The 54807-nt window shown below is 69.4% G+C and carries 56 protein-coding genes (2 of these 56 running past the window's edge); 18 read left to right on the top strand and 38 right to left on the bottom strand.

All coding sequences use genetic code 11. The annotated features are described in order from the left end of the window. The 3 genes in view from ACYVOK_RS01065 to ACYVOK_RS01055 are tightly spaced (at most 54 nt apart) and all read right to left on the bottom strand, a layout consistent with a single transcriptional unit that may run on beyond the window. On the bottom strand, positions 1-103 hold the 5' portion of the coding sequence (locus tag ACYVOK_RS01065) for an HSP90 family protein (RefSeq protein WP_460660300.1). The gene continues 1658 nt to the left of window position 1, outside the view; 103 of the gene's 1761 nt are visible here — the first part of the coding sequence; the start codon lies at positions 101-103; the stop codon falls past the left edge of the window. Positions 104-157: 54 nt separating this feature from the next. Then, positions 158-940 (bottom strand): TetR/AcrR family transcriptional regulator, encoded by a 783-nt coding sequence (locus ACYVOK_RS01060; protein ID WP_460660299.1) that lies wholly within the window; start codon positions 938-940, stop codon positions 158-160. Between the two features lie 20 nt (positions 941-960). Then, positions 961-1794: an NmrA family NAD(P)-binding protein gene (locus ACYVOK_RS01055; protein WP_460660298.1), complete on the bottom strand. Its 834-nt coding sequence runs from the start codon at positions 1792-1794 to the stop codon at positions 961-963. A 97-nt stretch (positions 1795-1891) separates the two neighbouring features. Here ACYVOK_RS01055 and ACYVOK_RS01050 point away from each other — a divergent pair, with 97 nt between their 5' ends. Next, the gene (locus ACYVOK_RS01050) at positions 1892-2995 is read left to right on the top strand and encodes an Rv2578c family radical SAM protein (RefSeq protein ID WP_460660297.1); all 1104 of its coding nucleotides are present in this window, start codon (positions 1892-1894) and stop codon (positions 2993-2995) included. A 33-nt stretch (positions 2996-3028) separates the two neighbouring features. Here ACYVOK_RS01050 and ACYVOK_RS01045 read toward each other — a convergent pair whose 3' ends face one another. Next, a complete protein-coding gene (locus tag ACYVOK_RS01045) occupies positions 3029-4252 on the bottom strand; it encodes an FAD-dependent monooxygenase (RefSeq protein WP_460660296.1) in 1224 nt (407 codons plus the stop codon). A gap of 98 nt (positions 4253-4350) precedes the next feature. Here ACYVOK_RS01045 and ACYVOK_RS01040 point away from each other — a divergent pair, with 98 nt between their 5' ends. After that, the gene (locus ACYVOK_RS01040) at positions 4351-4893 is read left to right on the top strand and encodes a TetR/AcrR family transcriptional regulator (RefSeq protein WP_460660295.1); all 543 of its coding nucleotides are present in this window, start codon (positions 4351-4353) and stop codon (positions 4891-4893) included. Between the two features lie 45 nt (positions 4894-4938). On the opposite strand, the gene map is transcribed toward ACYVOK_RS01040, so the two are convergent. Continuing rightward, a complete protein-coding gene (map, locus tag ACYVOK_RS01035; protein ID WP_460660294.1) occupies positions 4939-5706 on the bottom strand; it encodes a type I methionyl aminopeptidase in 768 nt (255 codons plus the stop codon). Positions 5707-5873: 167 nt separating this feature from the next. On the opposite strand from map, the gene ACYVOK_RS01030 reads away from it, so the two are divergent. After that, positions 5874-7052: a CapA family protein gene (locus ACYVOK_RS01030; RefSeq protein ID WP_460660293.1), complete on the top strand. Its 1179-nt coding sequence runs from the start codon at positions 5874-5876 to the stop codon at positions 7050-7052. Between the two features lie 61 nt (positions 7053-7113). Then, positions 7114-7668 (top strand): rRNA adenine N(6)-methyltransferase family protein, encoded by a 555-nt coding sequence (locus ACYVOK_RS01025; RefSeq protein WP_460660292.1) that lies wholly within the window; start codon positions 7114-7116, stop codon positions 7666-7668. 48 nt (positions 7669-7716) lie between these two features. On the opposite strand, the gene ACYVOK_RS01020 is transcribed toward ACYVOK_RS01025, so the two are convergent. Both ACYVOK_RS01020 and ACYVOK_RS01015 read right to left on the bottom strand, forming a co-directional pair. Continuing rightward, positions 7717-9453, bottom strand: coding sequence for an ABC transporter ATP-binding protein (locus ACYVOK_RS01020; protein ID WP_460660291.1), 1737 nt, complete (start codon positions 9451-9453; stop codon positions 7717-7719). Further along, the gene (locus ACYVOK_RS01015) at positions 9450-11171 is read right to left on the bottom strand and encodes an ABC transporter ATP-binding protein (RefSeq protein ID WP_460660290.1); all 1722 of its coding nucleotides are present in this window, start codon (positions 11169-11171) and stop codon (positions 9450-9452) included. Before ACYVOK_RS01015 ends, ACYVOK_RS01020 begins: the two co-directional genes overlap by 4 nt. Positions 11172-11360: 189 nt before the next feature. Here ACYVOK_RS01015 and ACYVOK_RS01010 point away from each other — a divergent pair, with 189 nt between their 5' ends. Next, the gene (locus ACYVOK_RS01010) at positions 11361-12326 is read left to right on the top strand and encodes a glycerophosphodiester phosphodiesterase (RefSeq protein WP_460660289.1); all 966 of its coding nucleotides are present in this window, start codon (positions 11361-11363) and stop codon (positions 12324-12326) included. Here the strand turns inward: ACYVOK_RS01010 and ACYVOK_RS01005 are convergent. Further along, positions 12323-13591: a M48 family metalloprotease gene (locus tag ACYVOK_RS01005; RefSeq protein WP_460660288.1), complete on the bottom strand. Its 1269-nt coding sequence runs from the start codon at positions 13589-13591 to the stop codon at positions 12323-12325. The genes ACYVOK_RS01010 and ACYVOK_RS01005 overlap by 4 nt on opposite strands. A 361-nt stretch (positions 13592-13952) precedes the next feature. Here ACYVOK_RS01005 and ACYVOK_RS01000 point away from each other — a divergent pair, with 361 nt between their 5' ends. Continuing rightward, positions 13953-15425 (top strand): DUF4041 domain-containing protein, encoded by a 1473-nt coding sequence (locus tag ACYVOK_RS01000; RefSeq protein WP_460660287.1) that lies wholly within the window; start codon positions 13953-13955, stop codon positions 15423-15425. Between the two features lie 97 nt (positions 15426-15522). Here ACYVOK_RS01000 and ACYVOK_RS00995 read toward each other — a convergent pair whose 3' ends face one another. After that, positions 15523-15858, bottom strand: coding sequence for a PspC domain-containing protein (locus tag ACYVOK_RS00995; protein WP_460660286.1), 336 nt, complete (start codon positions 15856-15858; stop codon positions 15523-15525). A gap of 211 nt (positions 15859-16069) precedes the next feature. Between ACYVOK_RS00995 and ACYVOK_RS00990 the strand changes: the two genes are divergently transcribed. Continuing rightward, positions 16070-16405, top strand: coding sequence for an MmcQ/YjbR family DNA-binding protein (locus ACYVOK_RS00990; protein ID WP_460660285.1), 336 nt, complete (start codon positions 16070-16072; stop codon positions 16403-16405). Here the strand turns inward: ACYVOK_RS00990 and ACYVOK_RS00985 are convergent. Then, a complete protein-coding gene (locus tag ACYVOK_RS00985; RefSeq protein ID WP_460660284.1) occupies positions 16402-16962 on the bottom strand; it encodes a GNAT family N-acetyltransferase in 561 nt (186 codons plus the stop codon). The two genes, ACYVOK_RS00990 and ACYVOK_RS00985, sit on opposite strands and share 4 nt — an antisense overlap. A gap of 233 nt (positions 16963-17195) precedes the next feature. Between ACYVOK_RS00985 and groL the strand changes: the two genes are divergently transcribed. Next, positions 17196-18821, top strand: a complete 1626-nt coding sequence (gene groL, locus ACYVOK_RS00980) for a chaperonin GroEL (protein WP_460660283.1) — start codon at positions 17196-17198, stop codon at positions 18819-18821. Positions 18822-18898: 77 nt separating this feature from the next. Here the strand turns inward: groL and ACYVOK_RS00975 are convergent, their stop codons facing one another. Next, positions 18899-19408, bottom strand: coding sequence for a putative immunity protein (locus ACYVOK_RS00975; RefSeq protein WP_460660282.1), 510 nt, complete (start codon positions 19406-19408; stop codon positions 18899-18901). 298 nt (positions 19409-19706) lie between these two features. Here ACYVOK_RS00975 and ACYVOK_RS00970 point away from each other — a divergent pair, with 298 nt between their 5' ends. Next, positions 19707-20672, top strand: coding sequence for a GNAT family N-acetyltransferase (locus ACYVOK_RS00970; protein WP_460660281.1), 966 nt, complete (start codon positions 19707-19709; stop codon positions 20670-20672). A gap of 124 nt (positions 20673-20796) precedes the next feature. After that, complete coding sequence (locus ACYVOK_RS00965; RefSeq protein WP_460660280.1) at positions 20797-21252, top strand: hypothetical protein; 456 nt, start codon at positions 20797-20799, stop codon at positions 21250-21252. 4 nt (positions 21253-21256) lie between these two features. Here the strand turns inward: ACYVOK_RS00965 and ACYVOK_RS00960 are convergent, their stop codons facing one another. The 13 genes from ACYVOK_RS00960 to ACYVOK_RS00900 all read right to left on the bottom strand — a co-directional run bounded on the left by ACYVOK_RS00960 (position 21257) and on the right by ACYVOK_RS00900 (position 35970). Beyond that, positions 21257-22453: an epoxide hydrolase family protein gene (locus ACYVOK_RS00960; RefSeq protein WP_460660279.1), complete on the bottom strand. Its 1197-nt coding sequence runs from the start codon at positions 22451-22453 to the stop codon at positions 21257-21259. Between the two features lie 46 nt (positions 22454-22499). Beyond that, positions 22500-23213, bottom strand: a complete 714-nt coding sequence (locus tag ACYVOK_RS00955) for an FHA domain-containing protein (protein ID WP_460660278.1) — start codon at positions 23211-23213, stop codon at positions 22500-22502. Beyond that, on the bottom strand, positions 23210-24487 hold the full coding sequence (locus ACYVOK_RS00950; protein WP_460660277.1) for a vWA domain-containing protein: 1278 nt from the start codon (positions 24485-24487) through the stop codon (positions 23210-23212). The genes ACYVOK_RS00955 and ACYVOK_RS00950 overlap by 4 nt, the downstream gene beginning before the upstream one ends. A 32-nt stretch (positions 24488-24519) precedes the next feature. After that, positions 24520-25572, bottom strand: a complete 1053-nt coding sequence (locus ACYVOK_RS00945; protein WP_460660276.1) for a protein phosphatase 2C domain-containing protein — start codon at positions 25570-25572, stop codon at positions 24520-24522. Next, a complete protein-coding gene (locus tag ACYVOK_RS00940) occupies positions 25557-27932 on the bottom strand; it encodes a serine/threonine-protein kinase (RefSeq protein WP_460660275.1) in 2376 nt (791 codons plus the stop codon). Before ACYVOK_RS00940 ends, ACYVOK_RS00945 begins: the two co-directional genes overlap by 16 nt. After that, positions 27929-29053: a hypothetical protein gene (locus ACYVOK_RS00935; protein WP_460660274.1), complete on the bottom strand. Its 1125-nt coding sequence runs from the start codon at positions 29051-29053 to the stop codon at positions 27929-27931. The genes ACYVOK_RS00940 and ACYVOK_RS00935 overlap by 4 nt, the downstream gene beginning before the upstream one ends. Next, positions 29050-30024, bottom strand: a complete 975-nt coding sequence (locus ACYVOK_RS00930; protein WP_460660273.1) for a glutamate ABC transporter substrate-binding protein — start codon at positions 30022-30024, stop codon at positions 29050-29052. Before ACYVOK_RS00930 ends, ACYVOK_RS00935 begins: the two co-directional genes overlap by 4 nt. Continuing rightward, a complete protein-coding gene (locus tag ACYVOK_RS00925) occupies positions 30021-31349 on the bottom strand; it encodes a hypothetical protein (protein WP_460660272.1) in 1329 nt (442 codons plus the stop codon). Before ACYVOK_RS00925 ends, ACYVOK_RS00930 begins: the two co-directional genes overlap by 4 nt. Continuing rightward, a complete protein-coding gene (locus tag ACYVOK_RS00920) occupies positions 31346-32716 on the bottom strand; it encodes an AAA family ATPase (RefSeq protein WP_460660271.1) in 1371 nt (456 codons plus the stop codon). Before ACYVOK_RS00920 ends, ACYVOK_RS00925 begins: the two co-directional genes overlap by 4 nt. Next, complete coding sequence (locus ACYVOK_RS00915; RefSeq protein WP_460660270.1) at positions 32713-33294, bottom strand: hypothetical protein; 582 nt, start codon at positions 33292-33294, stop codon at positions 32713-32715. The genes ACYVOK_RS00920 and ACYVOK_RS00915 overlap by 4 nt, the downstream gene beginning before the upstream one ends. A gap of 30 nt (positions 33295-33324) precedes the next feature. Beyond that, the gene (locus tag ACYVOK_RS00910) at positions 33325-34614 is read right to left on the bottom strand and encodes a toxic anion resistance protein (RefSeq protein WP_460660269.1); all 1290 of its coding nucleotides are present in this window, start codon (positions 34612-34614) and stop codon (positions 33325-33327) included. A 112-nt stretch (positions 34615-34726) separates the two neighbouring features. Then, positions 34727-35182, bottom strand: coding sequence for a dihydrofolate reductase (locus tag ACYVOK_RS00905; RefSeq protein ID WP_460660268.1), 456 nt, complete (start codon positions 35180-35182; stop codon positions 34727-34729). After that, positions 35179-35970 (bottom strand): thymidylate synthase, encoded by a 792-nt coding sequence (locus ACYVOK_RS00900; protein ID WP_460660267.1) that lies wholly within the window; start codon positions 35968-35970, stop codon positions 35179-35181. The genes ACYVOK_RS00905 and ACYVOK_RS00900 overlap by 4 nt, the downstream gene beginning before the upstream one ends. A 52-nt stretch (positions 35971-36022) precedes the next feature. On the opposite strand from ACYVOK_RS00900, the gene ACYVOK_RS00895 reads away from it, so the two are divergent. Next, on the top strand, positions 36023-36706 hold the full coding sequence (locus ACYVOK_RS00895; RefSeq protein WP_460660266.1) for a peptidyl-tRNA hydrolase: 684 nt from the start codon (positions 36023-36025) through the stop codon (positions 36704-36706). Here the strand turns inward: ACYVOK_RS00895 and ACYVOK_RS00890 are convergent. Genes ACYVOK_RS00890 through ACYVOK_RS00875 form a run of 4 tightly spaced genes read right to left on the bottom strand, consistent with a single transcriptional unit; the run spans position 36685 to position 38694 of the window. Then, a complete protein-coding gene (locus ACYVOK_RS00890) occupies positions 36685-37275 on the bottom strand; it encodes a dihydrofolate reductase family protein (protein ID WP_460660265.1) in 591 nt (196 codons plus the stop codon). The genes ACYVOK_RS00895 and ACYVOK_RS00890 overlap by 22 nt on opposite strands. A 2-nt stretch (positions 37276-37277) precedes the next feature. Beyond that, the gene (locus ACYVOK_RS00885; RefSeq protein ID WP_460660264.1) at positions 37278-37886 is read right to left on the bottom strand and encodes a dihydrofolate reductase family protein; all 609 of its coding nucleotides are present in this window, start codon (positions 37884-37886) and stop codon (positions 37278-37280) included. A 2-nt stretch (positions 37887-37888) separates the two neighbouring features. Beyond that, entirely contained in the window at positions 37889-38359 is a 471-nt protein-coding gene (locus ACYVOK_RS00880; protein WP_460660263.1) for an SRPBCC family protein, read from the bottom strand. Then, a complete protein-coding gene (locus ACYVOK_RS00875; RefSeq protein ID WP_460660262.1) occupies positions 38356-38694 on the bottom strand; it encodes an ArsR/SmtB family transcription factor in 339 nt (112 codons plus the stop codon). The genes ACYVOK_RS00880 and ACYVOK_RS00875 overlap by 4 nt, the downstream gene beginning before the upstream one ends. A 122-nt stretch (positions 38695-38816) precedes the next feature. Here ACYVOK_RS00875 and ACYVOK_RS00870 point away from each other — a divergent pair, with 122 nt between their 5' ends. From ACYVOK_RS00870 to ACYVOK_RS00860, 3 genes are read left to right on the top strand one after another with little or no spacing between them, the layout of a single operon-like run. Beyond that, on the top strand, positions 38817-39041 hold the full coding sequence (locus ACYVOK_RS00870; RefSeq protein WP_460660261.1) for a hypothetical protein: 225 nt from the start codon (positions 38817-38819) through the stop codon (positions 39039-39041). Next, a complete protein-coding gene (locus ACYVOK_RS00865; RefSeq protein ID WP_460660260.1) occupies positions 39041-39535 on the top strand; it encodes a Clp protease N-terminal domain-containing protein in 495 nt (164 codons plus the stop codon). The genes ACYVOK_RS00870 and ACYVOK_RS00865 overlap by 1 nt, the downstream gene beginning before the upstream one ends. Continuing rightward, positions 39535-40200, top strand: a complete 666-nt coding sequence (locus ACYVOK_RS00860; RefSeq protein ID WP_460660259.1) for a DUF998 domain-containing protein — start codon at positions 39535-39537, stop codon at positions 40198-40200. Before ACYVOK_RS00865 ends, ACYVOK_RS00860 begins: the two co-directional genes overlap by 1 nt. On the opposite strand, the gene ACYVOK_RS00855 is transcribed toward ACYVOK_RS00860, so the two are convergent. The 6 genes from ACYVOK_RS00855 to ACYVOK_RS00830 all read right to left on the bottom strand — a co-directional run bounded on the left by ACYVOK_RS00855 (position 40197) and on the right by ACYVOK_RS00830 (position 44839). Then, positions 40197-41720 carry a multicopper oxidase family protein gene (locus ACYVOK_RS00855; protein ID WP_460660258.1) on the bottom strand — a complete coding sequence of 508 codons (1524 nt, stop codon included), beginning with the start codon at positions 41718-41720 and terminating at the stop codon, positions 40197-40199. The two genes, ACYVOK_RS00860 and ACYVOK_RS00855, sit on opposite strands and share 4 nt — an antisense overlap. After that, complete coding sequence (locus tag ACYVOK_RS00850; RefSeq protein ID WP_460660257.1) at positions 41720-42142, bottom strand: hypothetical protein; 423 nt, start codon at positions 42140-42142, stop codon at positions 41720-41722. Before ACYVOK_RS00850 ends, ACYVOK_RS00855 begins: the two co-directional genes overlap by 1 nt. After that, positions 42139-42504: a hypothetical protein gene (locus tag ACYVOK_RS00845; protein ID WP_460660256.1), complete on the bottom strand. Its 366-nt coding sequence runs from the start codon at positions 42502-42504 to the stop codon at positions 42139-42141. Before ACYVOK_RS00845 ends, ACYVOK_RS00850 begins: the two co-directional genes overlap by 4 nt. Positions 42505-42578: 74 nt before the next feature. Beyond that, positions 42579-42923: a hypothetical protein gene (locus ACYVOK_RS00840; protein WP_460660255.1), complete on the bottom strand. Its 345-nt coding sequence runs from the start codon at positions 42921-42923 to the stop codon at positions 42579-42581. Between the two features lie 548 nt (positions 42924-43471). After that, on the bottom strand, positions 43472-43690 hold the full coding sequence (locus tag ACYVOK_RS00835) for a hypothetical protein (protein WP_460660254.1): 219 nt from the start codon (positions 43688-43690) through the stop codon (positions 43472-43474). A gap of 114 nt (positions 43691-43804) precedes the next feature. After that, a complete protein-coding gene (locus tag ACYVOK_RS00830) occupies positions 43805-44839 on the bottom strand; it encodes a LacI family DNA-binding transcriptional regulator (RefSeq protein WP_460660253.1) in 1035 nt (344 codons plus the stop codon). A 135-nt stretch (positions 44840-44974) separates the two neighbouring features. Between ACYVOK_RS00830 and ACYVOK_RS00825 the strand changes: the two genes are divergently transcribed. Further along, positions 44975-45679 (top strand): copper homeostasis protein CutC, encoded by a 705-nt coding sequence (locus ACYVOK_RS00825; RefSeq protein WP_460660252.1) that lies wholly within the window; start codon positions 44975-44977, stop codon positions 45677-45679. Further along, positions 45676-45933: a DUF4031 domain-containing protein gene (locus tag ACYVOK_RS00820; protein ID WP_460660251.1), complete on the top strand. Its 258-nt coding sequence runs from the start codon at positions 45676-45678 to the stop codon at positions 45931-45933. The genes ACYVOK_RS00825 and ACYVOK_RS00820 overlap by 4 nt, the downstream gene beginning before the upstream one ends. 40 nt (positions 45934-45973) lie before the next feature. Here the strand turns inward: ACYVOK_RS00820 and tuf are convergent, their stop codons facing one another. Then, positions 45974-47161, bottom strand: a complete 1188-nt coding sequence (tuf, locus tag ACYVOK_RS00815) for an elongation factor Tu (protein ID WP_460660250.1) — start codon at positions 47159-47161, stop codon at positions 45974-45976. Between the two features lie 375 nt (positions 47162-47536). Then, positions 47537-49918 (bottom strand): outer membrane protein assembly factor BamB family protein, encoded by a 2382-nt coding sequence (locus ACYVOK_RS00810; RefSeq protein WP_460660249.1) that lies wholly within the window; start codon positions 49916-49918, stop codon positions 47537-47539. 198 nt (positions 49919-50116) lie between these two features. On the opposite strand from ACYVOK_RS00810, the gene ACYVOK_RS00805 reads away from it, so the two are divergent. Continuing rightward, entirely contained in the window at positions 50117-51001 is an 885-nt protein-coding gene (locus ACYVOK_RS00805; protein ID WP_460660248.1) for a Gfo/Idh/MocA family protein, read from the top strand. Here the strand turns inward: ACYVOK_RS00805 and ACYVOK_RS00800 are convergent. Beyond that, on the bottom strand, positions 50985-53246 hold the full coding sequence (locus ACYVOK_RS00800) for an outer membrane protein assembly factor BamB family protein (RefSeq protein WP_460660247.1): 2262 nt from the start codon (positions 53244-53246) through the stop codon (positions 50985-50987). The two genes, ACYVOK_RS00805 and ACYVOK_RS00800, sit on opposite strands and share 17 nt — an antisense overlap. Before the next feature lie 103 nt (positions 53247-53349). Beyond that, positions 53350-53661, bottom strand: a complete 312-nt coding sequence (locus ACYVOK_RS00795) for an ArsR/SmtB family transcription factor (RefSeq protein WP_460660246.1) — start codon at positions 53659-53661, stop codon at positions 53350-53352. Between the two features lie 88 nt (positions 53662-53749). On the opposite strand from ACYVOK_RS00795, the gene ACYVOK_RS00790 reads away from it, so the two are divergent. Beyond that, positions 53750-54807, top strand: the 5' portion of a protein-coding gene (locus ACYVOK_RS00790) for an MFS transporter (RefSeq protein WP_460660245.1). Its footprint extends 130 nt past the window's final position; the window shows 1058 of its 1188 coding nt (coding positions 1-1058); the start codon lies at positions 53750-53752; its stop codon lies off the right edge, out of view.

Below are 54807 nucleotides of genomic sequence, written 5' to 3'. Positions count from 1 at the left end.
CGTTCTGCAGCAACTCCCGCAGGTACACCCGCGGACTGCTGTACAGGTGGTTGCTCAGCAGGTCGACGATTCCCTGCAGATCGACCTGGAAGTTCTCACTCACCCCGGCAACCTACGCCATCGGAGTGTCGGATCGAGGCGTCGCTACGGGCGGCGTCTACCGGGTTACCGCCTGGGCCTGGATGCCGTCCAGAAGGCGGTCGAGGCCGTAGCGGTACGCGTCCGTGGCGGCCTCGCGGACGGTGTCCTGATAGCCGTTGGCGTGCCAGATCGCCGTCATCGCGGGATGTCTTTCGACGTCGAAGTACGTCTCCCAGAGATCGTTGCGATCGTGCCACCACACCTCATGGCTTTGCCCGGTGTCGCGCTCGACCAGGAGACTCTCTGCCTCCTGTCCTGCGGCGGAGTCGACGTACGTCGTGATGGCGAGAGCTGCTGTGTTCGTGTCGCGGGGGCTCAGGTTGAGGGGGAGGAGTGTGGAGAGCAGGTACTCGCGGCCGGCCAGCATTCCGGGGCCGACCGGCGGACGGACGGTGGACACCCGCGCCAACCAGGGGTGGCGCTGGAACATCGCTCGGGTCTGTTCGGAGTACAGCTCGATCTGCTCACGCCAGTCGGCCGGCCTCGGTTCGCCTGGGCCGGGTAGCTGCCGCTCTGCCAGGACCTCGTCGACCATGAGGTCCAGCAGTTCCTCCTTGGACGGGACGTACGTGTAGAGGGTCATGGTGCCCACACCCAGTACCTTCGCCACTCCACCCATCGAGGCCGCTTCGAGCCCGCGTTCGTCGGCCAACTGGATGCCCGCGCGCACCACGCCGTCCACGTCCAGTGAGGGTCGTCTGCCCGCAGTACGCCGTACCTCGCCTGCCGGCTGCTTGTTGCGCCAGAGCAGCGCGAGAGTGCGCTCCGGCTGACCTCCACCGCTGTGCCGCACTGTCACAGTGCACAGCGTCCCATGCGTCAACGGAAGGCGTCGGCGTTGGCTATCGCCCACTCGCGATACGTCGTGCCGGGCCGACCGGTGAGCTCGGGCACTGTCGGCTCGGGGGTCATCGGGTGCTCGGCCATCATCCGGAAACCGTCGAGGAGCCACTGAGCGGTCTCCGCGCCCACGATCGGGGTCCAGAGCGCCAGGTACTCCTCTGGTGACTGCTCCTCGAACTTCACCTCCCGCCCGATCGCCTGGCCGATGATTTCGACCTGCTGCGGCGCGGTCAAACCCTCCGGTCCGCTCATGGTGAGCTTCCGGCCCGTGTAGGTCTCGTCGAGGATCGCGACACGAGCCACCGCGGCGATGTCGGCGAGGTCGATCGGCGTCTGGACGGCCGCGGGGTAGGGCGCGCGGACGACGTTCTCCGCCTTGATCGACGGCGCCCAGTCCAGGGTGTTGTTCATGAACTGACCCGGTCGCAGGTGCGTCCACTCGAAGCCGGCCTGCTCGATCGCCCACTCGATCTTGTAGTAGTGCCAGTCGGCCGGATCGCCCTGCGCCTCGTACTCCGCCGGTTCACCGGAGAGTACGACGACCCGCCGTACGCCGGCCTCCTGCGCGCACGTCACGAAGTCGTCGACGTACGCCGGGAGTGGTGCGAGGTGGACCGTGTCGATGTCGCGCAGTGCGGCGGGGAGTGTCTCGGGTTTGCCGAGGTAGCCCTTCGCGACCTCGACGGAGTCGGGAAGCGCGGCCTTCTTCGGGTTCGTGGTGAGCGCGCGGACCGGTGCGCCGGCCGCCACGAGCTCGTCGACGAGCAGCCGGCCGACGCTGCCGGTCGCGCCTGTCACGAGGATCGTCATCGCGGTGCCTCCCTAGGTCGGTGATTCTCGTAGGGTATACGGAAATTGAAGCAGGGTCGACTTGAAGATCCGGCGAACATGTGTTCGACTGTGATGTATGAGATGGGCCGGTCAGCAGGTCGACGCGGAGACTCCGGGCACGTTGCCGGGGCTGGGGTCGATCGCGGGCCTGGTCCGGTCTGTGACGACACCGGAGTTCCGCGGGATCACCTTCCACGAGGTGCTCGCCCGGTCGGCGCTGAACTCGGTGCCGGGGACGTCACTGCCGTTCAACTGGACCATCAATCCGTACCGCGGCTGCACGCACGCCTGCCGGTACTGCTTCGCCCGGCCGACGCACAGCTATCTCGAGCTCGACCAGGGGGCCGACTTCGATCAGCAGATCGTGGTGAAGACGAACGTGGTCGACGTCCTGCGTCGCGAGCTGGCCCGGCCGTCCTGGCGTGGTGAACAGGTTGCCTTGGGCACCAACACGGATCCGTACCAGCGGGCCGAGGGGCGGTATCGGCTGATGCCGGGGATCATCGAGGTCCTGGCCGGCTCGGGTACGCCGTTGTCGGTGTTGACCAAGGGGACGCTGCTGCGGCGCGACCTGGACCTGCTCGTGGCGGCGTCCTCCGAGGTTTCGGTCGGTATCGGCGTCTCACTCGCACTGGCCGACGAGGAGCTCCGGAAACTGGTCGAGCCTGGTGTGCCCTCGGTGCGCGGCCGGCTCGACCTGATTCGCGCCGTCCGGGAGGCTGGGCTGCCGTGCGGGGTCATGGTCGCGCCGGTCCTGCCGTGGCTCACGGATTCGCCCGAGCAGTTGGACCACCTCCTCGGCCAGCTTGCCGAAGCCGGTGCCACTGGCGTCACCACTCTGGTGCTGCATCTGAGGCCCGGGGTCAAGGAGTGGTTCATGGCGTGGCTCGCCCAGGAGCGCCCAGACCTGGTAGCCCGCTACGAGTCCCTCTATGCCCACGGTGTCAACGCCGGACCCAGCTACCAGAACGCCTTCGCGGAGAAGGTCCGGCCGCTGCTCGACAAACACGGCTTCGGCCGCGGATCACATCACCGCTCGGATCCCCTCGGCTCGGAATCCACCAACCCCCGCGTCCGCACACCCCGCCACCGCAACCCGGTCCGGCACCCCCGCGGCACCCGTCGGCCGGCCCCCATTCCTCACGCCACCCCGGACATCAACCAACAGACCCTGTTCTGAGTTGCGGGGCGGCTTGCTGCGTCGGTGGGCTGGTCATCGACTGGTGGCGAGGGCGGTGTGGTCCGGCAGTTGAAGGGCGCCGAGCGCCTTGCCCAGGCCGTTTCGGGACCAGGCCAGCTTCTGCACCGAGGCCGGCAGCTTGACCAGGGCCGCCGTTGCCCAGGGAGTCAGTCGTACCGCGATCCGGCTCGCCGGAATCACCGACCGCATCGTCTTCACCGCGGCGGCACGGCTGAGCTCGACGTACCGGCTGATTCGTTGCTCGTAGTTGCGCAACCCGGCCGGTAGATCGTCTCGGGCGGACGCGAGCTCGCCCGCCAGCACGTACGCCGTGACCGCGGCCAGGCTCGTCCCGCCGCCGATGGCCGGTCCGGGGCTGAATCCAGCGTCCCCGACGAGTCCCACCCGCCCTCGCTGCCAGCTGTCCAAGGTGATCTGGCTGATCGAGTCGAAGTAGAAGTCGTCAGCCTGCGCCAGGTGCTCCAGCAGCAGCGGGACCTGCCAGCCGTAGTCGCGGAATTCGGCCTCGAGGATCCGTCGCTGCTGCTCCTGATCGCGATGGTCGAACGCCAACTCCCCGGATCTGCGGAACAGGAAGGCCGCCCGAGCCTGGCCGGTCTGGTGAACGCCGTAGGTGCTGACGATCCGGTCGACGTCGAGATGGACGAGCATCCGGTTGCCCAGGTCGAACAGATCGGGCAGCGAGTACACCGCGAGATAACCACCGAGCGGCCGGCGCAGTCCCTCCTCCGGGCCGAAGACGAGTCGGCGAACCGTCGAGTGCAAACCGTCGGCGCCGATCACCAGGTCGAACCGGCGCGGCGCCGCGTGGTCGAAGGTCACGTCGACGCCGGAGCCGTCGTCATGCACGGAGGCGATCGAGTCGCCGAACAGGTACTCGACGTCCGCGCGGGTCGCGTCGTACAGGATCTTGGTCAGTTCGCCGCGGAGGATCTCGACGTGCTGGTCCGAGATGCCGGCGCTCAGCCGGTCGACGTTCACCTCGACCGGGCGCCCGCCATGGCGCTCCAGCGTCATGATCGAGGTCCGGGTCCGTGCCTCGTGAACCTGCGTCCACACGCCCATCCGCCGCACGACCTCGACACCTGAGCCGAACAGGTCGACGGCGTGTCCGCCGAGGCCGTGGCGCAGCGCGGGCGTGCGTTCGACGACCGTGGGTTCGAAGCCGAACCTGCGCAGCCAGTACGCGAGCACCGGGCCGGCCACACTCGCACCCGAGATCAGCACCCTTGCCACGACGGAACTCCTTCCGTTTGTTTACTTAACGGAAGGTAAACAAACGGGGCTTGTCTTGTCAATGCCTTACTTAACGGGCGGTCAGTAAACTCGGCGGCATGCCGAGAGTGCGCAGCGCCGACACCAGGGAGCGGATCCAGCAGGCCGCGCTGGAGTTGTTCAGCGCGAAGGGGCTGCGGCACACCAGCCTGAAGGACATCGCGGACCGGCTGGGGATGACCAAGCCGGCGCTCTACTACCACTTCAGTTCGCGCGACGACCTGGTCAGCAGCCTGGCGAAACCGCTGATCGACGATTTCGACGCGTACGTCGAGCGGGTCGAAGCCGATCCGCCGGCCGACCGCCGTGAGCTGCTCGGGTCGTTCTTCGACCTCACCTACCGCCATCGCGGGCTGCTGCTGCTCGCGATCCGCGATCTGTCCGTGCTGCAGGAGATGCATCTGACCGACCATGTCGCGGGCTGGCGCCGGCGGATCATCGCCCTGCTCATCGGGGAATCACCCTCGCTGGCCGACCAGGTGCGCGGCATGGTCGCGATCGGTGGGCTGTCCGACTGTGCGGTCGCGTTCGAGGGCGTCGATGTCGACGAGCTGCGAGCCGCGGCGGTCGACGCCGCGTACGACACCCTGCGGAGCTCGTAGCTATCTCCGGTGTGCAACCGAAGACCGCGGCGGAGCCCAGGTCGGTTACGGCAGGGTGAGGATCTGGGGGCCGTCTTCGGTGACGGCGACGGTGTGTTCGGCGTGGGCGCCTCGGGAGTGGTCGGCGGAGCGGAGGGTCCAGCCGTCGTCGTCGATCACGTAGGTGGTGTTGGGACTGTTCCAGAACCACGGTTCGATGGCGAAGACGTGCCCGGGGCGGAGTACGAGCCCGCGGCCGGGGCGGCCGCCGTTGGGGAGGTGGGGATCCTCGTGCATGCGCCGGCCGATGCCGTGGCCGCCGAAGTCGAGGTTCGTGCCGAGCCCGGCCGACTTGCCGATGCGGCCGATCGCGGCGCCGATGTCGCCGAGCCGGTTGCCGGGGACGGCCGCGGCGATCCCAGCCGCCAGTGCCTGCTCGGTGGTGGCGATCAACTCGAGATCCTCGGCGTGCGGCGTACCGACGCAGAAGCTGATCGCGGAGTCGGCGCACCAGCCGTCGACGGACGCACCGCAGTCGACGCTCAGCAGGTCGCCGTCCCGCAGTTCGAGATCTCCGGGCAGGCCGTGCAGTACGGCGTCGTTCACCGACGTACAAATCACCCCGCTGAACGGGCTGGTCGCGAACGACGGCTGGTACCCCTCGAACAGTGAGACCGCGCCGAACGAGCGCAGTACGTCGCGCGCCACCTCGTCGAGTTCACGCAGCGACATCCCGGGCGCGGCTTGCTTCTTCACCGCGGCCAGGGCGGTGGCGACGGCCCGCCCGGCCTCGCGCATCCGCTCGATCTCCGCCGGAGTCTTCAACTCGACCATGCCCGCTCCTCGACCTCCGCAGTACCCGGATAACTATACCGGTACTATTATCACGGTCGTCGATTGGTCCCCGGACGATCCGGCCACTCAGGACGACTTCCCCCTGATTGCGAACCAAACCGTCCATGGCGGCGTCTTCCAGGCGACAAAGCTTGGGGGACCACACAATGGCGGTACGACGACGAGCCGTGCTGGGGGCGATGCTCGCCGGAGCAGGATCACTCGCCACCACCGGGTGCCTCGCGGATACAGCCGCGGATACGGGCTCTGACCAGGCCGACAAGCCGAGCGCACCTGGGCGCAAAGCCCCGGAAAACAAGAACCGGCCCGACCGCATCACGCTGGTGGCAACCGGCGACGTACTCCTGCACGAACGGCTCTGGACCACCGCGAAGCGAGACGGCCGCAACGGGGACTGGGATTTCGCGCCGGTGATGAGCGGCGTGAAGCCACTCGTCGAGGGCGCCGACCTCGCGGTGTGCCACCTCGAGACGCCGCTGGCTCCACTCGGCGGTCCGTACCGCGGCTACCCGCTGTTCCAGGGGCCGCCGCAGATCGCCGCCGCGCTCAAGCAGACCGGGTACGACGTCTGCACGACAGCAAGCAACCACAGCTTCGACAGCGGCGCGGCCGGCGTCGACCGTACTCTCACGATGCTCGAGCGCGCCGGACTCCGGCACGCAGGCACTGCCCGGACACCGGACGAGGCCGCGACTCCCACGATCGTCGACGTTCGCGGCGTGAAGATCGCGATCCTCAGCTACACCTACGGCTTCAACGGCCTGCCGTATCCGAACGGTGATACCTGGCGCGCCGGCGAGATCGCCGTACCGGCGATCAAGGCGATGGCGAAGAAGGCTCGGGACCGCGGCGCCGAGATCGTGGTCGTCAGCTGCCACTGGGGCACCGAGTACTCCAGCAGAATCAACGACCAGCAGCGTGTGGTCGCTCCGCAACTGCTTGCCGACAGCAACATCGATCTGGTGCTCGGGCATCACGCCCACGTCGTCCAGCCGATGCAGCAACTCGGCGGCAAATGGGTCGCGTACGGCCTCGGCAACCTGATCGCGGCCCATCGCGAACCTGCCTCCACCAAGGCCGAGGGCCTCCTGGTTCGCTTCACCTTCGAGAGATCAGGCGACCGGTGGACCACTTCGACCGCCGAGTACGCCCCGCTCCTCATGACGGATGCGTTGCCCGTTCGCGTTCTCGACGTACGGCGTGAACTCGCCAAGCCAGGCCTGGCGGCTGCCCGGCGTGCCCGGCTGGAACGAGCCGAACGCCGTACGACGGCGACCGTGACCTCCCTGGGAGCCGCACCGAAAGCCCTGGAGAAAATGCTTTGAGGGCGTGCGCCGCGGCGGTCTATGGTCGGGCGCATGAGTACGTACTTCGTGATGGTCCGCCGTGCCCGCCTCCGGGCAGGCGAGGGGTGCCTGGGGATGGCATCCGCTCGATAGTCGTTGGGCCCAACGGGTCGTGGACGCCGCCGGGATCGAACCCGGTGAACTCGTCCTCGACGTCGGAGCCGGACTCGGTGCGCTGACCGCGCCACTGGTCCGGGCCGGAGCCCAGGTGGTCGCCGTCGAGCTCCACCCTGGTCGTGCCGACCGGTTGCGTCGGCGGTTCGCGGACGCGCCGGTGACGGTGGTCCGTGCCGATGCGGCCGATCTGCGGTTGCCGTCGCGACCGTTCCGGGTGGTGTCGAGTCCGCCGTACAACATCTCCACCGCTTTGCTGAAACGCCTGCTGTCACCGGGTTCCCGCCTGGTGTCGGCGGATCTGGTGTTGCAGCGGGCGGTGGCGAACCGGTGGGCTCGCGGTGACGCGCCAGGCGCCAACCGGTGGTTCCACCACTACGACCTGTCGATCGGTCTTCGCCTTCCCCGTAAGGCTTTCACCCCACCGCCCCATGTCGATTCAGCCGTCCTGGTACTGCGGAAACGCCGTACCCGAGCCTAGAAAGAACAGAGCCCCCGCCAAGCAAGGGCGGGGGCTCTGTGCTGTCGGTCAGCCGTGCCAGGAGGCCCAGAGAGAGGCGTACGAGCCTTGGCGAGCGACCAGCTCGTCGTGACTGCCCAGCTCGCTGATGCGGCCGTCCTCCACCACCGCGACCCGGTCGGCGTCGTGGGCGGTGTAGAGGCGGTGTGCGATCGCGATCACCGTCCGGCCTTCCAGTACGGCGGCCAGCGAACGCTCCATGTGTCGCGCCGCTCGCGGGTCGATCAAGGACGTCGCCTCGTCCAGCACCAGCGTGTGCGGGTCGGCCAGCACGAGCCGGGCGAGCGCCAACTGCTGCGCCTGCGCCGGCGACAACGCGAGCTGTCCAGATCCGACCCGCGTGTCCAGGCCGTCCGGCAACGCCTCGGCCCACTCGCGAGCATCCACCGCCGCGAGCGCGTCGAGCAGGTCCTCGTCGGAGGCGTCCGGCCGAGCCATCGACAGGTTGTCCCGCAGGGTGCCGACGAACACGTGGTGCTCCTGCGTCACCAGCGCGACCTGCCGACGCAGCTCGTCCAGCGGCAGCTCGGTCATCCCCACACCGCCGACCGTCACCGAACCTGTTCGGGGCGGGTGGATGCCCGCAACCAGCCGGCCCAGTGTCGACTTGCCGGCGCCAGACGGGCCGACCATCGCGATCCGCTCACCCGGCTGGATGGTCAGGTCCACGCCATGCAGGACGTCGCGGCCGTCGACGTACGAGAACCGCACGTCCCGCGCCTCGACCAGCTCACCCTCGGGCGATCGCCCGGACGGCGTCCGGTCGTCGTGAACGTCGCTGATGCCGAGCAACCGCGCGAACGCGGCACCACCGGACTGCAACTCGTCCAGCCAGGAGAGCAACCGGTCGACCGGGTCGATCAGCTGGTTGACGTACAGCACGGCTGCAGTGACCGCGCCGAGCGTGACCTGGTTGTTCAGGTGCAGCCAGCCGCCGAACAGCAGCGTCCCCACGACCGGAACGAGATAGCTGACCTCGGCCACCGGGAAGTACATGGTCCGCAGGAACAGTGTGTACCGCTCGGCGTTGTAGGAGCCGCGGATGTCGTCGTCGGTCCGGCGGACGCGTTCCTCGTACCGCCGCAAGGCCTCGACCGTCCGGGCGCCCTCGACCGTTTCGGCCAGCGAACTGGTCATCTGCGCGTACGCCGCGTTCTCGCGGAGGTACCCGTCCTTCGCGCGACGCAGATACCACTTCGTGCTGAGCCAGAGCATCGGCGCCATCGCGAGCAGGGGCACCAGCACCCAGACCCCGACCAGCAGCGTGGCGCCGACGGTGAACAGCACGGTGACGGACGCGATGATCGTCTCCGGTACGGCGAACCGGACCGTGCGCGACAAGGTGTCGACGTCACGAGAGGTGCGAGACAGCAGGTCACCGGTGCCGGCCCGCTCCACCGTGCCGATCGGCAGCGCGAGGGCGTTGTCGACGAAGTCCTCCCGCAACTCGGCCAGCACCTGCTCGCCGAGAGCGAACGACTTGAACCGGGCCCACCGGGTCAGCAGCGACTGCGCCACGATGAACACCGCGATCACCAGGATCACCTGGTTGACCTTGGCCGCGGTCGTGCCGCGCTGGACGTCCTCGACCAGCTCACCGATCAGCCGCGGCGCGGCCAGCCCGGTGATCGCGGCCAGGCCGTGCAGCAGCAACGCGAGCAGCAGCGTCCGCGGATGCCGCCGGGCCAGCCGGCGCGCGTGCCGACGGATCTCGGTGGGGCCCGCGACGGGCAGGATCTGCCTCATGTGAGCACCTCCTCCTCTTCCGTCTGGCGGGTGACCGTCCTTCGGTAACGCGGCTCGGTCTCGAGCAGCGCGCGGTGCTTGCCGGTGGCAACCACTCGGCCGGCGGCGAGGAAGACGACCTCGTCGACGCGGTCGAGCAGCAACGGGCTCGCGGTCAGTACGACGGTGGTGCGGCCGGCCCGGTGAGCGCGCAGCCGGTCCGCGATCCGCGCCTCGGTGTGCGCGTCGACCGCGGAGGTCGGCTCGACCATGATCAGCACGGCCGGGCCGGCGAGCAGCGCGCGGACCAGCACCAGCCGCTGCCGCTGACCACCGGAGAACGACCGGCCCTTCTCCTCGACCTCGGAGTCGAGACCGTCCGGCAGGGCGACGAGTACGTCCTCGGCGGACGCCGTACGCATCGCTGCCATCACTTCGTCGTCGGTGCGGCGGTTGTCCGGGTCGAGCTCCTGGCGCAACGTGCCGGTGAACAGCTGGGCGCCGGTGTCGCTCACCAGGATGCGCTGACGCACGTCCTCGCGAGTAGCGCTGGCCAGAGTCACTCCGCCGTACCGCACCTCGCTGGTGTCGCCGTACCGGCCCAGGCGGTCGGCAAGCTCGTTGTAGCTGTCCGCCTCCGCGGAGACGATCGCGGTGAGCTGACCGTCGCGGGCTCGGATGCCGGAGACCGGGTCGACCAGGTCACCGCGGTCCGGCAACCGCACCGGCTCCGCCGGGTCGGTGATCTCGGGCTGCAGCGACAGCACGCGGACGACCCGGCGCGCCGCGACCAGACCGCGCATCAACTGGTTGGCGAACTCGGTGGCCGTCCGCAGGGGCAGGACCAGGAACATCGCGTAGCCGTAGAACGCGACGAGCGAACCGGCGCTCAGCTCACCGCGCAGCGCGAAGTGCGCGCCGATGCCGACGACCAGCACGACGAAGACACCAGGCAGCAGCACCTGGGCGGCGTCGAGCACGGACTGGATCCGCGCAACCCGCACACCGGCCTGCCGGACCTGCTGCGACTCGGTGCGGTACCGACGGGAGAAGGACTCCTCACCGCCGATGCCGCGCAGCACCCGCAGACCGGCCACGATGTCGGAGCCGAGCGAGTTCAGCTCGCCGACTGCCTCGCGTTGCGCGAACTGCCGCCGGTGCAGCGGCCGCAGCATCGGGCCGAGGCAGAACAGCATCACCGGGACGCCGATCAGCACCACCAGGCCGAGCGTCGTCGAGGTGGAGAGCAGGATCGCGGCGACCACGACGAACGCGACGATCGCGCCGATGAACCGGGCCGAGATCTCCATCAGGTTGCCGATGTAGGCCAGGTCGCCGGCACCGATGCTGACCACCTCGCCGGTCGCCAGGTTCTTCGGCAGCGTCGCACCGAGGTCGGCCGACTTCCGGGTCACCACCTGCACCGTGCGGTACGCCGCGCTCAGCCAGTTCGTCACCGCGAACCGGTGCCGCATGATGCCGGCCAGCGCCTGCACCACCCCGACCGCGAACAGCACTGCCGTCCACCGCAACAGCCGCTCGCCGTCGCGGGCCGCGATGCCCTCGTCGATCGCCGTACCGAGAATGGCCGGGATGAACGCCTGCGACGCCATCCACAGGATGCCGAACGCCATCCCGCCGGCGAGCGTGCGCCACTGACCGCGCGCGACCCAGAGCAGGTAACGCGCCGGGGAGCGGTGATCGGGAACGCCGGGATCGGCGAGCGGGAGCTGTTTCATGACCTGTTCAGGCTAGGTGCGGCCACCGACAGTCCGCATGCGATTTAATCGCGTCTGGCCCGGCCGCGGTCGCGGCCCCGCCGGTGACGCCGCGTGCCCGGCCGGTGTCCGCCCGCACATCAAGAGAGCTTCACCTTGCGTTGGGCAACGAGTTCCCGGTGCGCCATGTCGGCCGCCTGTCCTGGAACCATGCTGGTGATAGCGCATCGGGGAGCGAGTGGCTACCGCCCGGAACACACGGCGGCGGCGTACCGCCTGGCCGCCGAGCAGGGCGCCGACTACCTGGAACCGGACCTGGTCGCCACCCTCGACGGCGTCCTGGTCTGCCGGCACGAGAACGAGATCTCCGGTACGACGGACGTCGCCGACCACCCGGTGTTCGCGGACCGGAGGATGACCAAGATCGTCGACGGGACCGCGGTGACCGGCTGGTTCGTCGAAGACTTCACGTACGCCGAGCTGCGGTCGCTGCGGGCGCGGGAACGGATGCCCGGGCTCCGGGCCGGCAACACGGCGTACGACGGCCTGGAGACGATTCCCACCTTCGACGAGGTGGTGGCACTGGCCCGGCAGGAGTCACAGCGGCTCGGCCGGCCGATCGGCGTCCTGCCGGAGATCAAGCACCCGGCGTACTTCCGGCGGCTCGGACTGCCGCTGGAGGAGTTGCTGACCGAGCGGATCCTGACCCTCGGGCTGCGCGGCGACGAGATCATGGTGCAGTCGTTCGAGCCGACCAGCCTGCGCCGGCTGTCGGTGATGACGCGCGTGCCGCTGGTGCAACTGGTGGACGCGGAGAGCGCGCCGAACGACTTCCTCCGGACCGGCGACGGGCGCACCTTCGCGGACCTGATCGAGCCGGCCGGCCTGCGCGAGATCTCGACGTACGCCCAGGTGCTGGCGCCGCACAAGGACCTGGTCATCCCACGCCGGTCCGACGGCTGCCTGGGGGAGCCGACCCGCCTGGTCGACCAGGCCCACCGCGCCGGCCTCGCCGTCCAGGTCTGGACCTTCCGTGCCGAGCGCCGCTTCCTCCCCATCGGCACCGACTTCCAGACCGAACTCCGCCGCTTCACCACCCTGGGCATCCAAGGCCTCTTCACCGACCACCCCGACCAGGCCGCACTCGCAGTACGCCAGACCGCCCTCCACGTCTAAAGCTCGGCGCGCAACTCCGCCAACACCTTGTCCGCAACAGGTGCGAGCTCGCGGTCGATCGCTCGGTTCTCGTCGAGCCCGAGTACGACCTGCGCACCGGTGCTGGGCCTGGTCCGGATGAGCTTCGTCCGCAGATACGTCGGGGGATGAGTGGCGTCCGTCCGCGTCTCGCGCTCCCGGCTCGCTCTGACGTGACGCTCGATCTCCCGCTTCGGCACCTCGTTCACAGCCCGCCGGACCGCCTCCAACGGTTCGATCTCGCTCCCGAAGCGCAATGCCCGCTCCATGGCCCGGTACGCCGTTTCGCCCAGCAAGAGCCGTTCCAGCGCGTGCGCAGTCGCCTCCGACCCGGCGACCTCAGCCGCCTTCCTGTCAGCCAGATACTCAGCCCGCTGACTGCTCCGCAGGAACGCACGGTCCAGCAACCAGCCGTAACCACGCACCAGCGCGCCCACAGTGGCATTGACCGTGCGCGTGATCAGGCCGACGTACGCACTGGTGGTCTCGTTGTAGGGATCGATGTCTCGCCGGTACAGATCCAGCGGTTGCGACGAGAACGTCGTTCGCAGTTCGTGCAGGATCGACTCGGCTGCTCCGATCACCCAGCCGTGCTCGGCATCGCCGTTCCGGCCATGCCCGAGCTCATGCGCCAGGATCGCGACCCGCTCCTGCGGGCTCAGGCCGGTCCACAGGGGCAGGCCGATGCAGACGACTGGGCGAAACCGCCAGCCGATCCTGCTGAACCACAGGTTCGGCTCGACGTCCACGACGACGGCTGCGACCTTCTGCGTGCCGACTGCCTCGGCGATGCGGTCCAGTACGCCGTACAGCGTTGGAGCTTGGTCGCGGGAGACCAGTTCAGCGTCGGACGGGAGTTTGTTGGCTCGGGGGCGAAAGACGAGGGCCAGGCAGAAGGTCAGCAGCGCCAGGATGGCGCTGAACCAGAGCGGCCGGTAGAAGAGGAGCAGCGCGATGGTGCAGGCCAGAGCCAGCAGAGGAAGAAGGAGTAGCAGCAGCGAGAGCAGGTAGGCGGCGACGCGGGCGGCGTCCCAGCTGGGGCGGTGGATGGTGCCTTTTTCCAGTTCGCGGTAGAGGGCGTCGGCGAGCTTGTGCTCGAGCCGGAGGCGCCAGGGCGGCGTGTGGTCGAGGGGCGGGGCCGGGTCGACGTTCCAGTCGCACCGGTCGCACCAGGTGACATACCGCCGTTCAACTCTGATCTGGTGCCCGCACTGGGGGCAGCGGACCACTTCCTCGGCACTCTGCACGCGAGAAGTGTGGCAGCCCGGGAGCAGGGTGACTGTCTGGTGTGTCGAGCGGAATTTGACTGGATGTAACGCTCCGTGTGCGTCTCGCGATGAACATTTGTCGGCCTTGCATCTGTGCGGCATCAGACGCATCGCCGGCGCCGACCTGAGTAACAGGGTGAATCGCGATTCGGTCATGTGACCGAATGGGGGGCAAGGCTTCATGACATACCGTTTCAATCCGCCACCGAACTGGCCGGCGCCACCCGCGGGGTTTACCCCCGAGCCCGGCTGGCTTCCTGATCCAGGTTGGCCGCCTCCACCGCCCGGGTGGCAACTCTGGGTCGACGACACAATCGGACCACCGTATGGTTCGACGCCGATGGTGGACAGCAGCGCTGCCGGCCTAGCGCCCGACGCGGTCCTGGTCTCGGATCAAGCGATGACCGCCGGACCGCCGGACCTTCAGAACGTCGCGGCCACGGTGGAAACTGCGCCGGGCAGCAGCGGCGGACCGCAGGCCTCGAGTTCATCGGCGGCGCGGGAAGGCACGGGCGGCCTCACCGTTCCGGTTCGGAGCCGCGAAGGACGGGGACTCTTCGGGGGAAAGAAGCGGCTGGAGAACGAGGTCGAAAGCCTGCGAACCCTGGTGGGGGAGCTCGGAGGCATGGACGCGCTGACCATCGCGGCGGAGACCGACCGGTTGCGCAGTGAGCTTGATGAGGTGCGGTCCTCCGTAGCGAAGGCGCGGCAAGAAGTCGCTGACGCTCAGGTCGAACTGGCGGCCGCACGCCGCGACGTCATTGCGACCAACGAGTTGGCGATGCTGCAAGAGGTCGGGATCTACGAGTACTCGCACCCGCTCGAGGACGCTGTTGCGTACAAGGGGCGGTTGGCCGAACTGAAGGACCGGTACAAAGTCCTGGCGAAGAACGGCAGGGCGGTAACTGCGACGACGAACTGGCAGGTCAACAACTCCGCCCGCGCTGGTGCCAAGATGGTGGCTGAGATCTCGAAGCTGATGCTACGGGCCTACAACGCTGAGGCGGACAACTGTGTGCGGACGGTTCGTCCTCACCGACTCGCGTCGAGTGTCGAGCGCCTCGGCAAAGCGCGAGAGTCGATCGCGCGGCTTGGGCAGAGCATGGACATCCGGATCAGTGCGGACTACCACGCGCTCCGCGTGACCGAAATCGAATTGACGGCGGACTACCTCGCGAAGGTCGAGGATGAGAAGGAGCGCGTCCGCGCGCAGCGCGAGCAACAGCGCGAGGAAGAGGCCGCCAGGCGGGAGTTCGAGCGGGAGAAAGCCCGGCTGTTGAAGGAACAGTCCCACTACGAGACGGCACTAGCTCGCGTTCGCGCCTCGGGCGATGCGGACGCGATCGCGCAACTCGAAGCCCAGATTGCGGAGATCGAGGCGTCGATCGCGGGCGTCGAGGCCCGGGAGGCGAACATTCGCACCGGATACGTCTACATCATCTCCAACGTCGGATCGTTCGGGCCGAAGATGATCAAGATCGGTATGACCAGACGGCTCGACCCCCTTGACCGGGTGCGCGAACTCGGTGACGCCTCGGTGCCTTTCAAGTTCGATGTCCACGCGATCATCTTCAGCGAGGACGCGCTGGGCCTGGAAGGCGCGCTGCATGCTGCATTCGCGACCAAGCGGGTCAACCGAGTGAATCTGCGGCGAGAGTACTTCTACGCGACTCCGGCCGAGGTTCGGGACGAGCTGGCGCGGATCGCCGGTCAGCATCTCGTGGAGTACCGCGACGTGCCGGAAGCGTTGGAATGGCGCGCAAGCGACCGGGAGCGTGAGGTAGTGGTAGGCACCGCAGACGCCGCGCTGTAGATTCCAGGCCCCGACCCCGCCGAAGGTGCGGCAGGGTGCGATGAGCCGGTTCACCCTGCCGCACGTCCGCGGTGGTATCTGCGCCGTGCAGCGCGGATCATGCCGCCGGGGGCTTGTTGTTGTTGGTGTCGTCGTAGATGCGGGAGGCGATGTCGGCCTCGGGGCTCGGGGGCTGGTTCACCGACTGCTGGACGTTCTGCCAGACCGCCTTGCCGTCGGCCTCCGGGATCACGATCCAGGCGACCAGATAGCCGATCAGGGCGGTGCCGCCGGTGAGCAGGGTCAGGCCGACGACGGCGAGGCGGACCAAGGTCACGTCGATGTTCAGGTACTCCGCGATGCCGCCGGAGACACCGGTGAGCATCCGCTGGTCGCGGGACCGGCGGAGGACCTTGCCGGACAGGTTGGAGAACGGTGCGTTGGAGTTCGTCATGGCTCAACTCTCCCGCCTGAGGGGCTCCGGCCACATCCGGATCGGTACCGACCCGACCCTGGTCCGACCCCGGAGACCCCGAGCCGGCGCCCTGACGACTTTCGGCCCGGAACGTGCCGGACGGGGCGGTGGGTGGGCGCAGCAAAAGTGCCAGATCGGGGCGGTGGGGTAGGGCAGAGAAAGTGTCCGTGGCCGCACCTACTGTCGGGGGATGGACGTCGACGTGCTGACGAAGGTCGTGCTCGGGCTGCCGGGAGTGGAGGAACACGAGGGCTGGGCGGGTCAGCCGGTCTTCAAGGTGCGGAACAAGAGCTTCGCGTACCTGTCAGAGGACGGGACCAGGCTGATGCTCAAGGCGCTGCGCGAGGAGCAGGAGGCGCTGGTCGCCGAGGACCCGGAGGTCTATTCGCCCGCCTGGGCCTCCAGCCGGTTCGCCTGGGTCGACGTCGACATCGCCGCCGCGGACGACGAGGAGCTTCGTGAGTTGGTCACCGAGGCGTGGCGGCTGAGCGCCCCGAAGTACTTGATCAAGCAGCTGAACGACTAGAGCGTCCTGCGGACGAGGACCCAGCGGGGGTTGGTCCGGCGTACCTCGGTGAAGCCGGCGCCGAGAAAGACGGAGAGCGGTCCGCGGTAGAGGTCGGCCGACGAGACGCCGGTGGCCTTCGGGACGTCGACCGCACAGCCTTCGACAGCGGAGGCGCCGTACGACCGGGCGAAGTCGACCGCGCCGAGCGCGAGCTCCCCGGCGAGGCCCTGACGACGGTGGCCCACCGGTACGACGAAGCAGGTGATCACCCAGGCGTTCGGGCGGTCGGTGCGCCAGTTGGGTGATGCCTCCACCCGCGGGTACGCCGTCCGCGGGGCGACCGCACACCAGCCGACCGGCTCGTCTCCGTCGTACGCGAGCACGCCGGGCGGGATCTCGCCGTGGCAGACCTGCCGGCGCAGGGCGCGGCGGTTGCTCTCCCGGTTCGCGGTGTCCCACTGCCGCCCGCGCAGCCGGAAGTACTGACAGAAGCAGCGAGCCGGATCCCCGCGCTCGCCCATCACCGCGGCCACGTCGGACCAGGTGTCCGGGCCGGCTGGTCGCACATCCACCATGGGGCTACCGTAGCGAGGGCCGGCTTGCACTCGTCCGGGTCGAGTGCTAAAACTTGGTTAGCACTCCAAGGGTGAGAGTGATAAGGCTCGTGCCCACGGAGTGTGACAGAAGACGGCCTCGATGAGGTGCCGGAAGCGCGACGGGACGTGAGCGTCGCGGCGCCGGCGCCGTCCGTCGCGGGCATCCCGGCCGGCTGAACCACAAAGACTCGACGCGGGAGGACTCGCGGAGAATGCCCAAGCTGATTTCGTTCGATGAAGAGGCGCGCCGCGGCCTCGAGCGAGGGATGAACACCCTCGCCGACGCGGTCAAGGTGACGCTCGGCCCCAAGGGCCGCAACGTCGTACTGGAGAAGAAGTGGGGCGCCCCCACGATCACCAACGACGGCGTCTCCATCGCCAAGGAGATCGAGCTCGAGGACCCGTACGAGAAGATCGGGGCCGAGCTCGTCAAGGAAGTTGCCAAGAAGACCGACGACGTCGCAGGTGACGGCACCACCACCGCCACCGTGCTGGCCCAGGCTCTCGTCCGCGAGGGTCTGCGCAATGTCGCGGCCGGCGCCAACCCGATGAGCCTGAAGCGGGGCATCGAGAAGGCGACCGAGGCGGTCAGCGAGCAGCTGCTGGCGCTGGCCAAGGACGTCGAGACCCGGGAGCAGATCGCTTCCACCGCCTCGATCTCCGCCGCCGACACCCAGGTCGGCCAGATCATCGCCGAGGCGATGGACAAGGTCGGCAAGGAAGGCGTCATCACCGTCGAGGAGAGCAACACCTTCGGCCTCGAGCTCGAGCTCACCGAGGGTATGCGCTTCGACAAGGGCTACATCTCGCCGTACTTCGTCACCGACGCGGAGCGGATGGAAGCGGTCCTCGACGACCCGTACATCCTGATCGTGAACAGCAAGATCTCCAGCATCAAGGACCTGGTCCCGGTGCTGGAGAAGGTGATGCAGACCGGCAAGCCGCTGGCCATCATCGCCGAGGACGTCGAGGGCGAGGCGCTGGCCACCCTGGTCGTCAACAAGATCAAGGGCACCTTCAAGGCCGTCGCCGTCAAGGCGCCGGGCTTCGGTGACCGCCGCAAGGCGATGCTGGTCGACATGGCCGTCCTGACCGGCGGCGAGGTCATCTCCGAGGAGGTCGGCCTCAAGCTCGACTCCGTCGACCTCGACCTGCTCGGCCAGGCCCGCAAGATCGTCGTCACCAAGGACGAGACGACCATCGTCGAGGGCTCGGGCGACGCGGACCAGATCGCCGGCCGGGTCAACCAGATCCGCGCCGAGATCGAGAAGTCGGACTCCGACTACGACCGCGAGAAGCTGCAGGAGCGGCTGGCCAAGCTGGCCGGCGGTGTCGCGGTGATCAAGGTCGGCGCGGCCACCGAGGTCGAGCTGAAGGAGCGCAAGCACCGCATCGAGGACGCCGTTCGCAACGCGAAGGCGGCCGTCGAGGAGGGCATCGTCGCCGGTGGTGGCGTGGCCCTGCTGCAGGCGTCCGTGGCGGCGTTCGAGAAGCTGGAGCTCGAGGGTGACGAGGCGACCGGTGCGCAGATCGTGCGCCAGGCCGTCGAGGCGCCGCTGAAGCAGATCGCGATCAACGCCGGCCTCGAGGGCGGCGTCGTGGTGGAGAAGGTCCGCAACCTCGAGCCGGGTCACGGCCTGAACGCCGCGACCGGTGAGTACGTCGACCTGATCGCCTCCGGCATCATCGACCCGGCGAAGGTGACCCGGTCGGCGCTGCAGAACGCGGCCTCGATCGCGGCCCTGTTCCTCACCACCGAGGCGGTCATCGCCGACAAGCCGGAGAAGGCTGCGGCCGCCGGCGGCGGTGCCCCCGACATGGGCGGCATGGACTTCTGATCCACTGAGGTCCACAGCACACAGCAGCAAGCAGCGGTCCCGGGCTCCCCGCCCGGGACCGCTTCGCGTCTCTGGGGCTAGCTGCGGAGGGTGGTGTTGAGGCGGTGGTAGAGGGTGCCCTGGCGGGTGTGGGTTGGGCTACGGGGCGGCCAGCGGCGTACGACGTCGCGGATGACGGGTGAGGCGTGGTCGATCGCCCAGCGGATCTCCTCGTCACCCAGGTGGGGATCGCCGGACGCCAGTTCGCGGGCCTGGGCGAGGTAGACGGCCGAGGCGAGGACGTGCTTCAGCTGGTCCGGGTTGTCGATGTCGTGAAGGTACGGCGCTCCGGCCGCACCGAGCGCGGACCGGGCTGCGGCCGAGGCCGCCGGATCGCCGACCTCACCGGCGGCCTTCTGCGCCGCCCAGGCGGCCGAGCGTTGCCACCTCGTCCGCTCGGCCCCGTTCGCGTAGGCCCGGGCGGCTTCGATCGCCTCGCGCGGACGGGTGTCGCCGGGAGCCACTGCCTCGAACAACGGCAGCGCGCGTTCGGCGCAGTCGACGGTGTACTGGGTGACCGCACGACGCTCTTCATCGGTCAGCTTCATGTGTGTCAATCGTATCTTTGAAGCTCCGTGTGGAGACTTCTGCAGCACACGCCACCCGGCCGCGCTGCAGAAGTCTCAAACCGGGATCGGAAGGCCGCCCGGACGAGGTGGCGCCGGTTCGGCCCAGGAGTGAATAACCGTTGGACGATGACCTCGCCGACGGCCTAGTGTCTGCCGCGGCGAGAAGGGCCCGAGCGGAAGGAGCGACCGATGAACACACTGACTTGTTTCCCGGCGCGTCCTGCCCGCTCGCACAGCTCGCACTGAGCGGAGCCGCGCGCCTCCTGCTGGAGGTTTCGTGAACATCCGCACCACTGTCGAGGCCGACCTCGACACCATCCATGCGCTGATCGAGCGGCAGTCGGTCAACACCGTCACCCGCGAGCGCTACGACGATTTCGTTGCCGACGGCTACTACCGGAACGACTGGAACCGGGTCGTCGAGGAGGACGGCGAGATCCGGGCACTGGCCATCTGGTGGGGTCCGCCCGACCATGACCACCCGTTCAGCATCGACGGCCTGTACCACGTCGGCGACGGCGATCCGGTGCCGGCCTGGACGGCGCTGATCGAGCACACCCTCGAGAGTCGCCCGGCCGACGCCGAGCCGCCGGAGTACCACTTCTTCCTGCCCGCTGACTGGAAGGACCGGCCGGACCTGGTCGCCGAGCTCGCGCCGCGCCGGAAGGCGGCCGAGGCGGCCGGCCTGACCGGGGTCACCGAGCGACTCCGGTACGAGTGGAAGCCGGAGTACGGCCTGCCACCGCGCTCCACCAGGCTGCGGTTCGAGCCGGCCGATGACGAGGCCTTCGTGGACGTGTTCCGTCAGGTGTCCGCGGGCAGTCTCGACGCCGCGACCGCACGGGAGATCGCCCGCCTCGGCGTCGACGGCGAGGCCCGCGAGACACTCGAGGTGTACAAGTCGATGCCGAACAGCGACCGCTCCTGGTGGCGGCTGGCGTACGAGTCGGGTGCCGGGGCGGGGAAGGAATCAGGCACAGCGGGCAAGCTGGTCGGGTTCGCGATCCCGTCGGCGAACCAGGGCGGGCTGACGGTCGGGTATCTCGGCGTACTGCCCGAGCATCGCGGTCACCGTTACAGCGACGACCTGCTGGCCGAGATCACCCACATGCTCGCGGAGCTGGACGCCGAGCGCATCACGGCGGACACCGACTTCGGCAATGTGCCGATGGCGCGGAGCTTCGAGCGCGTGCATTACCGGAACTTCGCGGTCCGTTTGGTGCTGTCCTTCCCGGCGAACTGATCGCCGGCCCCCCGGCGCGTTCAACTCGGGCGCGCCGAGGGGCAGACGGCAACGATTTCCACCCCTATGCTCCCTGACATGTCAGAAAGCTCCGGCGGGTGCCGGGGCCGGGGGAGGTCCGGCGATGCGTGACATCGCGCTGATTCTGCACGTCGCCGCGGGAGTGCTGGCGGTGCTGATGGGCCTGCCGGCGATCGTCCTCACCCTGCGTCGGCGCCGGCTGAACTGGGCCGGCGAGATCTACCACTGGGCGGTCGCGGTCGTCTGCCTGACCGCACTCGTGATGGTCCCGTACGACTGGGGCCGGCTGTGGTTCTTCTGGCCGATCTCGGTCGCGTCGTACCTGTTCGTCTATCTCGGGCAGCGTGCCGCGGAGGCGCCCGGCGGGCTCTGGTACCGCGGGGTGCTGCGAGGGTACGGCGGGGGCTGGATCGCGCTGTGGACGGCCATTCTGGTGGTCAGCGCACCCCAGCAGCCGTGGTCGTGGGTGATCCCGATCGTGGCCGGCTCCGCGATCATCGAGTGGCTGTGCTTCAAGCCGCTGCCGGGCTGGACCAGAGAGATCCAACCCGGCAGGTGAAGGCTCACCGCAGCGGGCCGAAGAACACCCTCAGATCGTCGGCCAGCAGGTCGGGCACCTCCATCGCCGCGAAGTGACCGCCGCGCTCGTACTCCTTCCAGTGGCTCATCTGCCCGGCCGGGTCCGCCAGGCTCTTGATCGCCGTCTCGGCTCCGAACACCGCAACTCCGGTGGGCGGTCCGGCCACCTCGGGCGAGCTCCATCCTTCCGAGTCACCCGCCGCCTGCTGAGCGGCGAAAGCCTTCCAGGCCTGCATCCCCTCGTAGACGGCGTGCGCCGACGAGGCGCCGGACCCGGTGAACCAGTACAGGCTGACGTTCGTGAGCAGCTGATCCCGGTCGACCGCTTCCTCCGGCAGTTTGTGGATCGGGTCGGTCCACTCCGCGAACTTCTCCACGATCCAGGCGAGCTGCCCGATCGGCGAGTCGTTCAGCGAGTACGCCAACGTCTGCGGTCGCGTCGACTGCAGCACCAGATACCCGTACCCCTCGTCGAGCATCCGGTTGAACCGCTCGGCGCGCACCCGGTCCACCTCCGCCAAGCCCTCCAACGGCAGCGGGTCCCCGAACGGCGTACCCGCGCTCACACCCGCCAGATGCACGCCGACGACGTGAGCCGGATCCACCATCGGCAGCATCCCCGCGACCCCGGATCCGACATCGGTCCCGTGCGCGGCGTACCGCTCGTACCCGAGCCGGCTCATCAGCTCCGCCCACATCTGCGCGACGCCGAACAGGTTGAACCCACCCGGCCCGAGCGGCGTCGAGAACCCGTACCCCGGCAGTGAAGGTACGACGACATGGAACGCGTCGGCCGGGTCACCGCCGTACGCGGCCGGATCGGTCAGCCGGCCGATCATCTGCTGGAACTCCACCGGGGACCCGGGCCAGCCGTGAGTCAGGATCAGCGGCAGCGCGTCCGGCGAGGCCGACCGCTGATGGAAGAAGTGGATCCGCTGCCCGTTGATCTCGGTGACGAACTGCGGGATCTCGTTCAGCGCCGCCTCGGCGGCGCGCCAGTCGTAGCCGTCGGACCAGTACGCCGCCAGCTCCTGCAGGTAGGCGACCGGAACGCCGCGGCTCCAGTCGTCCACCGGGGGTGTGGCCGGCCAGCGAGCGCCGGCCAGCCGCGCCTTGAGGTCGTCGACCTCGGCTTGCGGGATCTCGATCCGGAAGGGCCTGATGTCTGGGTTCGTCGTCATGCCCTCAGGCTAGAAATAATTGCGGCGAGGATCTTTCCGCAATTGCTCAGGCCTGACCGGCTTTTTCCTGCGGAGTGGCCTTCCGTACGACGAGCCGCGTCCAGGCTCCGACGTAGATCCGGTCGTCGGGGCTCAGCTCACGCCGCTGGCCCGGGACGATCGGGTCCTCGGGGAGCGGGCCGGCCGCCGGAGCGACGTAGGTCCCGTTGGACGACTGCAGATCCTCGACCCACCAGCGGGTGCCGTCGGTGGTCAGCTGAGCCTGGCGGCGGCTGACACCGGTGTCGTCACCGCAGTCGATCTCCGGGTTGATGTTGCGACTCCGGGACGGCCGGCCGATCAGCACGCTCTTCTCGGTCAGCGGGATCACCACCGGCAGCCCCGCCGACGGACAAGGGTCGTCACTCTGCTGTACGGCGTACCAGTCCGGATCGACCCAGCGTTCGACGACCCACTCCGCGGTCTCGGTGGGCGCCGGCGGCACCGGCGGCGGTGCGGTCGGCAGGTCGAGTGACGAGGCCGGGCGCGGCATGGTGCCGGTGGTGAAGTCGTAGCCGCAGTTCTCACAGAACAGGGCGTCCGCGACGGCCGGCTCCGAGCAGTTCGGGCAGGTCTGGCTCGCGGGCGGCGGAGCGGCGACAGCCGGTGCCGGGATGCTCGCCGCGGCCGGGGTGGCCGCGGCGCCGATCGGCAGGCCGCAGACGTCGCAGTAGTCGGTCGAGACCGACGGGTGCCCGCTCGGACAGCTGACTGTCGTCATTTCTTCACCCGGGTGGTCTTGGTGGACGCGGTGTCGAGGGCCATCTCGTCGGCCTTCTCGACGGTGCGCTTCAGCCGCACGGTACCGGTCTCCTGATCCTCGATGTCGACGACCTTGCGCAGCCGGGTGGTGGCCTCCTCGTTGCCCGTCTGGGCGGCGAGCTGAACCGCCCGGCCGAGCTTGGTCGTCGCGGTCGCGGTGTCACCGGCGGCCTTCGCGGCCAGACCCTCCTGGATCGCCTCGGCCAGCTCGGTCTGGCCGGTGTAGTGCGCGACCTCCGGGCTGATCCGCGTGGTCAGCGCCTCGTCCGCGGACCACAGCGCCTTGACCAGGCCCTGCGCGACCACGTCGTCGCCGATCACCAGTTGCACCCGGGCGGCGAGCTGCTCCTGCCCGATCGCCTTGGCGGCGAGGCGGATCGCCACGTGGTAGTCGCGCGACTCGTCACCCCACGAGCCGGTCGGGTACGAGCCCGTCAACGGGTTGACCGCCGTACGCCGTGAGGTCAGGTCCTCGACCGTGGGGGCGACCTGGCGGACGAACAGGACCTCCGCGCCCTGCGGAGCCCACACCCGCAGGTCGGCCTGCGCGACACCGCGGCTCATCGCGTTCTGGATCAGCTTGGAGAACTCGGCGGCCAGTTGGTCCGGGGCCGGGATGATGTCGACGGTGCCGAGCAGCGCTCGCGCGATCCGCCGTACCTCGTCGACCTGCCAGGCGACGCCGACGCCGCGGCAGTCGCACTGGAACTCGCCGGTGACCGCCTCGATCGTCTGGGTCAGCACCTCCGGCGTCTCGTGCTGGTTCTCGCCGTCGGTGAGCAGGATGGCGTGCTTCTGGGTAAGCGACGGCACGGTCTTGAAGACCCGGGACGCCAGCCGCAGCCAGGTGCCCATCGCGGTCCCGCCGTCGGCGTAGAACCGGGACACCGCGTCCTTGGCCTGCTGGCGGGTGAACTGGTCCATCCGCACCATCACCGGCTCCGGCGACGGCGGGTAGGCCAGCTGGGCCCGGTCGTTGCCGGAGATCACCGCGAACCAGACGCCGTCCAGGATCTGGTCGAGCGCGGTCTGCGCGGCGTACGCGGCGGCCCGGACGCCGTCGGCGCCCATCGAACCGGAGGTGTCGACGATGATGATCTCGCCCGCGTCTCCACTGCCGGACTGCCCGGCCGCACCGGCGCCGCTGCAGTCCACCGTGACGATGGCGTGCACGTCGGTGCCGCCGTCGGGCAGGAACTCGTTCTGGTAGACGGTGGCGGTGAACTCGGCCATGGGTGCAGCGTCCTTTCTGCGAAAGAGCGGAGTTAGAGCCGCGCCAGGGCGACGGTGATGTTGTCCTGGCCGCCCTGGGCGTTGGCCCAGTCGACCAGCGCGGACGCGGTGGCCAGGGGCTCGCCACCGTGCGCCGCAGCGGTCTGACGTACGAGGTCGGCCAGCGGTGCCGCCTCGGAGCAGTAGTTCCACAACCCGTCCGAGCAGACCACGATCCAGCCCGGGCCGGTGACCTGGACGGTCGTCGTCCGGGGGGTGTGGTCCGGGGCGTCCTTGCCCAGCCAGCGGGTGATCGCATGCGCGTGCGGACCCGATTCGGCCTCCGCCCGCGAGATCCCGGTGGCGATCAGTTCGGCGGCCCACGAGTCGTCCACGGTCAGCGCGATCGGCTCGGCATCGTCGGGGAACCAGTACGCGCGACTGTCCCCGACCACACCGGCCACCAGCAGGCCGTCCTCGAGCACCGTCGCCACGAACGTGCAGGACGCCGGGTTCGGGCTGTCCGGACTGGTGTTGTCCAGTACGGCGTCGTTGGCCGCATCGGCGGCCGCCTTGAGCCGCGCCGCGATCGCACCACTCCGAGACGACTCGGTGCCGATGCCCTGCGCGTGACCGGCCTCGAGTACGTCGCGAGCAGCACGGGCGGCGGCCAGACTCGCCACGTCCGAGTCGAGGGACGAGCTGACCCCGTCGCAGACGACCAGGAGAGCACGGCTGCCCGGCTCCGGGTCGGCCGCGAGGGCCATGGCGTCCTCGTTGCGGGTGTGCCGGATGCCGCGGTCGCAGACGCCGGCCACCCAGGGCGCGGGCTGCTCCTCGAAGTGGTCGCGCGGCTTGGCGGCCTTGGTGCCGCAGGTCTCGCAGTACCCGTCGGCACCGACCACGCCGCCACACGACTGGCACGGGCTCACCGGGGCGGTGTTGATCTCCACCGTCGGCTCGGTGTCCGTGTCCAGTGCCGGTTTGCTGGGAGCGGCCGGTTTGAGCTCCGCCCCGCAGGCCTCGCAGAAGCGGTCCGCCTCGGACACCGGGCCACCACAGCTGGGGCAGACCGTCTGGGTCGTACTCGTCATCGCAACGTCCATCCTCGAACCTCGTTGGCCAGGTCGACCAGGGCGATCCGTTCCTGCCGGGTCTGCGCGTGATCCGCCAGTTGACGGTAGGTGGCCTCGAGCCCGTCCCGCAGAGCCGGCTCGGTCGCCTCCCGTCCGTCGATCCGCAGCCCTGCCTGCGGACCGGACTGCTGGACCTGCGCCAGCGCCGTCCGGAACACCTCCGCGGCCAGGTTGGCCCGGTCGACCGGATCGATGGTCAGTGACTCGATACTGTCCATCGCGTCGGCCAGCGCGGGAAGGCCACGCCCCGATCCTGCCAGGAGACCGGCTCGCTGGCGACGGGCCCGGATGTACGCGCCGCTGGTCCGCGGTACCAGGTCGAGCGCCGCGATGGCGCCGTCCAGGTCGTTCCGCCTGGTGCGGATCTCGGCCAGCCCGAAGGCCGCCGGTGCGATGTAGTTGGCGTCGGTGCGGGCACAGGTGAGATAGAGGCCTTCGGCAACGTCGTACTCACCGCTGAGCTGGCAGGCGATGGCCAGGGCCAGCTTCGGCGCGAGTTCACCCGGCACCTGGCCGTAGACGGCGTTGAAGGCCGACTGGGCAGCGGCGGCGTCGCCACGGGCCAGTGCGACCAGTCCGGCCATCCAGACGGCCCGCCACTCCCACGGGTCCCCAGCGAGCAGGTCGGCGACCGCTGTGTCGACTATGTCGTAGCGGTACTCGCCCACCTCGAGGGCCGTCTCGGCGATCTCCAACAGGATCTCAGGAGACGGCTCCGGCGCGTCCACGAGCAGTTCGAGCCGCTTGGAGGCGTCCGGGACGCTGACGGTCTTCAACCAGCCGGCCATCTTGTCGCTGTCGTCCCGCACCAGCGACGGGAGTTGCTGCCAGGGCGCGGCCTTGTCGCCCAGGCCGGCTGCCTTGTCGCCGGGCGTGCCGAACAGCAGCGACGACGCGGAGTGCTGCGCCGCCTTGACGCCCTGCTTGTCCGCGACGACCTCACGCAGTACGCCGAGAAGCTGCACCCGGAGCTCGTCGGCGGTCTGGAAGCGGTCCGCCGGATCCTTGGCACACGCCTTCTGGAGCAGCCGGTAGACCGAGTCGTACTTCTGGAACAGCGGTACGTCGTTCACCGGCGGCAGCGACGCCACGTACCGGGACTGGTAGCCGCGGAACTCCATCGCCAGTACGCACAACGTCCGGCCGAGCGTGTAGATGTCGGAGGCGATCGACGGGCCGACGTCAGGGACCTCGGGTGCCTGGAAACCGACCGTGCCGTAGATCGCGGAGTCCAAGTCGTCGATCCGCCGGACCCCGCCGAGGTCGATCAGCTTGACCGCGTCGCCCACCTGGATGATGTTGTCCGGCTTGAAGTCGCAGTACAGCAGGCCGAGGTCGTGCAGGTACGAGAAGGCCGGCAGGATCTCCAGGATGTACGCGATCGCCTGGTCGATCGGCAGCGCGTCGTACTGCCCGTTGTTGGCGGCCATCCGCTGCTTGAGCAACGTCTTCAGCGAGGTGCCGCCGACGTACTCCATCACGATGTAGCCGGCGCCCTCGTGGGAGACGAAGTTGTAGATCTCCACGATCAGCGGGTGCTCGACCCGGGCCAGGAACTGCTGCTCGGCGATCGCGGCCGCGACGGCGTCCGGGTCCTCGGAGTTCAGCAGGCCCTTCAGCACCACCCAGCGGTCGGACACGTTCTTGTCCCGGGCCAGGTAGATCCAGCCGAAACCACCGTGGGCCAGGCACCCGGCCACCTCGTACTGCCCGCCGACCAGGTCGCCCGGGTGCAGCTTCGGCGAGAACGAGTACTTGCTCCGGCACTTCGGGCAGAACCCCTCCGTGCGGCCGGGCTGGTCGCCGCGGGCGCGGCCGACCGGGTTGCCGCAGTTGGGGCAGTTCCGCCGGTCCTCCGGGACCATCGGATTGGCCAGGATCGCTTTGCTCGCGTCGATCTCGGGGATCGACGGCACCTGCGTCAGGCCCGCACCCAGCCGTGCACCGCGCAGCCGGGTGGACGACGTACCCAGCCGCCGCGTGAGCTTGGAGCCCGCCGCGGCAGCCCTCGCGGATCCGAGTGGTGTCGAAGCGAGTCGGTTCGACGCGCGCGAGACGGTCGACGGCGTGTTGATCGGATCAGGTTCGTCCGGAGTCGTCACGGCCGGGGCACCGGCGACAGCCGACGGGCTCGTGGCTCCCTCAGGTGCGGGCGAACCGCAGACGTCGCAGTACCCGTCCACGAACGTGCCGGTGCAGCCCGGCTGCGTGCACGTACCGCTCGACGCGGTTGTCCCACCGGTGGAGGCGGGTGAGCCGCAGACGTCGCAGTACCCGTCCAGAATCGTGCCCGTGCAGCCAGGCTGCGTACAGGCCATGGTCGTCGTCATCTGGTCCCTCCGGTGCTCTCCAGGTAGGCCTGGTACGCCGTGACGAGTGCACCGAGCCGAGCCAGGTCCACCGGCTCCGACTCGATCACCGCACGCCCACGCCGGTACAACTCGGCAAGATCTTCGTTGCCCGGTGCAACGGCGGCCGCCTTCACCTGATACGCGTCCAGCCGGGCGGCAAGCTCGTCACGCCGTTCCAGCGCCGAGCCGTACGCCGACTGCGCCTGACCGAGCGCCCGCCGTACGGCGTCCAACCGGGCCAGGTACTTCTCCAACTCGGCGGGGGTGTTCGGCACCGGGCCGATCGCGGTCACATCCGGTACGGCGAGACGCGGAGCCGGTCGCACCGCGGCCACGGCCCGGTCGGCAAGCGCCCGTACGGCGATGCCCTGCGCCTCCAACTCACCGCGCAGCGAGCGGGCGCGAGCGACGTCGGCCGCACGCTCCTTGCGGGTCGCGGCGCCGACGATGAGATCGCGCTCGGTCCGGGCCGCGTCGATCTCCAGCGGGCCGATCAACCCGCCGATGTCCGCGCCGCGTTTGTTGCGCTCGGCAAGGTCCGTGAGGCGGCGGTCGAGGTCGTGATGTGTGGCCATCGCCGCGTTGCGGGTGGTCGCCGGCTCCTGCTTGACCAGATCGTTGATCCGCTCGACCTGCGCGCGCAGCTGACGCAGTCGCGCGGCGAGGTCGGCGTCGCCGGGCTCCAGCGCCAGCTTGGCGCGCAGGCTGGACGCCAGCGCGTCCGACAACTTGCATGCCTCAGGCAACGAAACCGCGAGCGAGCCGCCGGCGCCGCCGGTGTCCAGACCGCCCCAGATCAAGGTCGAGATCCGCTCGGTCTCGGCCGGGCCGACCCGGCCGGAGTCCCAGCTGACGAGGATCAGCTCGTACCGGTCCGACACCGCCTTCCACACCGCCATGCTCAGTACGACGTCCGCACTCAACGCATCCGCGTCGGGGGAGTGCAGCGCAGCCTGGTCGAGCTCGTCCAGCTCCGCCTTCCGCCGATCGCGCCAGGTCCCGAGCGCGTCGAGAAACGGCAACAGTTCCGTCGCCGGGATGCTGCTGCCCATCCGTCCGGGCGGCGCCGGAGCCGAGGCCGCCGGCGTACGAACGGTCATGACGGGGGAATCCGGCCGTAGAGAGATGGCGGAGGTGACGACAGCTTGCCGAGCGCGGGCTGGAGCCACTTGATGTACGAACCCATCCAGGTGCCGTCCGCCTTCATCCGGTCGAGTACCTGGTTCACGAATTGCACGAACTCCGGGTGTTTGAGCGACATGCCGAGGCCGTACGGCTCGTCGCTGAACCGCTCCGGCAGCACCTTCGCGTACGGGTCCTGCGCGACGTCGCCGGCGAGCACCGTGTCGTCACCGGTGATCCCGTACGCCTTGCCGGACTGGAAGAGCGCCAGGCAACCGGTGTCGGTGTCGGCCGTGATCGGTACCGCCTTGGGGTTCTTCTTCTTGAGGTTGTCCAGACTGGTCGAGCCGGCCGGAGCGCAGATCGTCCTGCCGTCCAGATCCTCGAGACTGGTCGCGGTCGAGTCGACCGGCACCAGCGTCTTCTGCCCAGAGCGGTAGTACTCGGCCGAGAAGGCGATCTGCCCCCAACGAGCGCAGTTGATCGTCATGTTGCGCGCGACGATGTCGACCTGATCGTTCTGCAGCACCGGGATCCGCTGCGGGCTGGAGATGACGCGCAGTTCGATCTTGTTCGGGTCGCCGAAAATCGCCTTCGCGACGGCCCGGACCATGTCGATGTCGAAGCCCTCGATCTTCCCGGAGACCGGGTTGCGCGCGCCCAGGTTCAGGCTGTCCGCCGACACACCGGCGATCAGCCGACCGCGCGCCTGAATTTGTGCCATGTACGTGCCGGCCGGCATCGCGTTGGGCTGCGGCATCGGGCCCTCGGGGGCGTACGACGCCAACGGATTCCCGCAGTCCGGCTGCGGGGCCGGGGGAGCGGCCGACGCTTGGGACGGCTGCACCTTCGGGGGGATCTGCGTCGCGTCGTAGTCACCTGAGCCGCAGGCGGTGGCGGCGAGCAGGAAGGCGACCGACGCCGCGACCGGGGCGAGCAGCTTCTTCATCGGTACTCCTCCAGGCGCTGCGACATTCCCCAGGCGACGAGTAGGGCGGCGGCGATGCCGATCGGGAGGCCTAGCCAGCCGATCGGGGGGAGGCCGTCGCGGGCGGCGGACAGTTCGGTCCGGACGGCGTCGCTCGTCGTCTTCAAGCGGCTGCCTGAGGTGTTGTCGAACTCGGTGAACGCGAGCACGGAGTTTGCGTCCGGCGTCTTGCCGACGGCCAGCGCGACGGCCGCGTCCCATTCGCCTCCGGTGTCGCGGCTCCGCACCACCTTGTGCACCTCGTCGTAGTCGTTCCACTGCGACCGCAGTCCCGCGTCGTTCAGCTCGTTCAACTGCTCCGCGACGACCGCGGCCGACGCGTTGTAGGCCTTGTCGAAGGCGTCACCGGAGCCGCGCGCGATCAAGGTGAGGCTCTCGTTCGAGCGGGCGTCGTACGCCGCGATCCTGGCGCGGGACAAGGCCAGCGTGTCCGAGTACGCGTCGTCGCGGGTGTCCGAGGCGGAGCCGGACGCTCTGGACAGCGCGACTCCGCCGATGACGGTGGTGAGGAGGACGAGGGCTGCGCCGGCGGCGATGGGGACATTGATGTAGCGATGGGTACGGCGGGCCAGCCAGCGCAGGGTGACGGCGAAGACGACCAAGGTCAGCAGGCCGCCGGCGAGGACCCAGATGTTGCCCTGGCCGATGCCGTCGAACTCGGAGTCGACACGCTCCTCGTTGGCCTGCACCAGTGCCTTCACCAGCGGGAGGGAGTCCTGCTGCAGTACGGCGTTCGCGTCCTTCAGGTACTGCGATCCGATCGGGAGACCCTGGCGGTTGTTCGCCCGGGCCTGCTCGATCAGGCCGCCGTACGTGATCAGCGTCTGGTTGAGCGCGCCGAGCGCGTCCTTGTCGGCGGGTTGCGCGTTCGCGGCCTCGGCGATCAGGCGGCCGGCCTCGGCCATCGACTCGACGAAGTGCTGACGCTGCTCGGGTGGCTCGAGACCGCCGACCAGGAAGGCGTTGGTGGCGTCGGCGTTCGCGCTGACCAGGTTCGTGTGGATCGCCTGGATGCGGACCAGTTGGGCAGCGTTCGCCTCGGCGCGGGTCAGCGCGCCGTCGGACTGCCGGAAGCCTTGCGCGGCGGCGAGGCCGAAGACGACGCTCATCGCCGCGGCCAGGATCAGGAACGCGCGCATCCGGCCCGGTGTGCCCTCGAACCACTCGGCGACCGGGCTGCGGCGGCCGGGCGTGGGGAAGGCGGGCTGCTGAACGGCGGGCGGGGCCGGCTGCTGGGCCGGCGGCGACCAGGCCGCGGGCGGCGGCGCACTCTGGGTCTGGGTCACGCCTGTTCTCCTTGCTCGGACTGATCCTGCTGCGCGGCCTCGGGCTGTTCGGGTTCGTCGGTGAGGTCTTCGGCGAGGATCTGACGCAACTGGTCCTTGGTGGGTGCCGTGACGTCGCGCAGCCGCCAGGCGTGCCGGCCGATCGCGGCCTCCAGCACGTTCCGGGCGAACCTGCCGTTGCCGAACGACCGGCCCCGCGGGGTCGCGGCGAGGATCTCTCGGAACTTCGCCAACGCGTCCGCGGTCAGTTCGTAGTCGGCGCCCTCGGCGAGCCCGGTGAGGATGTCGGTGAGCTCGTCGTCGCTGTAGTCGTCGAACGCGATCGTGGTCCGGAACCGGCTGGCCAGCCCCGGGTTCGCCGCGATGAACGCCTCCATCGGCTCCGGGTAGCCGGCCACGATGACGACCAGGTCGTCGCGCCGATCCTCCATCTCCTTGACCAGCGTGTCGACCGCCTCCCGGCCGTACTGGTCGGCGCCGAACTCACCCGCGGTCAGGCTGTACGCCTCGTCGATGAACAGCACCCCACCCGCTGCGGACGCGACCACGTCGGCGGTCTTCGTCGCGGTCTGACCGAGGTACCCGGCGACCAGTTCGGACCGGTCCACCTCGATCAGCTGTCCCTTCGACAACAACCCGAGCGCCTTGTAGATCCCGCTCACCAGCCGGGCCACGGTCGTCTTCCCGGTCCCGGGATTGCCCACGAACACGAGGTGCCGGGTGATGGTCGGACTCTTCAGCCCCGCCTCGGTCCGCAGCTTCTCCATCCGCAGTACGGCGACCTGCCGGTGAACCTCCCGCTTCACCTTCTCAAGCCCCGTCAACGCGTCGAGATCCGCCAGCAACTCCTCGACCGTCTTCGCCGGCTCCTGTTCGGCGGCCGGCTCGGCCGCGGTCGCCTTCGCGGTCGTCTGCTCGGTATCCACGGCCGGCCTTGCCGGGGCACCACCGACCTGCAGCGGTCGAGCGCCTGCGGCCTGAAGTTGCGCGGCCGCGGCCACCGACGCGTTGCCGACGACTCGCATCGTCGGCTCGCCCAGCGTGCACGCCGCCGACGCGACCTCTGCCAGCGCCTCCGCGTACGCGACCTTGTCTGCTGAACCCGCCGCGACCAGCTCGGTCAGGACGGCAGTCGGCGTACCACGCCACCGACGACCGCGGACGGCCGCGTCGAAGAAGTCTTGCGTGGTCGCACCGGGAGTCACCTTGGCCCAGTCCGCGGGCGCGCCCGGAGCGGACTCCGCCAACGCCGCGGCCAACGACAGCGCTTCCATGCGAGCCCTGTCTTCCGGGACGCCGGCGCGCGCAGCTACAGCCAGCAGCTCCGACAGGGCTTGCTGGAGTGACTTGCCGCCCTCGCCGCTCATGCCCCTCCTCGTCCGGTGGGTGGTCGAAGTGGTCCCGCCGGTCCGGTGTCGGGTGGTGGTGTCGACGCCGTCGGGTCGATCGCCAGGCCTCCGCCGGTCGAGCCGGTGCCGAACTTCTCCTGCAGGAACCGGCCGTGGGCGATCAGCGCCGCCGCGTCGGCCCGGTTCACCGCGTCGAACACCTTGTCCATCGTGGAGCCCAAGAGGTCCAACTGGTCGATCAGGATCATCAGCGACGTCTTGCCCTTGTCGACCGGCCGGGTGTCGGCCCAGTGCCGCGGCAGCCGCAGGTACCCGCCGATCGCCTCGGGCAGGTAGTCCGTCGCGGTCGCCATCACGGAGTACGCCTGCGCGCTGCCGCCCAGGTTGCCCAGCCGCGGGATCGTCTCCCGCACCACCCGGACCACCCGAGCGACCCGCGATGCCACCACCGCCGGTACGGCGCCGTCGGCAACCATCTGTTCGACCCGGGTCAGCGACGCGAGCAGGTCGTCGGTGGTCGGCGGACGGGGAACCGGGACAGGCTCGGGCTCCGCCTTGCGGCCGGTCAGCCGCGCGAAGAAGTCACCGAGCGCCATGCAGTCCCCGTCCCCCCAGTCAGTGTGTGATCAGCGACCGAGGTCGAGGTCGAGGCTGCCGTGGACGACCCGCTGGTCCTGCTGTGCGACCCGCTCCAGGTACGCGCGGGACTTGGTCACCTCGGTCTCCAGCGTGCCGATGGTGGCGGCCATGTTGTCCAGCGCCTCGACCTTGAACGTGTCGATCGCGTCCATGGTCGCGTAGATGTTCGCGAACGCGGCCTGCAGCTGCGGCAGTCCGATCGTCGCCGAGGCGGCCTGCTGCTGGATCGCCACCGAGTTGTCCCGCATCATCTGCGAGGTTCGCTCGATCATCCCGCTGGTGGTCGTGTTCAGCGCGCTGATCTGGTCCAGCACGAGCTTCTGGTTGCTCAGGGCCTGCGCCACGATGACCGCCGTCCGCAGGGCCGAGACCGTGGTCGTCGACGCGCGGTCGACACCCTTGATCAGCTCGATGTTGTTCTTGATCACGATGTCGATGGCCAGGTAGTTCTGGATCGACACGGCCAGCTGGGTGAGCAGGTCCTGGTGCTTCTGCCGGACGTAGAACAGCACGTCCTCGCGGAACGCCTTCGCCTTGTCCGGGTTGGTCGCCTCCAGCTCCGCGATCGCCGCGGACAACCTCGCGTCGAGGCGCTCGGCGACGTACACATACTGGTTCAGCCGGGTCATCGCGTCCCAGAGTTGCTGCTTCTCCAGGTTCAGCGCGGCGTTGTCCTTGCCGAGCTCGTCCTGGCCGTTGCGCAGCGCGTGCAGGATGCCCTCGAGGTGGCTCTGCGCGCTCTGGTACTTGCGGAAGTAGTCCTCGATCTTGTCGCCGAAGGGGATCAACCCGAGGAACTTCTTCACCCCGGTGGCTTCCTTCGGGTCCAGTTCCTCGACCGTACGGCGAAGCTCGAGCAGCGTCTTGCCGACGGTCGAACCCTCAGACAGGCCGCCCTCCTGCAGCGCCCGGACCGGTGACTGCAGCAACCGGTTCGAGCTCTCGGCGGCCGCGCGGATGTCGACATCCCCCATGCTGCGGACGTCACTGGCCTTGGCGGCGAACTCCGGGGAACGCGGCTCGGCCTGCATCAGAGCGCCCAGGAAGGTGTCCACCTTCGCGTCCAGCCCGGGCAATGCTGCCGGGTCGACCGCCGGCGCCATACTCGGCGCGGCCGTCGCGGCGACCGGCTGAGCCGGCGGTGGCGCGGTCAGGATCAGGCCGGGCGCGGTGGCCGTCGGCGGCTGGAGCGGCGACGCCGACGGCTGCGCGGCGGCAGCAGCAGGCCCCGGAGCAGCAGCCCCAGGCGTCGCTGGTGTGTTGTCGGCATCGGTCATCGTCGTTCCCCTCCACGAGGCGCCCCCGGCAATTGCGCTGTCACCTCCGTGACGCGCACACAATCTACGCGGTTCCAGGTCTCCCTGGCTTCCCCGTTGCGTAACTCGTTCGTCAGGTACGGCGGTAGCTGACGAACGCGAAGCCGTCGTGGGCGTCGCGGGAGGTTTCGGTCCAGAGCCCGAGATCGACCTCGGGGAAGGTGACATCGCCGTCGGGGGACTGGGCCACCTCGGTGAGCTCGAGGCGGTCGGCGTACGGGAGGGCCTGTCGGTAGATCTCACCACCGCCGGCGACGAAGAGGTCGCCGTCGTACGTCAGTGCGTCGTCCAGGCTGTGGACGACGTCGACGCCTTCGGTGGACCAGGCGGTCTGGCGGGTGACGACGACGGTACGGCGGCCGGGCAGCGGGCGGCCGATCGAGTCGTACGTCTTCCGGCCCATCACCAGGGTGTGGCCGAGGGTGAGCTGCTTGAAGCGCCGCAGGTCCTCGCGGATCCGCCAGGGCAGGTCGTTGTCCCGCCCGATCACGCCGTTGGCGCCGACCGCGGCGATCAGGATCACGGTCATACCGCGATGGGCGCCTTGATCCCGGGGTGCGGGTCGTACCCGACCAGTTCGACGTCCGCGATCTCGTACGCGTCGATCGAGTCCCGCGGAGTCAGGTTCAGCGTCGGCAGCGGTCGCGGCTCGCGGGTCAGCTGCAACCGGGCCTGGTCCAGGTGGTTGAGGTACAGATGCGCGTCGCCCAGGGTGTGGACGAAGTCGCCCACCTCGAGCCCGGTCTGCTGCGCCACCATGTGGGTCAGCAGCGCGTACGACGCGATGTTGAACGGCACGCCGAGGAAGATGTCGGCCGACCGCTGGTACAGCTGGCAGGACAGCCGGCCCTCGGCGACGTAGAACTGGAACATCGTGTGGCACGGCGGCAACGCCATGTTGTCGACATCCGCCACGTTCCACGCGCTCACGATGTGCCGGCGGGAGTCGGGGTTGTTCTTGATCGACTCGATCACGCCCGCGATCTGGTCCACGTGCCGCCCGTCCGGGGTCGGCCAGGAGCGCCACTGGTAGCCGTACACCGGCCCGAGCTCACCGTCGGCGTCGGCCCACTCGTCCCAGATCGAGATGTTGTTCTCGTGCAGCCACTTGACGTTGGTCGAGCCGCTGAGGAACCAGATCAGCTCGCCGATCACCGAGCGCAGGTGCAGCTTCTTCGTCGTCACCGCCGGAAAACCCTCGCGGAGGTCGTAACGCGACTGGTACCCGAAGACACTCAGCGTGCCCGTCCCGGTCCGGTCGCCCTTCCGCACCCCGTGGTCCAGCACGTGCCGAAGGAGATCCAGATACTGCTGCATGTCCGACAAGCTAGCACCGACCGCCGACAGTCCGGGCTGGCACACTCGCGGGGTGGACGAGTATGTGCTGACCCTGGTGGTGCGGGTGGAGAAGAATGCTCGGCCGGGTCAGACGGATGCGTTGGAGACGGCGGCGCGGGCGGTGCTGGCGATCCTGGCCGACGAGCGGTCGGCCGGTGACGGCGAGTGGGCCGAGGCGATGCGGGCCTGGCAGGACGCCAGGATCCGGAAGGTGGTACGGCGGGCGCGCGGGGCCGAGTGGCGACGCGCCGAGACGTTGCCCGGGATCACCGTGACGGGCACCGGCGGCTCCGGTGCTCCGGGTGGTGCTCCGGCGGCCGAGGTCCGGGTCTTCCCGCCGGTGCCGCTGGACGCCGTACCGAAGGATCTCGCCAAGCTGCAGGTGACCGGGACCGACTTCGAGGACCCCGAAGATCCTCCCGCGCCGGAACCGGACGTTCCGGTCCTCTGGATCAATCCGGGCCTGGAGATGTCCAGCGGGAAGGCGGCGGCCCAGTGCGGCCACGCCGCCCACCTCGCCTGGCTCGCGCTGCCGGCGCGCGGGCGGAAGGAATGGGTGGCGGCGGACTTCGCGTTGGCGGTGCGCACCGCCACCCCCGCACAGTGGGAGGAACTGCTGAGGAGCGGGCTCCCCGTGGTCCAGGACGCCGGCTTCACCGAGGTGGCGCCGGGCTCCCGGACCGTCGTCGCGGCTCATCCCTTGCTGACCCGGTAGTGCAGGTGGGTGACCCGGTCGCCCTCGACGACCCGCGGGTTGTCCAGCAGGATCTGGCCGCCGGCGTAGTCGCCGAAGAACTTGACGCCGGTGCCGAAGATCACCGGGGCCAGGTTGTAGGAGATCTCGTCGACCAGGCCGGCCGACAGCGCCTGGCCGGTCAGGTTGCCGCCGGTGACCGAGACGTCGCCGTCACCGGCGTGCTCCTTGGCCTGCGCGATCGCTTCCTCGATCCCGTTGACGAAGGTGAACGGCGCGTCCGGGAACGGCCAGTCGGCCGGCGGTTCGTGCGTGACCACGAAGACGTGATCGCCGACCGCCGGGACGCCGTTCCAGCCGTTGGTGATGTCGAACAGGTGCCGCCCGATCACGCACGAGCGGATGTTCGGCCAGGTCGAGTTGATGTAGTCGGCACTCGGTTGGCTGAGCATGAACGGGCGTCCGGGGTCGCTGCCGTAGACCTCGACCGAACCGTTGCCGTACCAGTCGAACAGCGGGCCGACCCCGTCGTCGGTGTCCGCGACGAAGCCGTCCAGCGAGACGACGGCGGAGGCGATGACGTTGCCCATGACTACTTCTCCTTCTTGACGCGGTAGGTGAGGTGCTGGGCGGCCGGGGTCGAGATCGAGCTGACCAGGTCCAGCGAGTACGTCGGTGCCGCGCCGGCCGGGAACAGCCGGGTCCCGTCACCCATGACGACGGGTGCGACGTGCAGCTGAACGATGTCGGCCAGCCCGGCGGCGAGCACCTGATGGCAGATCTGTCCGCCGCCCATCACGTAGACGTCCTTGTCGCCGGCGGCCTCGCGGGCCTGGGCGACCGCACTCTCGATGCCGTCGGTGACGAACCGGAAGCGGTCGCCGAGCCGGGTCTTCTCGGGTGCCTTGTGGGTGACGACGAAGATCGGCGGATTCACCTCGCCGGTCGGCTTGGCGCCGTACCCCATCTCGTCGCTCCAGCCGTGCGGACCGTCGATGATGTCGAACAGGTTCCGGCCCTGGATCACCGCGCCGGTGGCCTCGAAGGCCGCCTCCAGGACGTTGCGGTCCTCGGCGGTGCCGTTGAAGACCCATTCGTGCAGGGCCTCGCCGCCGTCGCCGAGCCCGTTGTCGAGACTGACGTTGGGTCCGGTGACGTAGCCGTCCAGCGAGACCGAGATGTCGACGACGACCTGGCTCATGATCAGCCCTCCTTGGCGACGAGTTCGGCCAGCCGGTCCATCGAGTCTCGGATGCCGGTCTCCATCCCGTACTCCACGAACGCGTCCCGCGACTCCACCGACGGGAACACCGACCGCTGGTGCAACCGGACACCGGTCCCGGTCGGCTCGAACGTCATCTTCTCCAGGCACACCTCGCCGGGAGCGCCTTCCCACTCGAAGGTCTGGATGACGAGCTTGTCCTGCTCGACGGTGTGGAAGACGCCACGGAAGGCGTACTCGCCGGAGTCGTCGCGGTGGATGTAGCGGTAGCTGCCGCCCGGGCGGACGTCGTACATCTCGACCGTCATGTCGGTGCCGCGCGGACCGAGCCACTGGGCGAGCAGATCGGGGTCGGTGGTGACCTTGAACAGTTGCGCCGGGGTGGCGTCGAACTCCCGGGTGACCTCGACGAACGGGGTCCCGGCGGGGGCGTTGATGGTGGTGGCGTTCATTTCTCCTGCTCCTTCACGGATTTGAGTACGGCGTCCAGCCGGCGGAACCGGCGTTCGGTCTCCAGCCGGTACTCGTCGATCCAGCCGGTCAGTGCTTCCAGGACGGCGGGCTCCAGGTGACACGGGCGGCGCTGCCCGTCCCGGCTCCGGGAGATCAGTCCGGCGGCCTCGAGCACCTGGATGTGCCGCGACACCGCCTGCTTGGTGATCGGGAACGGCTCGGCCAGTTCGTTGACCGTGGCCGACCCGCGGGACAGCCGCGCGATCATCGCCCGCCGGACCGGGTCCGCGAGGGCGGCGAAGGCCCGGTCGAGCTGGTCGTCGTCAACCGGCATCTTTATCAACTACTTCCTTGATCAACCGATGTGTTGACTATAGGAGGACTCGATCCCGGACGTCAAGACCGGAGGTAGCAACTTGGGTTGACACGCTCAGACTGTCAACTTAGGTTGCTTACATGACCGAGTTGGTGGATCCGGAGGACCCGGCGGCGGGGCTGGCCGCGGTGGTGGCGCTGCGCCGGCTGGCCGACCGGCTGGAGGACAGTCAGGTGGAGCAGGCGATGCGGGCCGGCTGGAGCTGGTCCGAGGTGGCCGAGGTGCTGGGGGTCACCCGGCAGGCCGTGCACAAGAAACACGCCCGGCGGCTGGCCGCCGCCGGCGTCGCGCTGAGGAGGCGCTGATGTCGTCGGATGAGAAAGACCTTCGGTCCCTGCTGGTTCGCGAGGCCCGGGACGAGGCGCGGCGGGACGGGTCCCGGACGATCGAGGCCGAGCACGTGCTGCTCGCCCTGGCCAAGGCGGGGTCCAGTCCGGCCGCCCGGATGCTCGCCGATGCGGGGCTGACCGAGGAGGCGATCCGGGTCGCGCTGGAACGGGAGTGGGAGCACAGCCTGTCCGTGGCCGGGATCGCGGTCCGGATCGGTTTGTTGCCGCAGGCAACGCCCGACCACGGACGCACGCCGCCGATCGGCGAGTCGACCAAGCTGCTGCTGAAGCGGGCGATGGACGCGCCGCCGAAGATCGGCGGCCGCCGCCGGATCGGCTCGGTCCGGATCCTGCTCGGCATCCTCGACTCCGAACGCAGCCGCGTCGCCCGCGCCCTCCACGCCGCCGGTGTCGACCGCACAGCGCTCCGCAGTCGAGCCGCCGAAGCTCTCGCGTCGGGCGCCAACTGATGACAGGCTCCGAGCGCCCGCCGACGCCGGTCGCCGGGTCGGCAGACCGCCGTCGGACGACCAGCCGTCTGCTCTCGTGCGGTCTGCCGGCCGGTCCGCTCTTCGTCACCGCGTTCCTGATCCAAGGAGCTTTCAAGGGCGAGGGCTACGACCCGGTCCGGCATCCGGTGAGTTCACTGGCGCTCGGCGATCACGGCTGGGCGCAAACGGCCAACTTCCTTGTCTGCGGTCTGTTGACGATCGCCTTCGCCACCGGCCTCTGGCGGACCGGCGTGCGAGCCGGTGCGGTCCTGACCGGCATGTGGGGTCTCGGGCTGGTCGGCGCCGGGGTCTTCGTGACGGATCCGGTGAGCGGCTTCCCGGTCGGCACGCCGCCGGCGGTCGACTACACCACCATCGGCGCGCTGCACGACGGGTTCTCGCTGCCGGCCTTCGTCGCCCTGGCCGCGGCGCAGGTCGTGCTGTCCGGCGGCCACGGCCGGACGTGGCGCGGCTATTCGTTGCTCAGCGCAATTGCCTTCGCCGCGACGTTCGTGCTGGCCGGTACCGGCTTCGACCAGAATCCGTCCCTGGTCGACGTCGCCGGGTTGTTCCAGCGGTTGTGCGTGACGATCGGCTGGGCCTGGATCTTCACGCTGGCGCTGCGGACGCTTCGCCGTACCTAGATGGTCTCGAAGCCCACCATCATCGCCATGTCCTCGTGCTCGAGGTTGTGGCAGTGGATCAGGTACTTGCCCTTGTGGGCCGTGAACCTGACCAGCACCTCGACCACCTCCGCCGGCCGGACGTCCACGGTGTCCTTCCAGCCCGCGTCGTACGCGCCGAGGCCTCCGCCGCCGCGGCTCAGCACCTGGAACGGCGCGAGGTGGACGTGCACCGGGTGGTGCACGTCGGTGACGAAGGTCCAGATCTCGTCCTGGTCCAGCTTCACCTGGGCCTGCATGACCGCCGGGTCGAACGCCTTTCCGTTGATCGTCCAGCCCTTGTGACCACCGGCGTCACCCCGGGTGAACTTCCACTTCCGCCGTACTGCTCCGGCCGGCTTCGGCACGACGGCGTACGACGAGAGCTTGGCCGGGATGCTGGTGTCGTCGGCGGCCTTCCGGGCGACCTTGAAGCGCATCACGCCGGCGTCCCCGTCCAGCTTGTTGACCAGCGTGACCTCGTCGCCGGGCCGATACTGCGAGAAGTCGACGATCACGTCGAAGCGCTCGGCCGGCGCGATCACCAGGGTCTCGTGCTCGATCGGCGCGTCGAGCAGACCGCCGTCGCTGCCGATCTGGACGAACTTCGCCGGCCCCTGGTCGAACGCGAGCTCGTAGCGACGGGCGTTGGCGGCGTTGAGGATCCGTAGTCGGTAGCGCACCGCGTCCACCTCGTGCACCGGCCAGGGCGCACCGTTGACCAGGGTCACGTCCGCGACGACACCTTCCATGTACGCCGACTCGACGCCGGGCCGGTCCTTGGCCGCCGGGTACAAGAACGAGCCGTCCTCGGCGAACGCGCGGTCCGCGATGACGAGCGGGATCTCGCGATCGCCGGACGGCAAAGGCAAACTGTCCTCTTCGTCGTCGCGGATGATGTGGAAACCGAACAGACCGCGGTAGACCTGCGGGGCGGTGTAGTCCATCCGGTGGTCGTGGTACCAGAGTGTGGCGGCGCGCTGCGTGTTCGGGTACGTGTAGATGCGGCTGCCGGTCTTCACGTCGCCGCCGGTCATGGTGTGGTGGCCGCTGTGACTCTCCTGGTGGCCAGGTGGCATGAGCAGGTCGAGCGGCCAGCCGTCACTCGCGGCCGGGGTGTGCCCGCCGTGCAGGTGCACAGCGGTCGGTACATCGAGTTGGTTGACCTGCTCGACCACAGCGGTCCGCCCACTCCGTACGTCGAACGTCGGACCGGGCAGTAGGCCGTCGTACCCGAGGACCTCGGTCTTGAGGCCAGGGAGGATCTCGATAGATGCCTTCCGCTGTACGACGCGGTAGTAGTCGACACCGGCCTCGGTCCGGATCGGCTTCTTCACCGGTGGGATCGGCAGCGGGACCTTGAACGGCTCGGGGAGTGGGGCCTGGCTGCGCAGGAGTTCTCCGGACTGGGCCGGCGACGGGTCGAGGCCGCAGTCGGTCAGGGCGAGTGCGGCACCAGTGCCGCCGGCAACGGCCAGGAAACCGCGGCGGGACATCTTCATCAGGAGGGCTCCTTTCGGCTCCGCCGGGCAGCCGGACGGAAGGACCAGACGGTCATCCACACGACGGTGACGACGATCGCCGTACCGAGCGGGACGTGGACCGCGAAGTTCTGCAGGTAGCCGAAGGTCAGCTCGACGAACTCGGCGAAGAACAGCACGACGGTGAGCAGCAGCGGCCAGCCTCGGCCGCCGCCGGCCAGCCAGTAGAACAGGGCGACGACGACCTGGATCATCGAGATCATCCACAAGGTCGACCCGATCGGGCCGTGGACGTTCATCGCGTCGACCTCACCGGACAGGAAGTAGCCGGCCAGGATCGGCTGTGCGACCACGAGGGCTGCGTGGAGGAGCAGGGTGATCCGCAGTGTCCACAGGGACGCGCGTGGTCGCCGTACCCTCGGCTCCACGACGGTTGCCGTCATGCTGCGACCGCCTTCTGACCCCGGGTCCACAGGGCGAAGCCGACCACCGTGCCGACCAGCGCGATGCCGAGCGGGAGGTGCAGGGCCAGGTCCCGGCTGTAGCCCATGCCGATCTGGACGCTCTCACCGATCAGGACCAGCAGGGACACCAGCGGCGCGGCGAACCGGCCGCCGGACCGCCACCAGATCGTTGCTGGTAGCAACTGGATCATGGCGACGGTGGCTACGGCCATCCCGATCGGCTCGTGGATCCGGATCGCACCGCCGGAACCGTTCAGGTAGACGCCCGCAAGGATCGGCTGCAGACAGATCGCGATCGCGTGGACCGCGGCGACCAGCCGGAGGGCGGCGAGGGACTTCATGGAGACAGACAATAGTAGCCTGCCTACATGTAGAGCAACCAGGTATTACCCCAGGTCGCTGGTCAGGGTGGGATTCAGGTGAGGTGGCCGAGCGGCGCGACGGTGATCCCGGCGCGTTCGCAGACCCAGTGCGGGTCGGGGCCGAGCTCGGGCTCGATCCGGAGCTCGTGGTCGTTCAGGTCGTCGCACGCCGTGCAGCGGGGCCAGCGGACGCCGGAGTCGACGAGCCGGTCCTGGACGTCCTGTGCGACCAGGCCGGCGATGTGCTCGGCGCCGTCCGGCCACTGGTCCAGCCACCACTGCCGGCCGGCCACCGCGTCCTCGAGTACCGACACCATCACCGCATCGTCGAATCCCCGCGCGGCCAGGTCGTGCAACACCATGGCGCGGGCGGTCAGCAACACCCCGGGCTCGTTCATCGCCCTTCAGACTGCCACGCCGTACCGACAAAACCCCACGCCGCGGGGGTGCGGAGTCCGGTTCGGCCCCGGAGCCGGGGGTGCGCTTCGCGCCCGCCCCGAGCCGAGGGGCGCTTCGCGCCCGCCCCGAGCCGGGGTGCGCTGCCCGCCCCGAGCCGAGGGGCGCTTCGCGCCCGCCCCGAGCCGGGGTGCGCTGCCCGCCCCGAGCAGAGGGGCGCTTCGCGCCCGCCCCGAGCCGGGGTGCGCTGCCACCCCCGTCCCGGAGCCGAGGTGCGTTGCGCCCCCGGGCGTTTGAGTGGATAACCCGTGGGGTTGCCGGTTCTTTCTCCGTGTGCGGTCGGAGAACCGGTAAGGCGGTGGGTTATCCGTTGAAGTGTCCGCCGAGGTGGTCAGTGCGCGATGCGGGCCGGGGTGAGGTCGATCCGGTCGGCCAGGGCGGCGTTCGTGCTCGAGGCGGGCATTCGAGTGGACAACCCCTGGGGTTGCCGGTTCTCCCTCCGTGTTCCGGCGGGAGAACCGGCAAGGCGATGGGTTGTCCATCGAAGTGGTCAGTTGGCGGTGCAGGCCGGGGTGGGGTCGATCCGGTCGGCCAGGCGCAGTTCGCGCTCGGCGGCGGTCCGCAGTGCGGCGCTGATCCGGGCGCGGATCGCGAACGTGCGGCGCGGAGCCGGCTCGTGGTGCGGCTGCTGCGGAGCGTTCGGGAGGGCCGACTGTGCCAGGTTGCGAGCGTTCTCGACAGCCGTGTTGCCGGCGATGAAGTACGTCATGGTTCTGCTCCCTTCCTGAGAGCGTGTTCGGTCGGCCGGCGGCCGGTCGGCCGTCGGAGGTCGTGCTTGATCACCCCGGGAACCCGACGTGGTCCCGGGTGTTCTCTGTGGTTGTCAGCGCTTCGGTGCGGGACCGCTGCTGGCGCGGACCACCAGCTCGGTGGGCATCAGGATCCGGCGCTCGGTGACCGCCGGGTCGAGCAGGATCCGGCCGACGGCGCGGCCCTTGTCCCTGATCGGCTGGCGAATCGTGGTCAGCCCGGCCGGCTCGGCCGCCGGGATGTCGTCGAAACCGGCCACGGTCAGATCCCGTCCGGGGATCAGTCCGCGGACCTTCATCGCCTCCATCGCGCCGAGCGCCTGGACGTCGCTCAGCCCGACGATCGCGGTCGGCCGGTCCTGCGAGTCGAGCACGTACTCGGCTCCCTTGCGGCCGGAGTCGAAGGCGTTGTAGCCGCCGGACACGATCCTCAGCTGTGCGTCCGGCAGTGTCTTCTGCAGCCCGAGGATGCGCGACTCACAGTCGCTGCAGCCGACCTCGTCGAAGGTCAGCTCGACCGCGCCGTTGGTGGCCTCGGCCTTGTCGACCAGTACGACGATGTCGCGGTGACCCAGCCGGGCCAGGTGCTGGCCCAGCTTGGCGGCCGCCTCCGTCTCGTCGATCGCCACCCAGGACAGGTCCGGGTGGTCGCCGCGGTCGGTGGAGACGGTCGGGATGCCGCGCGCGGTCAGGATGTCCACGGCCGGGTGGTCGCCCGGCACGCAGAAGATCGCCGCCGCGTCGATCGCCGCCTGCTGCACCGCGTTGCTGCCGCCGACGATGTCGGCCGAGCTGAGCGGCATCAGCAGCAGACTCGTGCTGAACTCCTCGGCGACCTCGGCCAGGCCGGCCAGGAAGCCGACCGCGTACGGGTCCGAGAACGCGTACGCCAGCTTGTCGGTGAACAGCACGCCGATCGCGCCGGCCTTCCCGCTGCGGAGCGCCCGGGCGGACGCGTCCGGACCGGCGTACCCGAGCTCCTGGGCCTTGGCCAGGATCCGCTCCCGCAGGGCGGCGGACAGCTGGTCGGGCTTGTTGTAGGCGTTGGAGACGGTCGACGGGGACACCCCCACGGCCTGCGCCACGGTCTTGAGCGTGACTCCTGCCATCTCTCGTCTCCTCCTCCGGGGTTGATCTGAATCGATCTACTAGATCGATCTAGAAAAACGATACAGAAGAGGTCCGGGGAGTGCAAGGGTATTTTCCGGCCGCGCCGGCCCGGCTGATGCAGGATGATGGCGGGCATGGGGTCGTTGCTGGAGGTCATCGCGCTGCATCCGGCGGACGCGGAGGCGGCGCAAGAGGGTGGAGCGGACCGGCTGGAGTTGTGTGCGTCGATGGAGGCCGACGGGTTGTCACCCTCGGTGTCCACGGTCAGTGCGATCCGGCGCTCCACCGACCTGCCGCTGCGGGTGATGCTGCGGCTGTCCGATTCCTTCACCACCAACGGCGCCGAGTTGAACCGGCTGACCGCGATGGCGCAGTCCTATCTGGCCGCGGGTGCCGACGGGTTCGTCTTCGGTTTCCTGACCCCGGACAACGAGGTCGACGTCGAGTCCACCGCGGCACTCGCGAGCACGTTCGCCGGTACGCCGTGGACGTTCCACCGCGCGATCGACGCCGTACTGGAGCAAAGGCCTGCCTGGCGTGCGCTGCGGACGTTGCCGGGGCTGGACTGTGTGTTGACGGCAGGGTCGGCGCTCGGGGTCGGCCACGGGTTGGACGACCTGTGCAAGCTGGCCAAGGAGGATCCGGCGATCGGGACGGTGATGATGGCCGGCGGCGGCCTGCAGCCGGAGCACGTGCCGTGGCTGTATCAGAGCGGCGTACGGCGGTTCCACGTCGGCTCGTCGGTGCGTCCGGACGGTTCGTGGACCAAGGCGTACGTCGACTCGCGCTTCGTCCGCGCGTGGCGGAACCTGCTCGACGCCCAGGACAGCCGCGGATGATCCTGATCGACCCGCCGGCCTGGCCCGCCTGGAACAAGGTCTGGTCGCACCTGGTCAGTGACGAGTCGTACGACGAACTGCACGCCTTCGCCCGCGCCGCCGGCATCCCGGCCCGCGGCTTCGACCGCGACCACTACGACGTCCCCAGCGACAGGTACGACGACCTGATCGCCGCCGGCGCCGTCCCCGTCTCCAGCCGCGAACTGGTCCGCCGCCTCACCGCCGCCGGCCTGCGCCACCGCAAACGCAGATGACACGGCCCTCAGTTGCTGGAGGCAACTGAGGGCCGCTTCGTCAGTCGAGCAGTTCCGTCACGGTGCCGGCGGCTACGGTGTGGCCGCCTTCGCGGACGGCGAAGCCGAGGCCGGTGTTCATGGCGATCGGCTTCTCCAGTTCGACCGTGAGGTCGACGGTGTCGCCGGGCATGACCAGGGTGATGTCACCGAGGTCGATGCCGCCGGACACGTTCGTGGTGCGGAAGTAGAACTGCGGGCGGTAGTCCGCGGCGAAGGGGGTGTGTCGACCACCCTCGGCCGTGGACAGCGCGTGCAGCTGCGCCCGGAACCTCCGGTGCGGCGTCACGCTGCCCGGCAGCGCCACCACCTGGCCGCGACGCACCTCGTCGCGCTTGACACCACGCAGCAGCACCGCCGCGTTGTCGCCCGCCTCCGCGGACTCCAGCGACTTCCCGAACGTCTCCAGCCCGATCGCCGTACTGGTGACCGTCGGACCGAGACCGACCACCTCGACGGTGTCGCCGAGCTTCAGCGCACCGCGCTCGACCGCACCGGTGACCACGGTGCCGCGGCCGCTGATGGTGAGCACGTTCTCGACCGGCATCAGGAACGGCTCGTCCAGCGCACGGTCCGGAGTCGGCACGTAGCTGTCGACCGCGTCCAGCAGCTCACCGATCGCGGCAGTCCACTTCGGGTCACCCTCCAGCGCTCGCAGGCCGGAGACGCGCACCACCGGTACGTCGTCGCCCGGGAAGCCGTACTCCGACAGGAGTTCACGGACCTCCAGCTCGACCAGGTCGAGCAGCTCGGGGTCATCGACGGCGTCCGCCTTGTTCAGCGCGACCACCAGGTACGGCACGCCCACCCGGCGCGCGAGCAACACGTGCTCACGCGTCTGCGGCATCGCGCCGTCCTGCGCGGAGACGACCAGGATCGCGGCGTCCACCTGGGCGGCGCCGGTGATCATGTTCTTCACGTAGTCGGCGTGCCCGGGCATGTCGACGTGCGCGTAGTGCCGGGTGGCGGTCTCGTACTCGACGTGCGAGATGTTGATGGTGATCCCGCGCGCGACCTCCTCCGGCGCCCGGTCGATCCCGTCGAACGCGACGAACCGGTTGACGCCCGGGTCGCGCTCGGCCAGCACCTTGGTGATCGCCGCGGTGAGGGTGGTCTTGCCATGGTCGACGTGACCCATGGTGCCGATGTTGAGGTGCGGCTTGGTCCGCACGAACTGGCTCTTGGCCATGAAAAAGTCCTTTGCTGTCAGAAGATTCGATCGAGCCAGGACCCCCGGCTCCGTCCGCAGCGCTGTCACCGCGCGGAAGGTGGCCGGTGAGCGGTCCACCCTCCTCCGCGGGTCCTGGTCAGCAGGAGGAGGGTCGCCCTCGGTCATCGGCAACGCAGTGCGCGCCGATGAAGAGATCTGAATCCGCTGACGCCCACGCGGCAGCGCCCGTCAGGCACAGGCCCGACAGGTACGCAGCAGAATCCGCGCGGAACATGGTCATCACGGTAGAGATGAACGCTGCCCGCGGCAACGGAATTCCCGGCCGCCGCTCAGGCCGGCGTACCGGTCGTGGAAGGCGAGCAGCGCGGCCTGGTCCGCCTGACCGGCGTGCTACTAGTTGAGGGCGAAGAGGCGGCTGCCGTCGGAGAAGACCGGGCGGGCGCCGGCGACCGTGACGGCCGGCTTGTTGCAGGTGACCTGTTCGGACTGGGCGATCGACTCGGCGGTCGGGCCGGCCTGTATCGGGCGCGGCTGGATGCCGGTGGTGCCGATCATCACGGGTGAGCAGCGCCCGTTCGTCTGCGGCATCAGCGTGACCACACGACCGTCCGGCAACAGCCCGAACCCGTCTCGCGGGTACTCCGGCTGCTGCAACTTCGGCGGCACCTCCAGCAGGTGGTGCCACTGCGGTGTGCCGTCCGCCGGGCTCACTGCGGACACGTCGTACGTCTGCGGTTGCCCCGGATCCGTGGCGTTCCGGCAGGTGACCAGAACCAGAGACGCATGCGTGGCGGCGAGTTGCGCGTCGCACGAGGACGAGCCGAGTCTCGGCCGCGGCGTGCCCGGCACCGGCGTCGTCCAGATGATCCGACCCTCGCCCACGTCGACGGCCCACTGGTGCAGCGTTCCGCCGGCTGCACCGGTCCAGATCAGGCCGGAGAGCTCACGGGTGTCGGGTACGGCGACAAGGTCACCGACCCACGTTGTCGGGTCCAGTTCGGGACTCAGGTCGAACCGGTTACCCAGGTCGACCTCCCACAGTTGGTCGCCGTTCTTCATGTCGAGACCGCGTACGACGGCGCCGTTGCCACCACACGCATCGACGACGACGGCCTGGTCGCCCATCAGTTCGCCTTGCGTCACGTTGCACCGGAGCCGCGTCCGCCAGTGCGTCGGACTGCTCACGCCGTGCGCCACGACGTAGTTGTCCTCCGACACCAGCAGGTGGTCCGCGTCGACCGCGAGAGCCTTGCCGTCGGTGTGTACCTCGGTCAGCACCTTCCCGCTCACCGCATCGAGTACGGCGTACGTCGGCAGGTCGATCCCGCTCGGTGCTCGGCTCCCGGCGTACGGAAGGTGCGCGGCGAGCGTGCGGCTGTCGCTGGAAACCAGGAGACCGCTGGAACCGCTGGAGGCCGCGTCGTTGACGTCGGCGCGCGAGTACCGCCACCGGATCTGGCCGGTGTTCGCGTCGGACATGACGACACCGTCCGGCCGGAGTTCGGCGACGCCTCCCGCCGTACCGGCGATGGCACCGGTGGCCGGCACCTCACGACTCCAGGCGAGTGCACCGTCAAGTCGCACCGGCTGCTGCTCCGGTGTGGTTGTTGTCGTGGTGCTGACCGTGTTGGCGATCTCCAGCCGGGCCTGAACGAACGGCTCGCCGGCAGACACCGTGATCCAGGCGAGCAGCGACCCGCACATCACAGTGACCCCAAGGGTCAGCAGACGGGGTGGAGCCTGCGCGTACGCCGGTGCCAGCCGCAGACGTCTTGCCAAGGCCAGCAGCGCACCGGCAAGCACGAGGGCTACAGAAGCGAGCAGGAGGTACGGCCACCGCTCGGACATCGCCGCACCGGGTTGTGCCGCGGGCCACCGCCACCAGCACAGGCCGATCGCGATCACCCCGACCACGGCGAAGGCCAGCGCGGGGATGCTCACCAGCCGCGGCCGGGCCCGGCGAAACCATGCACAGACCAGTCCGGCGGACAACGCCGTACCGGCGATGGGAGCCCACACCGGGAAGCCGGTGACCTGGTTCGGGTCGGCCGGCCACTTCGGCGCGGCGCCGAGACCCCGGCCGAGCAGGACCGACGCGGCGACGACCGCCCCGAGGGCGGCACCGAAGTACACGACCGGGATCAGCCCGCCGATCGGCCGGGCCGCCTTAGGGCCCCAGGCCTCGACCTCCCGGGCGATGTTCTCCCGGGCGGCCTGTTCCCACTCGTCGTGTCCTCTTGCGGTCGCGTACAACCGGGTCTCGGCCAAGCCCTGCAGGAACGCGATCCGGCCGCGGGCGAACTCGCGCTCGCCGATGTGGGCGTACTCCTGCCGGATGCCCTCGGCGTAGTCGTCGTACCGTTCGGCGGACATGCTGAGGATGCGCAGGTCGGCGTCGCACAGCACCGCGCCGTTCGCGTCGTCCGGCTCGCAGTCGTGCTTGGCGGTCAGCCGGACCAGCCGGCCGATCTCCTCGACCCGCTCCGCGTCGACGCCGTACGCGGCCAGTTCGAGCTCGGCCAGCTGGGCCGAGACCTCCTCGTTCTCGCCGGGGTCGGCCTGCGGGTCGTAGATCGCGTCGTGGAACCAGGCGGCTAGCCGGACCGTGTCGGGGTCGTCGGCCTGGTCGGCCAGTTCGTCGATGGTCGCCAGCACCTCGGTCAGGTGCCGCTGGTTGTGATAGTGGCGATGTTGCTCTGCGTAACGAGCCAGCAGATCATCGCCCAACGGCTGCGCGTGCGGCAGCAGGCGATTCCACTGGTCGCGCAAGTCCATGGCTGGGAGTCTCGCACCCGCCGGGAGTCTGGACCGACCGATCCGGGGCTCCCGGATAGTCTCGTGGCCAAAGCGATACCGGCTCGTCACCTGACCGGCGCGATGGATGCTCGGGCATCGGATCCCACCGGCGCGATTGCGGCCCAGATCACACCGATCTGGCCTTCCCGGATGAGCCGGTGAGGATCTGGAGGACGGATGCGATTCGGCTTGGTGGGCACGGGCCCGTGGGCGAGACTGACGCACGGGCCGGGCCTGCGCGCGGCGCCGGACGCCGAACTGGTCGGCGTCTGGGGCCGCGACGCCGGGCGGACCGCCGCGATCGCGGCCGACCTGGAGGTCCCGCCGTACGGCGACTACGCGGAGTTACTGGAATCGGTCGACGCGGTCGCGTTCGCCGTACCGCCGAAGGTGCAGGCGTCGATGGCCCTGGAGGCCGCCGCGGTCGGCAAGCACCTGCTGCTCGAGAAGCCGGTGGCCGACTCGCTCGCGGACGCCCGGGCGCTGGCCGACGAGGCCGCGGACGAGGGGATCGCGTCGGTGGTGTTCTTCACCCACCGGTTCGAGCCGCCGACCCGGAAGTTCTTCGCCGAGGTCGAGGCCAAGGGCGGGTGGAGGGGCGGCTGGTCCCGGATGCTCGCGGCGCTGGACGCCCCGGGCAACCCGTTCACGGACTCGCCCTGGCGGCGCGAGCAGCGTGGCGCGCTCTGGGACGTCGGGCCGCACGCGCTGTCCAACCTGACCGCGATGCTGGGGCCGATCACCGACCTGACCGCCGTCGGCGGTGCTGGTGAGCTGGTGCACCTGGTGGTTCGGCACGAGTCGGGTGCGACGAGTACCGCGAGCCTGGCGCTGTTCGTTCCGCCGGCGGGCAGCAACTTCGAGACAGGCATCTGGGGCGAGTCCGGTACGGCGATCATGCCGGACACCGACGTACCCGCGGTGGAGTCGTACCAGGTGGCGGTGCAGGAGCTGGTCGCGGCTGCCGAGTCGGGGGAGTCGCACCCGGTCGACGTGGCCTTCGGAACTCGTGTGGTCGAGTTGCTGGCCGCTGCGGAGGAGCAGCTCAACGCAGCGCGATGACGGTGTCGGAGCCGGACGTCAGGACCAGATTGCCGATGGCGCGTACGTCGCGGCTGCAGGAGATGCCGGTGGGGAGCCGGACCTGACGGAAGCCCGTGCGGCTGATGACGTTCACCCAGCAGGCGTCCGCGCCACGGCTGAGTGAGACGACCCGGCCGTCGGCGGTGACCGTGACCTTGGTCCGTGGACTGACCGGTGCGGTCGTCTGCCAGGCCGTCCGGCCGTTGGTGGCATCGATCGCGGTCACCAGGGTCCTGCGGTTCTCCGGTCCGCTGGGACCCGGGCAGTCCACGACCATCAGGTACTTGCCGGCCGCGTTGAGCAGGGTCCGGCAAGCCCAGCCGCGAGGTACCTGCCACCGCCACTTCGTCTCACCGGTCCGCGCGTCGATGGCGCGGAGCGCAACGGGTGCGTCGGAGTCGCCGCCGGGTTCGGCCACGACGACCAGACCGGCTACCGCGACCGGCCGGAGGTAGTTGTCGGCGGCTTCTTTGGACCAGAGCTTCTTGCCGGACTTCAGGTCGAGGCCGACCATCTCGTCGGTCTCGTCACCGCAGCTTCGGCCGAGGAAGGTGACCACGGTGTCCGTGGTCGCCACCGCTCCGATACTCGTGCAGCGGCCGGGCTCGAACGTCCAGCGGTCGTGGCCGTCCGGGTCGACGCCGCGCAGCTTGTCGGAGCCGCGGGAGACCCGTTCACCGGTCAGCAGCGGTTCGGCCTGTTGGATGACGTGGTCGCGGGTGCGCCCCGGCCAGACCGCCTTGCGCTTGCCCGTATTGGCGTCCAGCAGGACGTAGCCGATGTCGGCGAACTCGGCGAGCACGTAGTCGCCGTTCCCGGTCGCCACGATGTTCGGCTTCTCGTCGGAGTCGGAGCGGCTGTAGCGCCAGCGCAGCGCGCCGGTCGAGGCGTCCAGCATCTCGACCACACCCGACTGCCTGGGGATGGCGATGCCGTACCTGGTGCCGACGGCCTCCTCGGCGCCTGTCCCGGGCATCGACTTGCTGATCCACGCGACTTCGCCGTCCAGTGTCGAGGGAGACGCCGTACCGGCTGGGCGGGTCGAGCCTTCGACGCGTTCGTTGGAGCTCAGGACGTAGTTGCGCGCCAGTGGCTGAACGATCAGCAGGAGGGTCAGGGCGACCACTACAGGCACGAGCAGCCAGGCGAGTTGCTGGCCGACGTTCCTGGATGGGAGGAAGCGGGCGGCCCTCGTGCGCAGGAGAGAGGCAACCAGTGCTGCTGCGCCGGCCAGGAGGAGTAGCAGCAGTGCCGAGATGAGCAGAGGCACTCGGAGGCCGATGCCCACGGCTGGGTTGACTCTCGGCACTTGAGCCCAGGCGATCAGCAATCCGGTGACGGCTGTGGCTACCACCGCGCCCGCGATGAGTCGTGCACGTTGGCTGGCGCTGCGGGCGCAGCGGAACAGCAGGAGAGCGCTGAAGAACGCAACAACGGCCAGTACGACGGGAGGCCAGCCGAGCTCGTCCTCGAGGGCGGGGACCTGCCATGACGCGCCGGACGCGGCGATGGCGGCTACTGCGGACGCGATAGCGCTGAAGACGGCTGTGGCGGTGAGTGCGGCCTGCTGCCAGCCGCGCCAGGGTGCGGGGAGTTCGCTGTCCAGTCTGTTGAGCTCTGACTCGAGGTTGACGCGTGCGACCGGGCTGAGGCGCTGGCGGGCCAGCTGGGTCCGGTAGAGGTGGCCGTCGAGTAGTTTGCGGACCTCGTCGTACCGCTGCTCGAGGGCGGTCTTACGGTCGCCGGCGTCTCGCCGTACCTCTGCGGTGTGGTTGGCGTACCGGCTGGGGTCGGCCGCCAGGACCGCGTTGACGGCATCCAGCAGGACGTCTCCGTTGGCGTCGCGGCGAGGTGGTGCGTAGGCGTCGGGTGGTGGTGCGGCCAGGTCGCCGGTGAGGCGGATCAGCCGGGCAACCTCGGCGATGCGGATGGGCGGTACGGCGTACTGCGGTAAGACCTGCTCGGCCAGCCGGGCGGAGGCTTCGGCGTCCTCGGCCGGAGTGCCGCCGGGCTCGTGGACGGCCCGGTGGAACCAGGCGGCCAGGCGCACGGACGTGGGGTCGGTGGAGAGCTGGATGAGCGAGTCGAGCGCGGTCAGGACGATGTCGAGGTAGGTGTCGCGGTACGCCCGGCGGTTGCGGTCGACGTACCGGGCGACCAGCTCGTCCGCAAGCCGGTCCGAGCCGGGCACCAGCTGGTCCCACCTCGCACGCAGCTCCACCACCGCAACAGTCTGCCAGCCGCCTCCCACGACAACCGCACGATCTCCCCACCGAGACCTTGCGGTTGCCGCCCAGGCCGACCTCACTACTACTGGGCGTTGCGGCCTACTGGCGGGCGGTGAGGATGCCGGTGAGGAGGCCGGGATAGAGGGCTTCGAGGTCCTCGCGGCGGAGGGTGCTGATCCGGCGGGTGCCTTCGGTGTGGGTGCTGAGTACGCCGGCCTCGCGGAGGATGCGGAGGTGGTGGGCGCGGGTGGAGGGGGTGACCGGCAACTCGATCTCGCCGCACGCGATGCCGTCGGGGGCGTCGGCCAGCGCCCGGATGATCTGCAGCCGGACCGGCTCGCCGAGGGCCTGCAGGACCGCTTCGATGCGGATCTCGTCCCGCGCCGGCTGCGGCAGCGCCCTGCTCGTCATGGTTCCATCGTACGACGCGGGTCGAAGTTCGATGGTCTTCGTAGTACGATCCTCATCGAAATACTCTCACTCGCCCGGAAGGTCCTCGATGTCCGCACGGATCTACCTGCTCGGCGCCGGCGCCTTCGCGGTCGGCACCAGCGCGTACGTCGTGTCCGGCGTACTGCCCGACGTCAGCTCCGAGCTTCACGTCTCGCTGACGGCCGCGGGCCAGCTCGCCACCGCGTTCTCCCTCTCGTACGCCGTCGGTGCGCCGATCCTCTCCACGCTGACGGGCCGGTGGGAGCGCCGTACCCTCCTGATCGCCACACTCGTCCTCGCCGCGCTCGGCAATCTCATCGCGGCTCTCGCCACCAACTACCCCGTGCTGATCGTCGGCCGAGTGGTGGCCGCCTTCGGAGCCGCCGTCTACACGCCCGCCGCCACTCTGTTCGCCACCGGCCTCCTGCCACCGGAGGAGCGCGGTAGAGCGGTGGCCATCGTCTTCGGCGGTCTCACCTTCGCTCTGGTGCTCGGCGTACCTGCGGGCACTTTCCTGGGCCCAACACTCGGCTACAAGGGAGTGTTCGCCCTGATCGCCGCTGTCGCCGTACTGGTGGCCATTGCTGAGCGAGCCGCACTGCCGAAGGTGGACGCACCACCTGTGGTCAGCCTGCGCGAGCGGTTCGCCGGAGTAACCGACCGTCGGGTGCAGACCGTGCTGGCCATGTCGGTGCTCGGTGTTCTCTCCGCGTTCAGCGTCTACATCTACGTCGTGCCGCTACTCGCGGAGACCGCGCACATCGGTGGCAATGCGGTGGGCATCTTGTTGCTCGCGTACGGACTCGGTGCCGTCGTCGGCAACCTGCTCGGCGGCCGGGCGACCGACCGCTTCGGCAGCCTCCGCACCCTGTACGGCGTCCTGCTGGGCAGCCTCGTGATGGTCGCGACGCTGGACCTCACCGCCATGACCGTCGTCGGCGCGGGCGCCGCGCTCTTCGTCTGGGGCATGTTCACGTGGGCCTTCAACCCGCCGATCCAGAACCTGCTGCTCGAACTCGGTGGTGGTCTGCTGATCTCGTTGAACGCGTCGGCGATCTACCTCGGCGCCGGACTGTCCGCTGTGGTCGGCGGTCTGGTCATCCAGCTGGTTGGCATCACCTATCT

The sequence above is a fragment of the Kribbella swartbergensis genome (assembly GCF_054784135.1).
The sequence above is the reverse complement of the archived record's forward strand: the minus strand, read 5'-3'. Positions and strand labels throughout refer to the sequence as shown.

Coding starts and splice junctions, on each gene's coding strand:
- ACYVOK_RS00875 (WP_460660262.1), bottom strand. CDS start 38,694: ATGCCGGTTGACGACGACCAGCTCGACCGGGCCTTCGCCGCCCTCGCG.
- ACYVOK_RS00855 (WP_460660258.1), bottom strand. CDS start 41,720: ATGAAGATGTCCCGCCGCGGTTTCCTGGCCGTTGCCGGCGGCACTGGT.
- ACYVOK_RS00890 (WP_460660265.1), bottom strand. CDS start 37,275: ATGGGCAACGTCATCGCCTCCGCCGTCGTCTCGCTGGACGGCTTCGTC.
- map (WP_460660294.1), bottom strand. CDS start 5,706: ATGGTCGAGTTGAAGACTCCGGCGGAGATCGAGCGGATGCGCGAGGCC.
- ACYVOK_RS00985 (WP_460660284.1), bottom strand. CDS start 16,962: ATGGTGGATGTGCGACCAGCCGGCCCGGACACCTGGTCCGACGTGGCC.
- ACYVOK_RS00880 (WP_460660263.1), bottom strand. CDS start 38,359: ATGAACGCCACCACCATCAACGCCCCCGCCGGGACCCCGTTCGTCGAG.
- ACYVOK_RS00930 (WP_460660273.1), bottom strand. CDS start 30,024: ATGAAGAAGCTGCTCGCCCCGGTCGCGGCGTCGGTCGCCTTCCTGCTC.
- ACYVOK_RS00965 (WP_460660280.1), top strand. CDS start 20,797: ATGCGTGACATCGCGCTGATTCTGCACGTCGCCGCGGGAGTGCTGGCG.
- ACYVOK_RS00860 (WP_460660259.1), top strand. CDS start 39,535: ATGACAGGCTCCGAGCGCCCGCCGACGCCGGTCGCCGGGTCGGCAGAC.
- ACYVOK_RS00960 (WP_460660279.1), bottom strand. CDS start 22,453: ATGACGACGAACCCAGACATCAGGCCCTTCCGGATCGAGATCCCGCAA.
- ACYVOK_RS00795 (WP_460660246.1), bottom strand. CDS start 53,661: ATGACGAGCAGGGCGCTGCCGCAGCCGGCGCGGGACGAGATCCGCATC.
- ACYVOK_RS01000 (WP_460660287.1), top strand. CDS start 13,953: ATGGTGGACAGCAGCGCTGCCGGCCTAGCGCCCGACGCGGTCCTGGTC.
- ACYVOK_RS00905 (WP_460660268.1), bottom strand. CDS start 35,182: ATGACCGTGATCCTGATCGCCGCGGTCGGCGCCAACGGCGTGATCGGG.
- ACYVOK_RS00955 (WP_460660278.1), bottom strand. CDS start 23,213: ATGACGACAGTCAGCTGTCCGAGCGGGCACCCGTCGGTCTCGACCGAC.
- ACYVOK_RS01055 (WP_460660298.1), bottom strand. CDS start 1,794: ATGACGATCCTCGTGACAGGCGCGACCGGCAGCGTCGGCCGGCTGCTC.
- ACYVOK_RS00885 (WP_460660264.1), bottom strand. CDS start 37,886: ATGAGCCAGGTCGTCGTCGACATCTCGGTCTCGCTGGACGGCTACGTC.
- ACYVOK_RS01030 (WP_460660293.1), top strand. CDS start 5,874: ATGGCGGTACGACGACGAGCCGTGCTGGGGGCGATGCTCGCCGGAGCA.
- ACYVOK_RS00820 (WP_460660251.1), top strand. CDS start 45,676: ATGATCCTGATCGACCCGCCGGCCTGGCCCGCCTGGAACAAGGTCTGG.
- ACYVOK_RS00840 (WP_460660255.1), bottom strand. CDS start 42,923: ATGAACGAGCCCGGGGTGTTGCTGACCGCCCGCGCCATGGTGTTGCAC.
- ACYVOK_RS00915 (WP_460660270.1), bottom strand. CDS start 33,294: ATGGCGCTCGGTGACTTCTTCGCGCGGCTGACCGGCCGCAAGGCGGAG.
- ACYVOK_RS00935 (WP_460660274.1), bottom strand. CDS start 29,053: ATGACCGTTCGTACGCCGGCGGCCTCGGCTCCGGCGCCGCCCGGACGG.
- ACYVOK_RS00830 (WP_460660253.1), bottom strand. CDS start 44,839: ATGGCAGGAGTCACGCTCAAGACCGTGGCGCAGGCCGTGGGGGTGTCC.
- tuf (WP_460660250.1), bottom strand. CDS start 47,161: ATGGCCAAGAGCCAGTTCGTGCGGACCAAGCCGCACCTCAACATCGGC.
- ACYVOK_RS00900 (WP_460660267.1), bottom strand. CDS start 35,970: ATGCAGCAGTATCTGGATCTCCTTCGGCACGTGCTGGACCACGGGGTG.
- ACYVOK_RS00910 (WP_460660269.1), bottom strand. CDS start 34,614: ATGACCGATGCCGACAACACACCAGCGACGCCTGGGGCTGCTGCTCCG.
- ACYVOK_RS00825 (WP_460660252.1), top strand. CDS start 44,975: ATGGGGTCGTTGCTGGAGGTCATCGCGCTGCATCCGGCGGACGCGGAG.
- ACYVOK_RS01020 (WP_460660291.1), bottom strand. CDS start 9,453: ATGAGGCAGATCCTGCCCGTCGCGGGCCCCACCGAGATCCGTCGGCAC.
- ACYVOK_RS00995 (WP_460660286.1), bottom strand. CDS start 15,858: ATGACGAACTCCAACGCACCGTTCTCCAACCTGTCCGGCAAGGTCCTC.
- groL (WP_460660283.1), top strand. CDS start 17,196: ATGCCCAAGCTGATTTCGTTCGATGAAGAGGCGCGCCGCGGCCTCGAG.
- ACYVOK_RS00920 (WP_460660271.1), bottom strand. CDS start 32,716: ATGAGCGGCGAGGGCGGCAAGTCACTCCAGCAAGCCCTGTCGGAGCTG.
- ACYVOK_RS00805 (WP_460660248.1), top strand. CDS start 50,117: ATGCGATTCGGCTTGGTGGGCACGGGCCCGTGGGCGAGACTGACGCAC.
- ACYVOK_RS00975 (WP_460660282.1), bottom strand. CDS start 19,408: ATGAAGCTGACCGATGAAGAGCGTCGTGCGGTCACCCAGTACACCGTC.
- ACYVOK_RS00835 (WP_460660254.1), bottom strand. CDS start 43,690: ATGACGTACTTCATCGCCGGCAACACGGCTGTCGAGAACGCTCGCAAC.
- ACYVOK_RS00810 (WP_460660249.1), bottom strand. CDS start 49,918: ATGGACTTGCGCGACCAGTGGAATCGCCTGCTGCCGCACGCGCAGCCG.
- ACYVOK_RS00845 (WP_460660256.1), bottom strand. CDS start 42,504: ATGAAGTCCCTCGCCGCCCTCCGGCTGGTCGCCGCGGTCCACGCGATC.
- ACYVOK_RS00945 (WP_460660276.1), bottom strand. CDS start 25,572: ATGGACGTTGCGATGACGAGTACGACCCAGACGGTCTGCCCCAGCTGT.
- ACYVOK_RS00865 (WP_460660260.1), top strand. CDS start 39,041: ATGTCGTCGGATGAGAAAGACCTTCGGTCCCTGCTGGTTCGCGAGGCC.
- ACYVOK_RS00850 (WP_460660257.1), bottom strand. CDS start 42,142: ATGACGGCAACCGTCGTGGAGCCGAGGGTACGGCGACCACGCGCGTCC.
- ACYVOK_RS01015 (WP_460660290.1), bottom strand. CDS start 11,171: ATGAAACAGCTCCCGCTCGCCGATCCCGGCGTTCCCGATCACCGCTCC.
- ACYVOK_RS00870 (WP_460660261.1), top strand. CDS start 38,817: ATGACCGAGTTGGTGGATCCGGAGGACCCGGCGGCGGGGCTGGCCGCG.
- ACYVOK_RS01040 (WP_460660295.1), top strand. CDS start 4,351: ATGCCGAGAGTGCGCAGCGCCGACACCAGGGAGCGGATCCAGCAGGCC.
- ACYVOK_RS00940 (WP_460660275.1), bottom strand. CDS start 27,932: ATGACGACGACCATGGCCTGTACGCAGCCTGGCTGCACGGGCACGATT.
- ACYVOK_RS00990 (WP_460660285.1), top strand. CDS start 16,070: ATGGACGTCGACGTGCTGACGAAGGTCGTGCTCGGGCTGCCGGGAGTG.
- ACYVOK_RS01010 (WP_460660289.1), top strand. CDS start 11,361: ATGCTGGTGATAGCGCATCGGGGAGCGAGTGGCTACCGCCCGGAACAC.
- ACYVOK_RS00950 (WP_460660277.1), bottom strand. CDS start 24,487: ATGGCCGAGTTCACCGCCACCGTCTACCAGAACGAGTTCCTGCCCGAC.
- ACYVOK_RS01050 (WP_460660297.1), top strand. CDS start 1,892: ATGAGATGGGCCGGTCAGCAGGTCGACGCGGAGACTCCGGGCACGTTG.